The organism is Lysinibacillus sp. A4, from assembly GCF_024919535.1.
Taxonomy (GTDB): Bacteria; Bacillota; Bacilli; order Bacillales_A; family Planococcaceae; genus Lysinibacillus; species Lysinibacillus capsici.
In genome coordinates, this window is record NZ_JANWTB010000016.1 from 1 (window position 1) to 57,671 (window position 57,671).

Below are 57,671 nucleotides of genomic sequence, written 5' to 3' on the forward strand. Positions count from 1 at the left end.
AAGATGAGATTTCCCATTACGCAAGTAAGTAAGATCCCTCAAAGACGATGAGGTAGATAGGTTCGAGGTGGAAGTGTGGTGACACATGGAGCTGACGAATACTAATCGATCGAGGACTTAACCAAAAACGTTTGAAACATTCAATGCACCGTTTATCCAGTTTTGAAAGAACAACTCTTTCAACAAAAAAAGAGAGCTTCAAGACACAAGTAGTACAAGGAAGCAAACGAGTGATTGAAGGAGCGTACTTATGTACGTGACTGATTGAACGAGAGCAGCTGACGCAGTAATACGCCGTGTATTGGAGGTCGAATAAGTCTAGTGATGATGGCAAAGAGGTCACACCCGTTCCCATACCGAACACGGAAGTTAAGCTCTTTAGCGCCGATGGTAGTTGGGGGCTTCCCCCTGTGAGAGTAGGACGTCGCTAGGCAAACAAAACAGTCAGCTGTGTGCTGGCTGTTTTTCCTTTTATAAAAAGAGTAAGTACAATGAAATAATTGTACTTACTCTTTAAAACATTTATTTTATATCAAAGAAAGCAGCGAAACTTCTTTAATGATATCTCCATATTAAAAACATCACTTTAATGGGCTATAAAATAATCAGTTCCTTAGGAGAGTGAGTGATGACTTCCACACCTTCTTTTGTAACGATAACATCATCCTCGATACGAACACCACCTACATTAGGTATATAAATACCCGGTTCGACAGTTAGTACCATATTTTCTTCTAACATGTCTTTACATATGGTAGACATAAATATATTTTCATGGATATCTAAGCCTATGCCATGTCCTGCACCGTGTCCGTAATTTTGTCCATATCCCTTTGCAGTAATGTAGTCTCGTGAATAACGATCTGCCTCTTGTCCAGTAATACCAGCCTTCATATTGGAAAGGGCATGTTGTAAGGCACCATGAACTATATGATATACTTCTTTTAATTGCTCTAATGGTTCTCCAACAGCAATCGTTCTTGTCATATCAGAACGATAACCTCGGTAGTAAGCACCAAAATCCATTGTCAACATGTCACCTTGCTCCACTATTTTAGAGGATGCTACGCCATGTGGGAGTGCTGAACGATGGCCAGAAGCAATAATCATATCGAAGGCTGCACCTGTTGCACCATTTTTTCGCATATGAGACTCTAATTCATAGGCAATATCAAGTTCTGAAATACCTGGTTTGATGAATGTCAGAATATGATTAAACGCCTCATCGGAAATCCATGCTGCTTTCTTAATTATTTCAATTTCTTCTGGTGTTTTAATCATCCGTAAATCTTCTACAATAGTAGGCATTGGTTTTAATATAGCTGTCAATTTGCTCTTCATTAATTGATAGCTAAAATAAGTTACATGATGTTGCTCAAAACCAACAGTTTGAATTAATTCCTGTTCAAGAATTTCCTGAATGGTTTCATATAAATGGTTGCGATCAATCTCTAGTACTTCAAAGGTGTCACACTGATTTGTTGCTTGCTGTGTATAGCGGAAGTCTACTAATAAAAGTGCGCGTGTCTTTGTTACAATGACTGTACCTGCACTACCTGTAAAACCTGTTAGATAGCGACGATTTTGAGCATTTGTAATAATAATTGCATCGGTATCGTGGAGCTGTAAGGCTGCTTGTAATTGTTCTAATTTTGACATGTTTTGTTTCCTCCTTTAAAGTTAAATATACTGCAAAATTTGCATCATGTTTAGAGCTTATATGATTATGTGGAAAATGCATTGCAGGATAAATTCTATCCTAGATTAGAGATTGTTGGAAAATATATTATTAAAATATGAAAAAAGCTATTGTATATCTATATTTTCTATGATATATTTATAAATGTCTTAAAGAGGTCCCGTGGTGTAGCGGTTAACATGCCTGCCTGTCACGCAGGAGATCGCCGGTTCGATCCCGGTCGGGACCGCCATTTAAATTAATATTACAGTCCTTATGATTTTACATCATAGGGACTTTTTTGTATGTGTTTGGAGTATGGATCCAATTCATCTTTCAGGAGCTTATCAGTAAAATTAAGTAGAAATTACATGACCAATGAATAACGTCGAAAGGATTAACACCGCCTTATAGAAACACAGAGGCTAAAAGCATAACATTCTGTGAAGTATTTGAGACCAACTTCCCTTTATTATTTCATAAACAACATCTATTTCCCTAAAACATATCAAGGGTGTCTAAAAAATGGCTTAAATCGCTGTGAAATAATCGAAAATATGCCCATAAACATAGCGAATTTCATATATTTAACATTATCTAAAAATAGTAAAAATTACCGATAAATGATTGCGTTTTTATAAGGTAAAATTAGAGTGTTTCTAATGTAAAGATTAGGGGTAAAAATGTAGAAGTAATCGGATTGGCTACGGAGGTGTTTAGATGAGCAAAGATTATTCTTTTAAAAGTATTTATTTCCCTTTGCTTATTGGTTCCATGATAATGATGGTAGGCTGTGGAGATCCTATTATGGAGATTGAAGAATCAAATGCGTATCACTGGCAAAAAAATATGAATGAAGTAGAATTTGAGAAATTAAAAAATGATATGTCATATATTGAGGTAGTAGAAGCAGCAGGCGGAGCAGGTAAAAAAATTAAAAATAATGAATATCGTTGGAATGATGAAATCTTGATGACACAGGCCTATATAGTGAAATTTAAGGATGATAAACTAATTGGCAAAGAAATCATAGCAGTGAAAGGTCATTCAAACAGATAAATAGTTGTCACGTCTTTGTAAAAGAAGGCGTGTTTTTTTATTTAAATGAGTTACCTATGTCATAAAATTAGGCTTTTTAACGAAGACAATCTAAGTAGGATATAATGATATTGGATGCTTTGAACATTTTCGCTAGTTTAGGTAAACTAGAGGTAATGTAGTGATGAGAGGAAAAATGAGAATGTATGAAATAATCATGAATTCAGTTGATGATACAGAGCGTTTTGCGATGACACTTGCCAATTTACTAGAAGCTCAAGATACGATTACATTAGAAGGAGATTTAGGTGCAGGCAAGACAACGTTTACGAAGGCATTAGCAAAAGGGCTTGGTGTGAAAAGAACGGTCAACAGTCCAACATTTACAATCATTAAACAGTATGAAGGACGTTTACCCTTCAATCATTTAGATGTTTATCGTTTGGCTGAAAGTGACGAGGACCTTGGTTGGGATGAATTATTTTATGGAGATGCAGTATCAGTGGTAGAGTGGGCGCATTTAATTGAACAGGATTTGCCACAGAATCGATTAGCGATAGAGATTTATCGAATCGGAGACAATGAACGACGATTTGTGTTAATACCTAGTGGGGAACGCTATGAGGCACTATGTGAGGAGCTAATGAAATGATTTGGTTAGGAATAGAAACAGCGAATACACCACTTTCCGTTGCTATTGTAAGGGATGGAAAAGTGGTAGCTGAGCTGGTACAAAATATAAAATTAACACATTCAGCAGGCGCAATGCCCGCTATTGAAGAGGTATTAGCAAGAGCAGGTTTGAAGGCAGGCGACTTGGATGTGATTGCAGTGTCTGAAGGGCCTGGTTCGTATACAGGGGTCCGTATAGGTGTAACATTAGCGAAAACCCTAGCATGGACATTACAGATACCTTTAGTTGGTGTCTCTAGCTTAAAAGCATTAGCTGCAAATGCTTCCCTTTATAAGGGGTTAATTTGTCCAATTTTTGATGCAAGAAGAGATAACGTTTATACAGCTGTTTATCAAGGAGAGACACTAGAGGCTCTTGTGGAGGATCATCATGCACATATCGCGGATTTGTTAGAGCGTTTAAGGGCATTAGATGCACCTATTTTATTTGTAGGAACAGATGTGGGCATATTTTGGGATAACATTGTAGAGGAGCTTGGTGATAACGCTTTACGTGCACCTTTTAGTCTTGACTTGCCACGTGCAACGGAAGTTATTCGTGTAGGAACTAAAGTGGAGTTACCGAGTGTTGAAGCTACTCATCACTTTGTCCCACAATATAAACGAATTGCAGAGGCTGAAGCAAATTGGCTGAAAGAACAGAAGGAGAAAGAACATGAGTAGTGATGTAACTTATCGTAAAATGGTTTCTGATGATGTACCAGCAGTTTATGAAATTGAAGTAGCTTCATTTCCTGTACCTTGGACGTTGGATTCCTTTTACTATGAAGTACATGAAAATCAGTATGCCCATTATGTGCTGGCTGTTGATGCAAGTGGAAGTATTATTGGTTTTTGCGGGATGTGGATGGTTATAGATGCAGCCCAAATTACGAATGTAGCTGTTATTGAGGCAGCTCGTGGACGAGGTATAGGCGAGGGATTAATGCGTGAGGCAATGCAAATAGCTCGTTTACATGGAATGGAGGTTATGACATTGGAGGTACGAGTAACGAACACAGTTGCACAAAATCTTTATCGTAAGCTCCAATTCCAAGATGGTGGTATACGGAAAGGCTATTATACGGATAACGGGGAGGATGCCCTTGTCATGTGGGTGAATTTATAATGAATAATGGATTGATATTAGCAATAGAATCAAGCTGTGATGAAACAGCTGCAGCGATTATACGAAATGGTCATGAAATCGTGTCGAATGTTGTTGCTTCTCAAATAGAGAGTCATAAGCGATTTGGTGGCGTTGTTCCTGAAATTGCATCACGCCATCACGTTGAACAAATTACGATGGTAATTGAAGAAGCATTAGCTCAAGCAAATTTAAAGCCGGTAGATTTGGATGCGGTTGCGGTTACTGAGGGTCCAGGTCTCGTAGGTGCATTGTTGATTGGCATTAATGCAGCGAAGGCTTTTGCCTTTGCGAACAACTTACCAATTGTAGGTGTACATCATATTGCAGGGCATATTTATGCCAATGCGCTTGTTCAACCGATGGAGTTCCCTTTATTAGCACTTGTAGTTTCAGGCGGTCATACAGAGCTTGTCTATATGAAGGAACATGGCTCTTTTGAGGTCATTGGTGAAACACGAGATGATGCAGCGGGTGAAGCTTATGATAAAGTGGCGCGTGTTTTAAATTTACCTTATCCTGGTGGGCCACATATTGATCGTCTTGCTCATGAGGAAGGAGAGGCTGTTCCTTTTCCAAGAGTATGGTTGGAAGAGGATTCGTATGATTTTAGCTTTAGCGGTTTAAAATCAGCTGTCATCAATTATAAACATAATATGGATCAACGAGGTGAAGCTATTTCACCAGCAGCTGTTGCCAAGGGCTTTCAGGAAAGTGTTGTTGAAGTACTGACTGCTAAAACATTACGTGCTGCTCGCGAATATCAGGTGAAACAGGTTATTGCAGCTGGAGGTGTAGCAGCAAATAAGGGTTTGCGAATTTCTTTGGAGACTGTTTTTGAAGAAGAAGGCATCCCGTTTTTTGTCCCCCCACTTAAATTGTGTACGGATAATGCGGCAATGATTGGCGCAGCAGCTATGCCGATGTTTGAGGCTGGTATTCGAGGAAACTTAATGATGAATGGACGTCCAGGAATGGAGTTAAAATCCTGGGTATAGTATAGGAAAGAGGTATCTATATTTTTAGATACCTCTTTTATTAATTGTCGAATAATTGTTGATAAAAAAGAACCGTGCGAAGGGAATAGTCAGTAGAAGCATTACAATTGACAAATTTTTCAGAAAATTATCCACAGGTAAAGGAGCGAATTAAATGGCGAACACGCGTACTTATGCACAAATTGTTGATAACTTGTGTATAACTTGTGATTATTCAATATATAGTAGCTGGTTTTATACGATAGAATGTGGATAAAATAAATTTTTGTTGTGGACAATGTGGAAAACTCTGTTGATATGTTGGTATTACTAGATTTATAGTGTGAATAAAACTGTGGGCATTTTTTGTCGAAAAATAGCACTTGACCAATATATATGAAAAATGAAGACAAGTAAAGAAAAAGCCATGTGAAAGGTCACACGGCTTACATCATTTACATGCTAATATTTTCTAGTTCTTCATTTAGCTCAAGCCATTCTAATTCTAATAGCTCATGCTGTTCTTTAGCAGTTGCTAATTCTGCTTGAAGCATTGAAATTTTTTCATGGTCGGTAAAAATGGCAGAGTCACAAAGAGCTTCTTCTAGTCTTGCAACCATAGCAGATGTTTCTTGCATCTTGCTTTCTAAATCTTCAATCGTACGTCTAATTTGACGTTCACGCTTTTTTGCTTCTTTATCAATTTTTGATGTAGACGTTTTATCAGGGAGGTCTTGCTGTACTTGTGGTTGGGAGGCAGCCTTCATTTGTGCTAGCTCTAATAGTTCCTGCTTTTTCTCAACGTAATAATCGTAATCACCTAAATATTCAAATGAACCCGTTCCAGATAACTCCACCACTTTTGTTGCGATACGATTAATGAAGTAGCGGTCGTGTGAGACAAATAGAAGCGTACCTGGATAATCGATCAAGGCATTTTCTAATACCTCTTTGCTATCTAAGTCTAAATGGTTGGTAGGCTCATCTAGAATTAAGAAATTAGCCTTTTGCATCATTAGCTTTGCGAGTGCAAGGCGTGCTTTTTCACCGCCCGATAAAGAGGATACAGCTTTATCCACATCTTCACCACTAAAAAGAAAACGCCCTAATACAGTTCGAATATCTTTTTCGTTCATGAGTGGCCATTCATCCCATAATTCTTTTAGGACACTCTTATTGCTCGATAGCTTTGCTTGCTCTTGATCATAGTAGCCGATTTGTACATTCGTACCATATCGAATACTACCTCCAAGAGGGGATAAATCTTTTACAATTGTTTTTAATAATGTCGATTTACCAACTCCGTTTGGTCCAACAAGGGCAATACGATCCTCACGAAAAGTGCGGAGGTTTATCCCACTAGAAATGGTACGTTCGTTATAACCAATCGTTAATTCATCAACAGATAAAACATCATTTCCACTTTGACGTTCAATCGTGAAACCGAAACTAGCGGATTTCTCATCACCATCCGGCGATTCCATCCACTCGGTACGTTCAAGCATTTTACGTCGACTTTGTGCCATTTTTGTTGTAGAAGCACGTGCAATATTTTTTTGGATAAAATCCTCTAGCTTGGCCTTTTCATCTTGCTGACGTTCAAAGAGTTTGACATCACGCTCATAATTTTTAGCTTTTTCATCTAGATATGCACTATAATTACCCGGATATTTGGTAACGCGATGACGAGATACTTCGTAGACAATAGAAACGACTTGGTCTAAGAAGTAGCGGTCATGGGAAACAATTAAAATAGCGCCTTCATAGCCCTTTAAATAGGATTCCAACCAAGATAGTGTTTCGATATCTAAATGGTTCGTTGGCTCATCGAGAATTAAAAGATCTGGTTTACTAAGTAAGAGCTTAGCAAGTGCTAAACGTGTGCGCTGTCCACCAGATAAGGAACTGATGGGTTTGTCATAGTCTTCGGAATAAAATTGCATACCATGAAGGACTGACCGTATGTCTGATTCATATTGATAGCCACCTGCATCTTTAAACGTATGCTGTAATTGATCGTATTCCGACATAACTTTCGCATACATAGTAGGGTTTTCATAGACAGTAGGATCAGCCATTTGTTGTTCAAGTGAGCGTAGCAGCTGTTCTTGGGCTAAAAGAGATTCAAATATAGTCATCATTTCATTCCAAATTGTTAGCGTAGAGTTTAATCCTGCATGTTGCTCTAAATAGCCTATTTGAATATCCTTTGGGATAATGATATCACCTGAATCATAAGACATTTGACCAGCAATTATTTTTAATAAAGTAGATTTACCTGCACCGTTTCGTCCTACTAAGGCAACACGGTCACGGTGTTGAACTTCTAATTTAACACCACTTAAAATTTCATCTGCAAGAAAGGATTTAGTTAGTTGATTGACCTGTAAAACAATCATTCTTGACACCTCAATTCTACCTTAGTGTAAAGGATGAACGATTTGCATGCAATGTCCGTGCTTTACTTATTCCTAGCAGTCATGTAAGATTGAAACGATTTCTTTTTAGTTAGCTGCGTATAAGGCGCCATTAACTAAAGAGAAATACAGCAGGGGATTGCAAAAATGTTGTATATTGTTAAGGATGAATGTATTAAAATTAGTAGTTAAAGACAGTAAAATTGATGGAGGTACATCATAAGGAGGAAAAAGTTTGAAACAAGAATTAAAAATTCCACAAGCCACTACAAAAAGACTTCCTCTTTACTATCGATTTATTCAAAACTTTGCACAAGAAGGTATGGAACGTATTTCGTCGAAGGAATTGAGTGAAGCGATGAAAATAGATTCTGCAACTATTCGCCGTGATTTTTCTTATTTTGGTGCACTTGGGAAAAAAGGTTATGGCTACGATGTGCAGCATCTATTACAATTTTTTAGCCAGACGCTTGATCAACATGAAACGACAAAAGTAGCGTTAATTGGTGTGGGGAATTTAGGCAGTGCATTATTAAAATATAATTTTCAAAAAAACCATAATACACATATTGTGGTAGCATTCGATTCAAAAGCACCGAAGGATGGCAAAATGATCAGTAACATTCCGGTCTTTCATCCAGATTTATTGGAAGAAAAATATGCAGAATACGGTGCAGAGCTTGCTATTTTAACCGTTTCACCACGCTCCGCTCAAAAAATGGCGGATCGCTTAGCAGCCATGAATGCAAAGGGAATTTTAAACTTTACGCCAGAGCGATTAACAGTACCTGATAGAATGCAGCTTTTAACAATCGATTTATCGGTAGAGTTGCAAGCGCTTATTTATTTAATACGTAATCAGGAAGAGTGAAAACCATACATATTTTTTAGTGTAATTCACCGTTTCTGTCAAATAGATAATTTAAATAAAATGAGGTCAAATCAGTGAGTGTGACGAAAAACTTTCACATATAATTAGTTAGCAAAATGGCGAAATATGCGTTAAAATGATGGATATAAAGAGGAGGTGGCTGTAATGGGTGGTATTGGTCCTATGAGCCTCATTATTATCGGAGTTGTCGCGTTACTAATTTTTGGTCCTAAAAAGTTACCAGAGCTTGGTAAGGCATTTGGTTCAACACTACGTGAATTCAAAAATGCTACTAAAGGTTTAGCCGACGAAGATGATGATGATAAGAAAAAGAAAGAACTAGATAAGTAAGTTAGGATGTTGAGGAATGAATCCAAAAGATCTAACTGTCATTGAGCATATAGAAGAATTAAGAAAACGGCTGTTCATTGTTGCCGTTTTCTTTGTTCTAGCTATGGCCGGCGCCTTTTTTGTCGCAAAGCCAATTATTAAATATCTTCAAATTACTGGAGAATCCTATAATATAGAACTCCATGCGTTTGATGTAGTAACACCGCTTTCAATTTATATTCAAGTTATATTTTTAATCTCTTTTATTGTTTCTTCGCCAATTTTAATGTATCAATTGTGGGCATTTATAAGTCCAGGACTAAGGGACATAGAACGAAAAGCAACCTTAAAGTATATTCCGTATGCGTTTTTATTATTTTTAGCAGGGCTGTCCTTTTCTTTCTTTTACTTATTTCCTTATGTCATAAAATTTATGATGGGTTTATCGAATGAATTAGACATACAACCAACAATTGGCATAAAGGACTATTTTTCATTTTTATTTAGACTTACAATTCCATTTGGTTTCCTTTTCCAATTGCCGATTGTAGTCCTATTCTTTTCACGTATTGGAATGTTAACTCCTGAAATACTAGTGCGTTTTCGAAAGTATTCCTATTTTGGTCTGTTTGTGTGTGCAGCTATAATTGCACCACCGGAGTTGGCTTCGCATTTAATGGTATCAATACCATTGTTTATGCTATATGAAATAAGCATTATGATTTCACGTATTGGCTATAAAAAATACTTGCAATCAGAAGAAATGAGATTAAAAGAAGAGCAGGAAGCTGAACAAAAGCGCCAGATTGAAGAGGCACTTGAGCAGCAACGACGACAAATAGAAGAATTGAATCAACAGTAATAAATAAAGCTCGGTGCCCTAAATGGGACACCGAGCTTTTGTGTTATTTTTGCATCTTACAATCGCTTTACAAAAATTTATTGCATTTTTTCGAGTTCTTGAAGAAACTTTTGCAATGGTTCCGCATAGAATTGTACAAGTGTCACAAATCCATTAAGCATGACGTGTGCAATAATAGACGTCCAAATGCGCTTTGTTTTGTGATATAAAAAGGCGAAAATTAAACCACAAATGGTATAAAGCAAGATATGTGAGAAGTCGAAGTGGATAATCGCAAAGAAAATGGCACTCACAATTGCTGCCACCCAGAAATTTGTTGTTTGGACAAGCGAGCCAAAGATCACTCTACGGAAGACGAATTCTTCTAAGATTGGCCCGAATACAACAATTGCTAATATAGCGATAGGAGCACCTTTAGCTATCGCGACAATATCTGCAGTATTTTGTGAGCCTCCTTCAATACCGAAAACAGCCATCTCAATAGCTGCACCAATCATTTGTCCAAAGAACACTAGGAAGAAGCCGATGATTCCCCACACAATTGTAAGAGGTATCGTTTCTTTTTTTCCTTGGTAAATGTTCCAAAATGCTTTATCTCGAGATGTAAGGATTAAGCTTAAAATGAGCGCTACCGCAAAACTTAGTGCGATATACCAACCTTGAGTAATAGGAGCCGCTTGTTCAGAAGCTAAACCAGTTACCTTCATGATGAGCCTATGGAACGGTAAGAGCAACCATCTGCTAGAGATTTGCATCAAGATATAAATCAGCAAAACATACAGGGCTGTTTTTTTATGTTTCGTTACTTTTTGAGAATTAGTCACAGTCAAAATCCTTTCCATTCATATGCTTCCTTTCTATTGTAGAGGAATATGGAAAGAAAACAAAATTTTTTGAAGTTCTGACTTGCAAAAAAAAGAGTGATTGATTATCATAATAATTGTGTTAGCACTCATTGATATAGAGTGCTAATAAATATCAACAATTATTTAATTATTAGGAGGTTGTTTCACTTGTTAAGACCACTAGGAGATCGTATTGTAATTGAACTAATCGAGGTAGAAGAAAAATCTGCATTCGGTATTGTACTACCTGACTCTGCAAAAGAAAAACCACAAGAAGGTAAAGTAGTAGCAGTTGGGACAGGTCGTGTATTAGAGAACGGGCAACGTGTAGAGCTTGACGTTAAAGTTGACGACCGCATTATTTTCTCTAAATACGCTGGCACAGAAGTTAAATTTGAAGGTAATGAATACCTAATTTTACGCGAAAGCGATATTCTTGCAATTATTGAATAAGAACTTTAAAGGCACCTTACGTAAGGTGAATACTTATTGTTTGCATAACAAATGTGACAATAAGGTGAAATTGATATAAATATATTGAAGAAGCTTAACGAATATTCCATTTCAGGAGGGTAAATTCTCATGGCAAAAGATATTAAATTCTCAGAAGACGCTCGTTCATTAATGTTACAAGGTGTAGATAAATTAGCAAATGCAGTAAAAGTAACATTAGGACCAAAAGGACGTAATGTTGTTTTAGAAAAAAAATTCGGTTCACCACTTATTACAAATGATGGTGTGACAATCGCTAAAGAAATCGAACTAGAAAACCCATACGAAAACATGGGAGCAAAATTAGTAGCAGAAGTTGCTTCTAAGACAAACGAAATCGCTGGTGATGGTACAACTACAGCAACAGTATTAGCTCAAGCAATTATTCGTGAAGGCTTGAAAAACGTTACAGCTGGCGCAAATCCAGTAGGTATCCGTAAAGGTATCGATAAAGCAGTTGCTGCAGCACTTACTGAATTACACGCTATTTCTCGCCCAGTAAGCAATAAGGAAGAAATTGCACAAGTTGCTGCTATTTCTGCTGCAGATGATGAAGTTGGACAACTAATCGCTGAAGCAATGGAACGCGTTGGTAACGATGGAGTTATTACAATTGAAGAATCAAAAGGCTTCACAACAGAGTTAGATGTAGTTGAGGGTATGCAGTTTGATCGTGGTTATGCTTCTCACTACATGGTAACTGACACAGATAAAATGGAAGCGGTTCTTGATAACCCATACATTTTAATTACTGATAAAAAAATTACAAACATTCAAGAAGTATTACCATTATTAGAGCAAGTGGTGCAACAAGGTCGTCCACTTTTAATGATTGCTGAAGATGTAGAAGGTGAAGCTCTTGCAACACTTGTTGTGAACAAACTTCGTGGTACATTTAATGCTGTAGCAGTAAAAGCACCAGGTTTCGGTGATCGACGTAAAGCAATGCTTGAAGATATTGCTATCCTGACAGGTGGACAAGTGATTACAGAAGAATTAGGCTTAGACCTAAAATCAGCTGATATTTCTGCACTTGGTCGTGCAGCAAAAGTTGTTGTAACAAAAGACAACACAACAATCGTTGAAGGTGTAGGCGGAGCAGACGCAATTGAATCACGCATTGGTCAAATTCGTGCACAACTTGCTGAAACTACTTCAGAGTTCGATAAAGAAAAATTACAAGAACGTCTTGCAAAATTAGCAGGCGGTGTAGCAGTTATCAAAGTTGGTGCTGCAACAGAAACAGAGCTGAAAGAGCGTAAACTTCGTATTGAGGATGCTTTAAACTCAACTCGTGCGGCTGTTGAAGAAGGTATCGTATCAGGTGGTGGTACTGCTCTTCTAAACGTCTATGCAGCAGTAGAAAAAGCGGCTGAAGCAGTAGAAGGCGACGTATCTACAGGTGTGAAAATCGTTCTACGTGCTTTAGAAGAACCAGTTCGTCAAATTGCTAATAATGCTGGTCTTGAAGGCTCAATTATCGTAGATCGTCTAAAACGTGAAGAAGTTGGCATTGGTTTCAATGCAGCAACTGGCGAATGGGTAAACATGATGGAAGCAGGCGTAGTAGACCCAGCAAAAGTAACTCGCTCAGCTTTACAAAACGCAGCATCAGTTGCAGCCCTATTCTTAACAACAGAAGCGGTTGTAGCAGATATCCCTGAAGCAGCACCAGTAATGCCAGATATGAGCGGCATGGGCGGTATGCCAGGAATGATGTAAGATTTAGTTAGCCTATAAGCACAATCTTTTAAGTAATATGACCACTTTCCATAGTTTTATGGAAAGTGGTTTTTTATTTTGATTTTTTATTAGAACTGAGTTTAAATAAAAATCCCTAAATTTTCTTCGCTATATAATATCCGGAATTTACAATGAGCTGTTTTAATTTCTATCGGAACAATAATTTTAGCGAATTAAAACCCGCCAGTAGTGGAATATTTATCTACTGAATGTATGCATAATTTATAATTAAAAATTTTCCTGTTGTTTTTCAATGGATTATCACTTACAATACAAAATGAAAATGATAATCGTTATCATTAACTAAAAGTTTAATAGATAGAGGTGAAATTTTGGATAGACAGGAAGCTAACAGAATAGGAATGGGCAATATTTATTATGTTATTATCTTGCTTTTAATAGTCTCTATTTTAATATCTGCCATTTTTTCTGTATCAATAGGACAAGTCAGCATTCCTTTCAAGCAATCGATGGATATTTTGCTACATACTATATCCAATGGAAAACTTGGAACACTTGATAGTGTGGAAAGTGAATCCTATTTGAATATTATTCTACAGGTCAGAATGCCGCGTGTGGTTTTTGCCTTATTGATTGGTGTCGGTCTTGCATTGTGTGGGGCTGTCATGCAGGCAGTTGTCCAAAACCCGCTTGCTGATCCATACATACTTGGTATTTCTTCAGGAGCGTCATTAGGTGCAACCTTTGCTATTCTAGTTGGTTTTGGGAGTAGTGCATTGTTAGCACAATTTGGAGTAGCCTTTGGTGCATTTGCAGGGGCGATGATTACCTCTATGGCAGTGCTTATCTTATCCAGCATTGGAGGTAAAGCAACCTCAGTAAAATTGGTTTTATCAGGGGTTGTTATCGGTGCATTATGTAGTTCGTTTTCAAGCCTTATCATCTTTTTTGCCAATAATGCAGAGGGCATTAAAACTGTTACGTTCTGGTCTATGGGGAGTTTATCATCTGCCAGCTGGGACAAAACACCAATTTTAACAATCGTGATTGTACTAGGAGCTGCATTATTCCTTTTCCAACATCGTGTGCTAAACACAATGCTACTTGGAGATGAATCAGCTATCACCTTAGGGATCAATTTAAGTGCTTATCGTAAATTATATATGATTCTTACCTCGCTTATTACAGGAACGATGGTCGCTTATGCAGGTATGATCGGTTTTGTTGGTTTAATTATTCCTCATATCACAAGAGGTATTTTCGGTGCAGATCACAAACGATTAATGTTAGGAACATTGCTCTTAGGAGGCCTTTTCATGATTTGGGCTGATATTCTGTCTAGAACATTAATCCAAAATGTGGAATTACCGATTGGTATTATTACTTCTGTCATTGGGTCACCATTATTTATCTATATGATTGTAAAAAAAGGTTACAACTTCGGAGGGTAGAACAATGGAATTAGTAGCAAAGGAAATAGAAGTAAAAATCGGCAAAAAGGAAATCGTAAAAAACGTATCCATTCATGTGAATAAGCAACAATTTGTGGGCTTAATCGGACCAAACGGATGCGGAAAATCAACTTTACTGAAAAGCATTTATAAAAGCCTAGTACCTCAAAAAGGGATGGTCTTCTTAGATGATTTAGATGTTTTAAAAAGCGCCGAAAAAAAGATTTCTCAACACTTAGGTGTAGTTGGACAATTCAATGAAATGCACTTTGATTTAACGGTACAACAAATGGTGATGTTAGGTAGAACACCTCATAAAAAAATGCTAGAGTCAGATAACCAAAAGGATTTTGACATCGTAGAAGAGGCATTGACAAGAACGAACTTACAATCTTATAGAGAGCGCAGTTTTCTTTCACTATCTGGTGGTGAAAAGCAAAGGGTTATTTTAGCTAGAACGATTGCCCAGCAGCCTAAATTTATGATTTTGGATGAACCAACAAATCATTTAGATATTCGTTATCAAATTGAAATACTATCCTGTGTAAAAAGTTTAAACATCGGTGTTTTAGCAGCTCTTCATGATCTAGAAATGGCAGCACATTACTGTGATTATCTTTATGCAGTAAAAGATGGTGAAATCTATGCACATGGTACACCCCAAGAAGTTTTAACACCAGAAACAATAGAAGCTTTATATCATATCAAATGTCAAACGTTTACTAATCCAGTGACGAATGGATTAGGCTTTGCATATGGACTGTAGGAGGAAAAACATGAAGAAAAAATTATTATTAGGAATTGGTTTAGCAGCTTTATTAACATTAACAGCCTGCGGTAACACATCAAAAGATACATCTAAGGAAACACAAACAAAAGAGCATTATCCACTGACAATTGAGAACTTTTCAAAGGCTGAAGGTGGATCAACATGGGAAAAGAAAGATCAAGTATTTGATAAAGCACCAGAAAGAATTATGGCAAATACACGCCCAGCTGCAGAATTATTATTACATTTAGGATTAAGCGATAAAATCGTTGGTGTTGGTGCAAACTTTGGTGCAGTTGATAAAGCTGTTGAAGAAGAGTATGCAAAGCTAAATATTTTAAGTGATGAATATGTTGGGAAAGAGGTTACATTAGGTACTGATCCTGATTTAGTATTTGGTCGTGGTGGCTTATTTGATAATGCTGAATGGGGAGTAGGGACAGTAGATTCGCTTAATGAAATGGGTGTAAAAACATATGTTTTAGAGTCATCCGTAACAGGCGGCACGTATGATTCTATTTATAAAGATATAAAGAATATTGGTGAAATTTTTAATGTTCAAGACAAAGCAGATAGCTTTATTAAAGAATTAAAAGGTCGACAACAAGATATTTCCTCAAAATTAGAAAGTATAAAAGAAGAAAAAACATTTGCCTATTTGCATACAAATGATCCAAAAGAGCTTTTTGTTTATCCAGCACACGATGAAACATTCTTTAATGATGCATTCAAAATGGTTAAATTAGATAATATTTTTAAAGATGAAACAGGCGATGTAAGTGTTGAAACATTAATTGCAGCAGATCCAGATGTATTAATTCTTCCTAACTGGGACGGTTCTGATTTGACAAAAGTACGTGAAGAAATTTATGCGAATCCTAAACTATCAAGCATGAAGGCTATTAAAAATAAACAAATGTATATTGTAGATTACAATTACATGTTTGGCTATGGCTATAACACAATTGATGGAATGGAAGCATTAGCAAAAGAAATGTACCCAGACTTATTTAAATAAAACAAAAAGTGCTGTCCTAGCGGGTCGAATAAATGACACGTTAGGGCAGCGTTTTCTTAATACGGAGGAATAATTATTGTTATGGCTGTAGAAGCTGCTCTTTATTTAATATTGTGGTTATTAACTTAGAATTTTCATTGTTCCCGCAGACGGATACAGGATGCTGCGGATCGAGATAGAGTAATTGGGTAAAAAGGTCTTTCCTTGTTTTTTTTATGTTGGTGGTATCAAGCAAATATGGCGATAGGATTGGCAATAAGCCTGTTTTAAAAAGAGCCTCTTTTAAAGTCCAAAACTCATAAAAAACATGTAAAGGCTGATGAGAGACCAATTGACGCTCTGTCTCAGAAAGCGCATATATCATCATATCTTCACTCACTGGCTTTATTTCTTCAACATCAATGCCGACTCGTCCGATAGTGGTGACTGCTAACACTATCCAATCCCCAGAATGAGAGAGATTAAAATCTCCCTGCCAATGAGGGTGTCCTGCAATATAAGGGCGCCCAAATTCATTATGAGCTAGTTGTAACAGAACGTCATCTATATAGGGAAGGAGTGCCCATCTAATAAGAGTGCTACCTAGCAACGCTCTTTGCTGATCTTGCCAGCGCTTGTATTGCTGAACTTTTCTTTGCACCTCAAAAGGGAGTACTTTAAGGAAAGCATCCCGTTCTGGTGGTGCTAACTGTACTCCTAGAGGAAGTGCAAATAACTGTATAGTTTGTTTTATCATCTTATATTGACTTGTTTTGGCTCAGGAAAGTAGCCTGTATCAATGCCATATTGAATCATTCTGTAAATAAAGGCTTTATTTGGTGCCGCACATTCAATCTTGGTATGAGCTAAAAATTCTATCGTTTTTTTGCAATTGAAGATAAATGGGGAGTCACTTGCTCCATCACCTTCAAGCTGCGCAATGGCTAACGATAAATATTCCTGTACATCTTTTGAATGATCACCATTTAATAGCCAATCTGTATACTCTTGTGTTGACACAATTGTTAGGTCATAACCAATTTCCTTAAGCATATCGATTAATTCTAAATAAGTAAGCGATACAGGGTTACATAAATGGAAGACATGGCCGTTGGTTGCTGGCTGGCTTGCCAAAGAAACAAGTGCCTGACTAGCATAATTGATTGGTGTGAAGTCAACATGCCATTGTGCGGTAGGTGTTTTACCTAAATAAAGCATTGATTTAATCATACGGTAAAAGGCATTGTCATCGATATTACGTTGGAATTTACCTGTTTCAGAATGACAGCTTAAATTTCCTACACGATAAATGGAGACAGGGATTGCATCCTGTACAGCGTTTCGAACAAGGTTTTCTGCTTCTAGCTTACTTTGAGTATAAACATTATCAAGCTTAACATTGTAATTGAAGTTACCTTTTGCTTCATTTGGTCCCCATTGTATGGCGGCTAGCTCCTCTGGAATGCCAATTGTCGATACATAATGGAAATGCACACCTGGTTTCTGTTTGGCTATTTCAAGCAAGTAGCGAGTTCCATTCACATTGACATTATTAAAATGATCAGCTGCACCAAAATGACGTACATCTGCACCACAATGAATGATAGCATTAATTTCTTTCATAATGATTTTTTCATCTTTATCAGATAAGTGTAGTCGTTGCTTCCCTAAGTCACCTTGGATAACAGTAATACGATCTTTCATCTGCTGAGCAATAGTATTGCCAAAATAAAATTGCATACTCTCTCTTAGTTTATCTTCAATCGTAGTTTGGGTGCTTGGTCGAATAAGGCAATATATGTGCGCAGTTGTTGTAGCTAATAGCTCATATAATACATGACTACCTAAATAACCTGTAGCACCTGTTAGTAATACCGATGTCATTGGCAAGGGCTTCACATTTTGGGAGACTTTTAGAGGACTAGGCTCCATTAAGTCCTTGAATACAATGCTTTTAGCTGGCTCGTCTTGATCTTCAATGGCTTCTGGTTGATAATGACGAATATAATGATCCAGTTCAGCAATTGTTTGATATTGGAAGAAATCCTGAATCTTTAAGAATGGTATATGTTTTTTCACTTGTACAAGAATCTCGAGCACTTTTAGCGAATGCCCTCCGATATGAAAGAAGTTATCGTGAATGCCAATTGGCTCAATACCGAGTACAAATTCCCATGCAGCAGCAAGCATACGCTGTGTATCATTTTCTGGGGCAATATATGTAATACTGCGTGATAAAGTTAATTCCAATGAAGCTAAGTGTTTTCGGTCAATTTTTCCTGTAGGGGATAATGGCATTTCTTGCAATTCAATAAATTGCTCTGGCACCATATAATCTGGTAAAAGATTTGCTAAGTAGTCCCTTAAAAGATTCTCCTCAAGCTGCATCCCACTTGCCACCGTATAGTAGGCAAATAAATGATTATTCCCATCAGCCATTTTTTTTGCAATGATCACAGCTTCCTGAATGCTCGTATGATTGCTCAATACGGTTTCGATTTCTCCAAGTTCAATACGGAAGCCTCTTACTTTAATTTGAGAGTCTTTACGTCCAACAAATTCAATGACACCAGTTGGCAATAGTCGAACTAAATCACCTGTTCGATACATTTTTTGATCTGGCTTTAATAGATGAGGTACAAATACTTCAGCTGTTTTTTCAGGCTGATATAAATAACCTGCTGCTAAACCAGCACCAGCAATACATAATTCTCCGATTACATTAACGGGACATAGCTGATCGTCCGTATTAATAACGTACATTTCATAATTGGCGATTGGTCTACCAATAGGGATACTAGATTGCATGTCTGTTATCTGACTTTTCACCTTAAAATAGGAGGACAATACTGTACATTCAGTTGGTCCATACACATTAATAATTTCTGTAGAGAGTCCAAATTTGTCTTGCCATTTTTGAACAATGGCAGGCAATAGGGCTTCACCACCTACAGATAAATAATTTAATGTCGAAAGCTTTTTTCTATAGCTTACTGGTAAATGTGTAGCTAGCTGTGTAAAGAAAGCATTTGGAACAGTAGCGGTCGTTACTTGCTCACGGTCGATCATATCAGCAAATGCCTCAATGGACAAACGCTCTATACTTGTAAGCATATGAAGTCTTGCACCTGAAAATAAAGCAGTAAAGGTTTCTGTTATAGAAGGGTCAAAACTAAAAGAAATAAACTGGGAATAAACATCTTCTTTAGTTGAATGGTAGATTCGTTGATTATCTGTTATTAAATTAATGACAGCCTCATGCTTAAGCATGACGCCTTTTGGCTTACCTGTTGAACCAGATGTATAAATAATATAGGCTAAATCGGATGGAAGAAGTTCACATTGGATATTTTCCTGTGAATATCCTTGCTCCATTTGGTTGATTGTGAACACTGTGCGTGTTTGGGAATCATTATGTATAAAATCATTCAGTAGAGCTGTATGTTCGTTTTTCGTTATGATAAATGGAGCACCTGTATCGTTTAATAGGTACTGACAACGTTCTTTTGGATAGCTCGGATCAATGGGAACATAAACTCCACCAGCTTTCAGGATACCTAACAAACTAATGACGGTTTCTTTACTGCGTTCCATAACTATCGCTACATAGTTTCCTTTTTGTAGACCGTTGGCAACTAACATATGAGCAACTTGGTTGGATTGTTCATTTAGCTGACGGTAGGTAAGTTTTCCACCTCCATAGGATAATGCGATTCGTTCCGCAAATTTTTGTGCTGCCTGATAAAATACGTCAGGTATTGTGGTGTTTTGATCGTAGTCAGCTATTGTACGGTTTAACGTTTGATATGCGAGTAAGTCTTCTCTGTTTAATAATTGTGTACTATTGGATTGAAGTGTTTGTTGGTCAAAAGAAAGCGTATTATTCTGTGATGGGTGTACATCAAATTCTTTTTTATGATTCAATTATGACAACTCCTATTTTAGAAAAGGGCCGACACCTATGAAGGAGCGATTATCGTCATTAGGTCCACAGTAATGAATCGATCTGTGAGAAACTAACGGACATAACTCTCCTTAATAAGGGCAGCCCTTTCATTTTTTATTTCACTACAAAGGTATTAACAACATTCATTAATTCATCAGATAGCTCGGATAATACTTGAGCTTCTTCAGAAACTCGTTGTACTGTATTCAATTGAGAGGCAGAAGTTGCTGCTACTGCTCTTGTATTGTCCTTTGAATTGACTGAAAAGTCTTCCATATCTTTTACGGCAGATGTTACTTCTTCCATACCAGCTGCCATTTCTTCAATTGTTGCAGAAAGCTCTTGAATTTGCCCTGTCACATGGTGAATGGAAGTTAAAATCTGGCTAAATGATTTTTCTGAATCATTGATCATGACAATACCATGATCTACTTCTTCTACAGCGTGAACCATGATATTTACAGATTCGTTTGTATCGTGCTGGATATGCGAAATAAGTGTAGAAATTTCTCTTGCAGATGCCTCAGATTGCTCTGCAAGTTTACGTACCTCATCAGCAACCACTGCAAAGCCACTACCAGCCTCCCCAGCACGTGCAGCTTCGATAGCTGCATTTAATGCAAGTAAATTGGTTTGTGAAGCAATCCCTGTGATGATTCCTACGATTTCTTCTATTTTATTGGAATGATCGCCAAGTAATTTAACAGAAGCTGCAGATTGATTAACAGCTTTGCTAATAGCATTCATTTGTGCAACAGATTTATTTGTCGATTCATTCCCTCTTTCAGCTTCCTCTGATGCTAAAATCGAGGATTCTGAAATTTGATTGGACGTCATAGCAATACGTTGAATACCAATATTCATTTCTTCAATGGTAATTGTACTTTCTTTTGCCTTTTGTACTTGAAGATCAGCGCCACTTGCAATCTCCTGCATAGAAGATGCTACATTATTATATGAATCGGAAGCTTCTTGCATATTTACAGATAAAACATTGGCTGTGTTTGAAACACGCTCAGAAACATTCGTTGTACTCTTAATAACATTTTTTAAGTTATCAATCATAGAATTAAAATTTTGTGTGAGCGTTCCTACTTCGTCTGTTGAAGTAACTGGTAATGGTTCAAGCTCTAAATTACCTTCTGCGACTTTTTTAGATTGTAAAGAAAGTTGTTGAATCGGTGTTAATTTTTTTCTTAAAAGAGTGTAAACAGCAATGGATGAACCAATTAAGAATATAACCGTTACTAATAACGTCCATAGGGCTTCAGACATCGCTTTTCCTGTTACCATTGATACGTCATAGTCAATGGCATAAGCAGCCAGCATGTCCCCATTCTCATCCAAGATTGGTGTAAGGCCTGTTTTATAGCTACCATATTCATCGCTATAAATATCTGTTGCTGTTGCTTTTTTTGTATCAAAAACTTCTTTAATTCTTGCTAGGAAATCTGGAGATAAACCCATTGCAATCATATCTTGGTTATACTCTGCCCCTAGTTCAAGTATACTAGATGATAGAACAGGTGCATTAATATTTTCACCGTTAACTGTAATTAAAAATAGATTGGTAATGCTATCTGAATTATCATTGATTGCATCCATTTCACTAGTTAATCGTAGAGCATCGGGATTACTATTTGTAGGATTCTCTAATATCGATTTTAGTGTAGTAATATCAATGGTTTTGGCTAGGATCATGCCTTTGTCAGAAAGAGATTGATTCATGTCTGTTAAATTACTATTTCTTACTATATAATAAGAAAGACCTAAAGTAACTAATCCAAATAATAATAAAATACTCACTACTATTGCAGTTAATTTCTTACTAATAGACATTTGCTGCTTCTTGCGTGTTTTCATGCTTTTCCTCCTAATATGATATAGCGAATATTTCAAGCTAAGGACTATAAATGGATAATTCAGTCAATGTACTACACATTGAAGATGTTGATGTTATTCGTAGAAGTCCAGATGCGTGTAAACTATTTATAAATGCAAAATAATCTATTTATCCCCTATCATTTAACTACTATACTGCCAAAAAAATTGATTCACAACCCAGAAAACTTACTATTTCAAGTCATGATCTCTATGAATAATAGTTAATATATAGTTTTTTAGTCTATGTATTTTTATTGTTAGGTTAAATTTTTACAAAAAGCTATACATTTCCTAGTATAAAAAAGAAGTATGCTCATATCTAACTTATTTTCAGTTGATTAAAAATTTGGCTGAAATACCAATTTTCAATTCCTTGTTAGGGCTTTTTACTTATTTTGTCATGTCTTATGTGTAAAGAAATTTGGTTATTTTTGTTATGGGAATAAAATGAAAAGAGGTTATTTCTTTATTCTTAAATAAAGAAATAACCTTTTCTAGTTGTTGCTATGGCCGTGGATTACCAAATATACCCGGTAAAATATTAGGGAGTCCTGGTATTAATGGTGGTGGGAAACCAGGATATTGCCCCCCTGGACGTGGCGGATAAGGTTGGGGCGGATAGGGCTGTGGTGGGTATGGACGTGGCGGATAAGGTTGCGGTGGATAAGGCTGTGGTGGGTATGGACGCGGTGGATAAGGTTGAGGCGGATATGGTGGATATGGTGGTGGGTATGGCGGCGGATAGGAACTACCAGGAGGTGTTCCTGTACCTGCAGCAGTGATTTGACTAACATCCACAGTCACAATTTGACCATTATCTAACTGAATTTCAGCAGTTCTTCCTCCAGTTCCAAATGTCCGAATTAATGTACCTGAATAAGTACCAGTAGGGAGTGTTACCCATATTTTCATACCTGGGCGAAATTGACTGTTAAAATCTTCAGGGGCTAATCTAGGATAAACCAATGAAACACACCTTTCTTCATTTTTTCTAACATATGCCTATTGCGATTTTTGTCATAGGCTATAGGCTATGGATGCTTAAGTTCTAATTTGTTATAAAATAAAACAAATTTCATTATAATAAGGGAAAAAGCTAAAAGGATGTTTAGCACATGGCAATTATTAAGATAAAAAAAATAAACATACAAAATTTACGAAATGTACGACAGGGTGAAATTGTACTCGCAGTAAATTTTGAGACATTTCTACAAGCGAATGTTGTTGGCCTATATGGACAAAATGGCTCTGGAAAGACAACCATTGTAGATGCATTTAGTTTATTGAAGACACTTCTATCAGGATGGCTTGCTGAAGTGAAGTTGCCCTCTCAAAAGAAGCGACTTATATTAGCAGGCGAGCAAACAGCTAGCATGGATGTAGAATTTCTAGTTCAGAATCAATTCGGTACATTTTTTGTGAATTACTATGTGGAACTACAGGAGGATCAGTATCGACTATATACTACGTTGGAGCGCCTTACCTATCGAGAAAACACGAAAGGGAAGCGATCAAAGGTTTTAGTGGCTGTGACGGAGAGGGATGTACAAATCCGTCAATCGAAACTGGATGATTTGAGTGAACAAGCGCGAATTCAATTACTGGTTATTCAACAGCTAGCAAGAAAACAAAATATGTCATTTCTATTCCATAAAGATATAAAGCCATTATTAAAGGAACGACTTTCTGAGTTAGAAATGCAGTTGCTACAAAATATTGCCGTCGATTTTAGTCGGGACTTACATGTTGTTAATAATCAAAATATTGCCCCACTATTTGAAGAACGAATGATGCCATTCAGTATTCATTTAGAGAAAACAAGAGGCCTTATTCCCTATGATTTAAATGGACCAGCTTTATTACCAGAGGATGCATTCTATGCTCTATGTGAAGTTATTGAACAAAGTAATCAAGTGCTCTCAGCAATTATTCCTGGTTTGACGATTAAAATTAATATCATTACAAAGCAAATGATGGACAATGGTGAGCAGGGAATTCGTTTTGAATTTTTGTCTCAGCGTGGGGAGCGGGAATTACCGCTACGAACAGAGTCAGAGGGAATTTTAAAGATCATTTCGATTCTTAGTGTATTAATTGCTGTATACAATAATCCGAATGCATGTGTAGTGATTGATGAATTAGACTCAGGTGTATTTGAATATTTGTTGGGCGAGTTGTTAACAGTGATAGATGAGGATGGAAAAGGGCAACTTATTTTTACATCCCATAATCTACGTGTGTTAGAGGTGCTAGCTATTAAAAATTTATGGTTTACGACAACAAATGAACATCACCGTTATATGCAGCTAAAAGGTATTAAAGAAGTGAATAACGCTAGAGATGTCTATTTACGTGCTATCCAACTTGGTGGACAGGACGAAGAGATATATAAGGAAACCAAAACATTTAAAATAAAGCGTGCTTTTCGTAAAGCGGGTGTTCAACATGACTAAAAAAGTACTTTTAATTATTGTGGAAGGGCAGACAGAGCAAATTATTTTAGAGGATTATTTAGATACTCATTTTGCGAATTCGACGATACGCTTTGATGTGCAACGTGAAGATATTTTAACAAAGTGGGATGCACACAAACGGATCCCCAATATTAAAAACAGTGTTGTACGAGTGATTCAAAGCTATCTTCAAAAATATAAATTTTTAGCCAATGATTTAACTGCTGTTGTTCACATTACAGATGCAGATGGATGCTTTATCGCACCAGAATGCGTCAAGATAGATGAGACTATCGAGCAAAACTTATTTTATACAGAGGATGCTATTTTAGTGAAGTCAGATAAACGTAAACAACAAATAGAACAACGTAATGATATGAAGGCTAAGAATGCTAGAATTTTGATTGCCAACGACCACTTTAGCATTAACCGTATGAAAGTACCTTATCAATTATTTTATTTTTCTACGAATTTAGAGCATGTCTTATGGAATGAGCGCAATGAAATCCCTACAGAAAAAATGCAAAAAGCAGATGAATTTATGGACAATCTGTCAGGCACGATTGAGGAATACCTAAGCGCATACCTACCGGTCAGTTCAGAGTTGCCTTATAGGGAAAAGATAAAGAAAAGTTGGTCATTTTTAATGGAGGATTGTCATTCATTGCAACGAGGCACGAATGTACCGCTATTATTTGAAATGATTAAAACAGATGTACAGTAAAAAACAGGCGACGAAATACGTCACCTGTTTTTATCTAGTGTTAAATTAGCGCATTTGCTCATAGCTTCGAATATGAGTTAATATGGCAGGGTCTTTAATTTTTGTATCTTCACTTAATAATAAAAGCTTGGACATGATCTCAGCAGTACGCGGATCATCATCCACCATCGGCAAGAAAATTCGTCCACGATGCTGAGAAGGTACAGCAAGAATCGGGATCATGGAACCGCCTATTTGATGCACCACACCACTTCCTAAATGTAAGGAGTAACTTGCTAGCTTACCTTCTATGAGAGCATGGTGCTTTTTCACTTCCACATTGTTTAGCTTCAATAATTTAGCCAATTCTTCTACGATAATACTGCGCATTTCAACAGTAGAATGACTTGCCTCAGGGTCTACACCACCAACATGAGCTACACTGACAACAAGATCAATATCTCGCATAACCTCAGAGAATATCGCAGCTGGAATATTATCTAAAACGATATTTTTGCCTGTGAGTCGATCATAGAAGTAAACACCTTCGATTGCAGGTGCTTCAATTTCTGCTGGCGTAAACCAATCTGCCTGTGCATACAAGGATGCCACAATATTTTGCTTATAATATACTTTACGTGGTCCTGTTTCATAGCTGATTTGCCAGCCACGTGTTTTCAACAAGGCTACTGTTTGTGAAGGATTTACTTGATGTCCTGCATAGCGCAATGATTGTTTCTGTGCTTTTTCATCAGCATTGATGAGATATAACTCACGGAACACTTGCTTAAATGGCTGTTGTATTTTGTGCTCGAACATATAGGATTGCCACTGTCTCCATTGACCACTTTCTAGAAGATGGTAAGGATGAGCAATCTTTATAGAGGACGAAGGAGCAAGGTCCACAATGTCAGCCGATAGAAGCTGTAAGCCTTGTGGTGTAAGCATTCCAACGTAATCATCGCTGATAAATATTAGTTTTTGTAAAAGTGGAGCTAGGATCGGATGGGCCAATAAATGAATGAGCTCCTCGATCGAAAATACAGTTTCTAATTCCATTGCTTGCTCAAGAGCTGGGCGTGCTCGTTTATATTGTTCTTGTAAGTCTTTTCGGGCTTCCTGCAAGATTACAATATCAGCATGCTTTTTTAATGCAGCAGGAACGTTCTTTAGGCGTTTACCATCTTTTTCAACAATAATAGCTACAGAGGCATCATCCTCTATTTGTAGATGGGCTGTAATTTGTTCGATTTGTTGTGCTTTAAATAAATGCTTCATATCGTTAAAGGCAGATAACTCCATACGCCATGTGAAGCGAGTGGCTTCTCCATCCCCTGCATTGCGCGCTAAATTTTCTAGAGCGATACTTGCTGCTCGAGCCTCACTTGCGCGGCGTTGAGCACCAAATTGCTTACTTTCCTTCAAAAACTGTTGAATAAATTGATAGCGTGTCAGGGCGTCTTTGTCATCTGATTTTATTAAAGGGATAAGACCAAGTGCGCGCAGTTTATCTTTATTGCGTTTATCTTTAATTTCTTGCATTAACGGTTTTGGACTGAGCTTACCGATAGCTGTATCGGCATAAAGCTGTGCCCGACGATGGTTCGCTCCTTCTGAGGCATACTTTGCAGCATCATAGACAATTTTGAAATTTTTAGCCCCAAGTGTTTGATAGGCGCTTTGGAACCAAGCTAAATCGAATGCACCATCACGGAAATCCTCAGCAGTGATGCTAGAGAAAAGGGCAATTTGATCTTTGGCATAGTCGGACAATGAATCTGTTGTGTGAGCAATAAAATACCAGGCTGATTCTTTTAATCCATTCCAGCCAATTACTTCACTGACAAGGTCTATCCAATGCTGGTTATACATCATAGCTTCAATTAAACGTTCTTTAGAAATGTCTGTTTTCTGCCATGCTTCTTTTAATTGCTGCGCTGTTTCTTCTTTTTTGGGGTAACAGTTAGTTAGCAATCGGGAGAATACATCCTTTTTCGTTTCTGCCTGCCAAATATATCCTCGCGCAAGCTTTTCTCCGTCAAGTGCCTGTAGAATCTGTAAGAAATAATCAATACCCTCAAAATAAGAAATGCTACTAGCAAGCTTTGTAACAGCAGTAGGCGTATCACCACGTTTTAGCTCTATGGCTAAAATTCGTTCAATTGCTTGTTCACGAATAGTAAAGAAATCGGTTAAATCTTCAAATGACTGTTGATAGCGTTCTTGTAATTTAGTTGGCTCGTTAAATATTTCTGAAGCGAGCGTATTGGTAAAGATGGCCTCAAATAAGTGATCTTGCGTAAATAAACCAACCTTCATTGCGTCTAAATATTGGAATAAAGATAAATTGTAGACGTTTGGCTTATAGCTTTCATTTTTCATACGCTTTGTTAGCTCTTCATTGATAGCTAGCATTTTTACATATTCACCATAGGTTGCGTAATCAGACCAGCATCGATCAACAAATGTCTCAATGACATCTAAATCGATAATGGTAGAAGTGGAACGATAGTAATAATAACCCTTCTCTCGAACATCAAGTTGCCACTGATCAGCAGGGATTTGTTTGAATAGCTGTAATATTATGCCCACTGCCTGTTCGAAGCGATTAAATTCGGGTGCATGCTTTTGTAGTAATGAAAGTGCTTCCTGATGTAGCACTGTATCACCTGAGATTTTGTCGATGTCTTGGGATAGCACTGAGAAAATCTGTTGAATTGTATCGTCATATTTCAAGGAATTAAATTGCGCAACACGTACCTTTAAATCTTTGTATTGGAAGAACGGTTTAATTAGTGTATGAGCTGCTTCGGAAAGATCATGAGCAGAGGGGTATTCTGATAGACTATGATAAAAATTAAAATAGGCTAAGTCCTCATTACTAAATAATGCTGTCTTCATCCATTGAATAATTTCTTCGGGGATAGGATAAGCATCAAGACTAGCATGTCGTTGATTATCCGATTTAGTTGCCATTACACTATATCTTTGTCCTAATGTAGTGCTAATGGGTGTGTCATTCCATTGGTATGTTTCATATTCTAGTTCAGCATGTTTATCTAAAAGTTGAATAAGCTGCTCTAGCTTAGATAATAACTTATCAACATCATATTGAAAGAATTTTTCAAAAGGTGTAGGTGCCTGTACATAAAGTGGAGCAAGCTGTTGCCAAGGCTCTACATCATTCATTTGAATGGCTCCATCCGAAATACAGCCGTATTGAATAGGGGGATGTGGCGTATACAAGCCAAAGCCATTACTCTCGTTATACTCAGGGACATCCCTTGTAATTAATTGCTCTAACAACACTTGCTCGTTTTTAGTTACTTTTGGTAATAAGGAGCATAAAGCTGTAATTTGCTCGCTTGCTAAGCTGTATTCCTTAGAGGCTTCTAATAGTAACTCAAGCCCTCCAAGTCTCTTTAACTGCTTACTATCTTTTATCAGCCTTTCAGCACTTTGTAATAGATGGTTCTGTGGTTGAACTTTTAAGAGTGAAATAGCCTCTTTACGAAGTGCACCTGATTTATTAGCTAAAAGATCTTCAATTTTTGCTATTTCTTCTTCTGTTGGTGTTAGAGCATGTATTTTCTTTAACGCAAGAGAACGATTGATGGAACTGCGATCCCGTAAAGAATTAAATAAAAATTCACGTTGACCTTCTGTGACAGGGTCAAGACAATAAATATTCAGTAGTCCGATTCTACTTGATGGTGAGTAAGAATCAGCATGCTCAATAATCCGTTGGAATAATGCCTCGTCTTGTATATGGTGCGCTAAAATAATTTGTGTTGAAATTAAATCTTCTAATGACAAATGGACATGGACAAAGGATAGAGGTTTGCCTGTAATGATAAGTCCATCTTTCGTAATTTCATTCTTTGCCCACTCAAGCTGTTCAAATAAGAGGTATTCAATCCCTTGTAGCTGTGTGTTTTCTTGCATGAAGGTTTGAAGGATTTGCGCCCATTCATTGTCTCTTGCATACTCACTATTAATATGGTGATTAGCATAAAGAAAATTGCCCCATGCAAAGGCAAACAGCTCAATATCTTTTGTTGATAAGATTAAATCCTTCACAAATGGCGCTGTAAAGGAGATTTTCGATAAGTTTTTCAAAAAGGCAAGCGTTGTAAGTTGGATATGCTTGTCACGCTTTAAGAGTTTTGTTACAAGGTCATTTAACTTCGTATAGTCCTTTGTAGCAGTAGCCCATAATGCAACATAAATATCAATTGTACGTTCACTTTTTAACAATTGCTCAACAAAGCTGTCCTCTTCAATTGCGTGGATGGCTAATGTAAGAACTTCCTCTGTTATTTTTTGATTTTCGAAGCTATTATAGCCAAGTCCCATCCAAGTATCGACTGCTCGAATTACAGAGGAGAAGCGTGTTAGGCGATGTTCCTGAATAAGCTTCATCATGTTGAGCTGTGCATCTAGATTGCCATGGTCAATATTTTCTACTATTGCCTGTCGTAAACCTTCTTGTCGTGCAGCTGCTATTAAGAGTTTACCAAGTGCATCATGCATACGACGATTACTTGACTTGAAAATACCTCGAATGAATGGATGACCGAAAAAGCTACTTTGATGCTCATCAAATAAAATACTCTCTACTGCTTCTTCGATGGAAGAGTTTTCTAATGATAGTTCTTCAGCGAGCAACTGTTCAAAAACATTAAAACCCATGACTTTCACATTTTCATTCTTCAAGACATAGGAGCTATAGTTTGGATAAGTGCCATGCTCATATTGGCGATGATTCGTTAATAACTCCTGCAAAGTAATTTCCTCAAATGTCAGCATCTCTTCTATTAACTGTAAACATTGAAAAAGATGGTCTTGTACTGGTTGAGATGAACGAAAGGATCGACGTAAAGCATCTGTTTGAAACATTGTAGCATCAAAATGTAATGCTAGTTTCTTGATCTTGAGTGCACGTTCTTGTGAAGAAAACAAGGTAAGCACTTCAAATAGTGGTCCACTAAATAGCTCTCCAAGTGAGGAATATTGCTGAGCAGCTATAAGTGGTTCAATGTCATAATCTCTATTGTCCATGTATTTTAACAGTGCGGCTGCTAAAGGCTGTATCGCTATAGGTGCAGAATCAGCTAAAGTTTGAAAATGTGTCTTTTGTTCATGTGAAAGTGTCATCAAAAATCCCTCCTACCAAATTCGTCCTGCAAGCATAGTAAGTTTAATAAATGTAAAAACATCATCTTCCTGTATGTTTAATGGTGTAGAAAGAGAATCTAAAGGCTCTTCATTATGAAGGACTAAGAACAGTTCGTCCTGAAAGGCTTGAAGCATTGTGGAAATAGCATGATCCACTGACTGTACAGTATCCCTTTTCTTTTCTCCAAACTGTACTTTGCCATATTGGGCCGCGTCTACTAATTGCTGATCCGTTAAATATAGATGAAGTGGTGTATCTACCATTTTTTCATTAAATTGTTGTACCTGCTGTGTAACAAGCTGAACAAGTAAATCTTGTAACGTGATGACAGGCTCTTCAATTGAAAATGGAAATTTTTCAAGTTTACGAGACTTCTTACCGATTACTTTTTGCTGGTAAAATAAACGCAATCTAACACCTCCTTACAATAATTTCATTATACAAGAGTGAGAACAGTGAAAAGAATAAGGCATATGACGCTAGTTGTGTAAAAAAGTTTGGGAAAAGTGTAACAAAAAGTAGCCTGCTACACTTGATTGGTAGGGTAGAAAGTGGGTGAAAATTTACTGAAGATTATGCGGAAAATAGAACATTTGTACGATTATTGTTGTCAAGATAAGTATCATTTTGCGTTTTTTTATTCTAATAACGGTGAAGAAGCAGAATATATTACTCAGGTAACTTTTTAGACATACGTATTTAAAAGAAAATTCTTTCATGAAATCTCGTAAACGAAGATTATTCTCATTAGTATTAAATAGGTGACATAATACAGCATACTATTCATCCGCTATATATAGTGGTCTACTTTTGTGTAGTTGTTGAAAGACATCTTTTTATCTCTGATTTCATAAGCTTTATAGGTATGATTTTATCAAGCTAGAAGGAGGCAAAATCATTCAAATACACGTTGTACGGGCTGGCGAGTCTTTATGGGGAATTGCACAGGCGTATGGGGCTACGGTTCAGAGCATTATAGATGCCAATCAAATTCCAGAGCCAAATCGTTTAGTTGTGGGGCAAGCTCTTGTAATCCCGATTGTCGGAAGTTTTTATTATGTACAGCCAGGTGATAGCTTATGGTCAATTGGCCAACGTTTCGGTATTAATTATGTAACACTTGCACAAGTAAATGGTATTAATCCCAATCAACCATTAGCAGTTGGAACGAGATTATACATCCCACAGCCACCAAGAACAAGGGCAGAAACATTAGCCTATTTAGAGCCGAGAGGAACATCAGTTAGTGAGGCACTCTTGAATCAAGCGAGGGAAGCGGGTCCTAATTTAACATATTTAGCTTTATTTAGCTATGAGGCTAGGCGTGATGGTACTTTACAGAGGCCACCAAGCCAAGGTGTGACACAAATTGCAAATGATACGGGAGCATCAATGGCAATGGTTATTTCTAATTTGGAGAATTTTAGTTTTAGTGGTGAATTAGCGAGAGATATTTTTCAAAGTACAGCTGTTCAAGATTTACTATTTGATAATATTCTTGCAGAAGCAAAGCGACTTGGGGATGTTAAAGATATCCACTTTGACTTCGAAAATTTGCCAGCAGATCAACGACAAGCCTATAACAATTTTTTAAGAAGAGCTGTTGAAAAATTCCATGCTCAAGGATACACAGTGTCTACGGCATTAGCGCCAAAAACCAGTGATAGTGAGCGAGGGCCATGGACAGCGGCACATGATTATAAGGCACATGGAGAAATCGTGGACTTTGTTTTACTCATGACCTATGAATGGGGATATTCAGCAGGCCCACCAATGGCTGTTTCACCTCTCCCAGAGGTAGAGGCTGTTGTAAAATATGCGATTAGTGAAATACCGGCAAGCAAAATTCTGTTGGGGCAAAATTTATATGGATATGATTGGACGTTACCTTTTGTCCAGGGGGGACCTTTTGCAGAAGCACTTAGTCCTCAGCGAGCCATTGAGATTGCTAAACGTTATAATGCAGCGATTCAGTATGATTGGAGAGCCCAAGCGCCATTTTTTGAATACTATGATGAGCAAGGTAGGGCACATATGGTGTGGTTTGAAGATGCTAGATCTATTCAAGCTAAATTCAATCTTATAAAACAATATAATCTTCGTGGTATTGGGTATTGGAAATTAGGACTACCATTCCCTCAGAATTGGGTGTTAATTGGTGCGAATTTTGATGTGGTAAAGAAATAAGATAATGAAGTATAAGGGACAGATTACCCAATGTATTTTCTTCAAAGAGGAAATAATCTGTAAATTTCATTTCTAATTATGGATAAATATACTATAATTATATTAAATAGTATTTTAGGAGGGATATTTTGGGTAAATTAAAAAAGTTAGGTATTATTTTAACAACTACCGCATTTTCTGTTGGAGTGCTAGCACCCGTTTCACAAGCTTCTGCAAATGTGAAAGAACCTTCGGAGCGTATTGCAATACAGTTAGCTGCTACAGAGACAAAAGTGACAAAAGGTATGCTAATTAACAAGTTACGGGCACTATTCCCTGAAGAGTTCAAATTTGTAGCTGATAATGAATTTAGTTCTGGTGGCGGTCATTTCTTTAGAGAAGATACAACGGTCCGTTATGATTTAAACTTCCATAAAACTGTAAATGGTAAAGATGTCTATGGTGGTTTTACATTTAAAGGTGAAGATTTAGAGTTAGAACATTTCTATTATCAGCCAGCTAATATCGCTGAAGCAGTATATCCTGCAAAATATTCAGAGAATGAAGCCAAAAAAATTGCAGAAGACTTCCTGGGAAAATTTGCGAAAATAGAAAACTATAAACTCCGTGAAGATGGCTTCGGTTATTACAATGACATCAATCGTCCATTATCACAACCAATTACTTACTCATTTGTTTATTCACCAACCTATAATGGAGTGCTTATTGGCGATCAAAGTATCACTATAGATGTTCTTGCTAATGGTCAAATAACAGGAATGTATCGAAATACAGAATCAATTGGTAAAGCAACATTTGATAACTCAAGCCAGAAAAAAAATGAGGAAGAAATTGTTGCACAAGTAAGTGATAACTTAGCGGTTGAACTTCGTTATTACGTTGACTATTTTAGCGATCAACGTAATGTGAAGCTTGTCTATATGCCAGCAACAGGATTTAATGGTGTACATGCTTTAACGGGCCAATGGCAAACAACGAATGGCTTCTCTTCCCAAGTTCCAAAGACGAAAAGCGCTGAGAAAATATCCTCACAGCAATTACCACCAAGAAAAAGTGGTATGACAGTAGCAGAAGTGGAGGAATTTGCTAAAAACTTCTTAAAGGTTGATGAAGATAAGGCGAAGCTCACGATTGATATGGTTGATGAAAGAGAAAATGACAATGGTGAAACAGTTTATACAGTAAATTATACGTATATGTACAATAATGGTGGTTCTGGTACCTCTTTCGAAATGAATAAGGCAACAGGCGAAATCGTGCAGTACCACGATTTAAAGAGAGATTTTACAAACACTGACAAAACAAATACTATTTCTAAGGATGCTGCATTGGCAAAGGCTGTTGAATACTTAAAGCAATGGGCTCCATCCTATTTACATGAGTATTCGATGCCAATTGATGATCCTGTCCATGATGATTATAGTAAAGATTATTACTTCTCCTTCCCACGCATCGTAAACGGGATTGCGGTTGTTGGAGATGAAATAAACGTAGGTATTGGCTCTGATGGGTCATTACGTTCACTGAATGTTAATAAACAAAAGATTAATAATTGGCCTTCTCTTAATCAGGTAATCTCTGCTGATAAAGCAAAAGAAGCATATAGTAAGGCCCTTACATTACAACTACAATATATAAAACAAGCTACTGAAGGTAAACAACATTATGATCTAGTCTATGCTCCAACTTACAACGGTAGCTTAGTTAATCAGATTGATGCAATTACTGGTGAATGGTTGTATGAGGTAGATGACTCAAAAGAAAAACCATCTATTTCACACCCAACAGCAGCCAATGAATTAAATTATCTTTTACATCAAAATGTATTAGAGGTAAAAGATATAGCAAACTTTAATGCTGATGCTGCTGTGACAAAGGGAGAAGCATTAAAGATTCTACTAAAATCTCTAACATATGGCTATTTTGGTAGTGGCGATGGTGAAAAGCAAACCTTCAGCAATATCGATAAAAATCATCCATTATATGGAGTGGTTGAACAAGCTGTAAGAATGGGAATTTTACAGCCAGCAAACCAATTCGCTTTAGATGAATCATTGACTCGTCAAGAGCTAGCGGTATGGGCTGTTAAAGCAATGCAATTGGAGAATGTTGCAAAGTATAAGGATATTTACAAATTAAACTTTGCGGATGCAGCGTCCATTGATCCAGCATATACAGGCTATATAGCAATAGCAAATGGGATGGGTCTGATAGATACACAGCAAAATAACTTTAATGCTACCAAGAGTGTGTCATATGCCGATTTGGCTGTTTCAACAGTTCGTTTAGCCAAAGCTATTCAAGAAAATAAAGTGGATCGTAACTTCTATTATTAAGTCGCATTCCATGAAGAGGGTATCTCCTTAATTGTAGGAGATGCCCTTTTTAGGTTAGTTTGTAGAAGAATGGGGAAATAATAAGTAAAGAAAGGAGTGAATAAATTGAAATTGAAATTTATTTTAGTGATTTCTTTAATGACTGTTATTCTTTACGGCTGTAATAAGGATGAGGTAAAAGATGTGCCTGCAAACGCTCCAGCAGATCAGAATGCTACTCAACAGACTGGTGAGACGCCAACTGACCAAGTGACATTTAATTTTTTAGAGTTTTCTTTAGATGTTGATTACTCTGCAACGGAGTCTTATGAGGTAGAATATGAGGATAAAAAAACAGGAATAGAAGCAAAATTAGAAGATGATCGAAAACAAGAAAAACTGCAGGGCGATGAAGCTTATACTAAATTAGAGCCGTTATTTAAGCAGTTGAATTTTGATTCTACAACATCTAATGATGAAGTGATTGATCAAGTAATCAAAGTATTCAATATTGAAGATAACTATCAATCCATTGAAGTAGATGTCGAATTTGTAGACGGCAATGAAAAGGAATTTAAACGAATTAAATAATAAAAATAAGCCAGCTAGCTGATTTAATCAGTTAGCTGGCTTTTCTTTCATTTACATTCTCGAACCCAATGTCGATGTTTAGCAAGGGCATGAACAAAAGATTTTGGATCGGTTGCAACCCCATGTTTATTGGCTATATGCTGTAAAAATAAAACATTTTCCGTATAACCTATTGTTTTACAGTGCTGATAGGCTTGTTCAATAAACTGTTCTGCTTTTGCTTGTTCGTAGGAATTCTGAAAGGCTCCTGTAACATAAACCCCATCATAAAGAACTGAGGAGGTAGTAGCAAATGTTTCGTGAATTTCATAGCCGCTTACTATGCCTTGTTTATTACTTACTAGTTCAACTACAATATCTTCACTTAAAAATGTAGCAATAAGTTCATTTAATTTTTCACCACTATTTTCTGTAACAATTACAGCTACTTTATTAGATTTGACACTTTCCTTTGCATTGATTACTTGGCTAACAGCAGGAGAAGTTTGTTGAATATGTGGTACTTCCACTTCTACAGGTGGAACTATACCAATTCGTTCAGCGATAGCTGAAGCAAGTGAGTAACTGACATGAGCATACATGTCTACAACTTGTTTTCGAATCGCTTTATTTTTTACTTTGCCAAGTTCAAAGCTAAAGGCATCGATAATATGCTTTTTCTCAATATCTGTCATACTAAGCCAGAATAATCTTGCTTGAGAAAAATGGTCTTTAAAGCTCTCACTACGTGCACGTACTTTATGCCCTTCAACTTTTTCTTCATAATGCTTATATCCACCATCTTCTTCAGAAACAGGATGTGGTGTATTATTGGCTAAGGAATTTTTATGGTAGCTAACTTGTCCCACATTAATGGTTTGTCGGCCATAGCCATCTCGTTGGTTATTATGAAATGGACAAATTGGTTTATTAATAGGAAGCTCATGGAAATTAGGTCCTCCCAGTCGTATTAACTGTGTATCGGTGTAGGAGAATAAACGACCTTGTAATAAAGGATCATTTGAAAAATCAATGCCTGGCACAACATGCCCGACATGGAATGCGGCTTGTTCCGTTTCTGCAAAAAAATTATCCACATTTTTATTCAAGGTCATTTTCCCAAGAATGCGTACTGGAATTTCTTCTTCAGGCCATATTTTCGTGGCATCAAGAATATCGAAGCTAAATTTGAATTCATCTTCAACGGGAATAAGTTGCACACCAAGCTCCCACTCTGGGAAATACCCACGTTCAATCGATTCCCATAAATCTCTGCGGTGAAAATCGGGATCTTTCCCAGCAATGATTTGTGCTTCATCCCATACTAATGATTTTACCCCAAGTACAGGTTTCCAATGAAATTTAACAAAATGGGCTTTTCCTTCGGCATTGATAAAGCGATAAGTATTAACACCAAAGCCCTCCATCATTCGATAGCTTCGTGGAATCGATCTATCTGACATATGCCACATAACCATATGAGCAGACTCCTGATTATTTGCAATGAAATCCCAAAATGTATCATGGGCACTTTGTGCTTGTGGAATTTCGTTATTTGGTTCGGGCTTTACAGCGTGTACAAAATCGGGGAATTTAATAGCATCTTGAATAAAAAACACTGGAATGTTATTTCCAACTAAATCATAATTGCCCTCTTGCGTATAAAACTTAGTAGCAAAGCCGCGTGCATCACGAACAGTATCTGCAGAGCCTTTAGATCCAGCAACGGTAGAGAAGCGGACAAAAACAGGGGTTTTAGTTCCTTTTCCATTTAAAAATTGTGCCTTTGTAATATCACTTGCGCATTCATATGTTTCAAAAATTCCATGAGCGGCTGAGCCACGTGCGTGTACTACTCGTTCAGGAATTCGTTCATGGTCAAAGTGAGTCATTTTTTCACGGAAATGAAAATCCTCTAGTAAAGTGGGTCCTCGCTCACCTGCTTTTAGTGAATGCTCATCTTCCGATATTTTTAATCCTTGATTGGTTGTGAGAGGTTGATCTTTATCACTTACTCGGAATGCTTCTAGCTGTTGTTGTTTTTGATTGACATCTTTTTTCATTTAGAATCCTCCTTTATAAGTTACAACTACCTTCTACCCGAACGAAAAGATGGCAAACATGAAGAAACAAATTGTTTGCTGTTTAAAAATGTATATGTTATTATTATCTCGAATTAAAGATAATTAAATTCGAAGTAAAAAGAGGGAGTCGTATGAAGCAAAACAATCGTAACTTAAAAGCATTTACGGTCTTGTTCCGAGCATATCAAACGATTCAAGATGCAACTAAAAGAGATTTACTTCAATTCGATTTAAATCCAACTGAATTTTCGGTTCTTGAATTTTTGTATCATCATGGAGAACAACCAGTTCAAATGATTGGTAAAAAAATATTAATTGCAAGCAGTAGTATTACCTATGTGATTGATAAGCTCGAGCAAAAGGGCTATGTGTACCGTAAGGCATGTCCAAAAGATCGTCGTGTTACGTATGTATTACTAACGCTTGAGGGACAGGTTTTGATGGAGGAAATATTCCCTAAGCATGAACAGAAAATAAATGAGATATTTGAAGTATTGGAAGCTCAGGAGCTGGACAACATGATTTTATCACTTAAAAAAGTTGGCAAGAACGCCACTAACCAATAAAAAATTTTAAATATATATCTCGATATCGAGATATATAGGAGGAGCATATTATGAATCATTTAAAAGGTGTACACCATGTAACGGCTATCACAAGTAGTGCTGAAGAAAATTATAAATTCTTTACCTATGTTTTAGGAATGCGCTTAATAAAGAAAACAGTGAACCAGGATGATATTCAAACATACCATTTATTCTTTGCAGATGATAAGGGTAGTGCGGGTACAGATATGACGTTCTTTGATTTCCCTAATATCCCAAAGGGTGTACATGGTACTAATGAAATTTCAAAGACCTCTTTCCGTGTACCAACGGATGCTGCTTTAGATTATTGGATAAAGCGCTTTGATCGTTTAAATGTGAAGCATACAGGTATGAAAGAACAATTTGGTAAGAAAACACTATCTTTCGTAGATTTTGATGAGCAGCACTATCAGTTAATTTCTGATGAGTACAATACTGGTGTGGCAGCAGGTACACCTTGGCAGGATGGCCCCATCCCACTTGAGTATGCCATTACAGGTTTAGGGCCAGTTTTTGTACGTGTCGCTAATTTTAAATACTTTAAAGATGTATTAGAAAAGGTAATGCTCTTTAGAGAGATTGCAGAAGAAGGAGACTTCCATTTATTTGAAGTAGGTGATGGAGGAAATGGCGCCCAGATTATTGTCGAGCACAATACAGTCTTACCCGTTGCTCGTCAAGGTTTTGGTACTGTACACCATGCTGCCTTTCGTGTAGAGGATCGTGCGGTATTAGATGAATGGACTGCACGCTTTGAAAGTTTTGGTTTCCACACTTCTGGCTATGTAAATCGTCATTTCTTTGAATCATTGTATGCACGAGTAGCTCCGCAGATTTTATTTGAATTGGCTACAGATGGTCCAGGATTTATGGGCGATGAGCCATATGAAACATTAGGAGAAAAACTGTCATTACCACCGTTTTTAGAACCAAAACGTGAACAGATTGAAAGTCTTGTTCGTCCGATTGACACTGTAAGAAGTTCCATTATGTTCGATAAAGAATATGAGTAATACCATTTCATCCAGTTGGGAAAGAAAAGCCCTACTGGATGTATACATAACTGTATTGGGGGATAAAAAATGGAATTTTCCAAGCTGATTGATAAGCGTCGCTCTGCTAATAATTTTATCAAGGACGTTAAGATGACTGAAGAAGATATACGCTCTATTTTGGAGGATGTTAAGCTTGCCCCTTCAGCATTTAACCTACAGCATGCTAATTATATTGTTGTGCTGGATGAGGATATGAAAGAAAAGGTGAGAGAGGCAGCATATGGTCAATATAAAGTACATTCAGCTTCAGGTGTAATTCTTGTACTAGGTGACAAGGAAGCATATAAAAATACTGCTGAGCTAAGCCAGGGCATGGTGGATTTAGGCATAATTACAGCGGGCGAACTAGAGGATATTGTAGCAGAGAATACAAGATTTTATGAGGATCGCGGTGAAGGATTCATGAAAGATGAAGCCATTCGTAATGCTTCTCTGTCTGCAATGTTATTCATGCTAGCTGCGAAAAATCGTGGTTGGGACACTTGCCCAATGATTGGCTTTGATAATCAGAAAATGCGTGAGCTTTTCAATGTGCCAGAAACACATGAAATAGCCTTAATGATTACTATTGGGAAAGAAAAAGAAAGCAGTCGTCGATTACGTGGGTATCGCAAGCCAGTTGAAGAATTTGCCATTTATTATTGAAATGGTATAAAATACAATAGCTATACAAATACTATGAATAATGTACATTTAGGAGGAAACATCATGAAGGTAGTAGCAATCGTAGGTAGTATCCGTAAAGAATCTTATAATATGCAATTAGCTCAATTTATTCAAAAACGTTATACAGAAAAGTTAGATCTTGAAGTATTAAGCCTAAAGGACCTACCAATGTATAATCAAGATATTGAAAATGAGGCTCCACAAGCAGTTCTTGATTTTAAAGCAAAAGTAAAAGCTGCAGATGCTGTGCTTTGGGTTACACCAGAATATAATGGTACAGTGCCTGGGGTTATGGTAAATGCTATTGATTGGCTATCTCGTGTAGATAAAGTAATGATTGGCAAACCATCCATCATTATGGGTGCATCAATGGGGAACTTAGGTACTGTAAAAGCACAATTACATTTACGTGATATCTTATTCTCTCCAGGCATTAACTCACCATTACTTAGCGGCAATGACGTTTATATTGGTGCTGTTCACACTAAATTTGATGAAGAAGGCAATTTAACTGATGAAGGAACAGTGAAATTCCTTGACGTAGTCATTGATAATTTCTTAAGTTGGGCAAAAAAATACGTTTAATTAAATTCTAACCCATAAGTATACAATATACTTATGGGCATTTTTTGTTTAGAAAGATGCTACTTCTGCATGAAATCTTCACACTTTCACGATATACTTTTAAGAAATTCTAAAATGGTGGTTACGGATGAGAAAATTATCATTAAAGCTTGGTATTATCTTTTTCATTACATTGTTTTGTATTGAGACCTTTATGATGTTTTTTTTGCATGTTTCCCTGACGAATTCTAGAGTGGAAGAGGAACTAGAGCGTTTACAAGCGAGAGGAAATTCACATCGTACGATATTAGAACAGAACTTCAATAATGAAACATTAGCACATGTCGTTCTTATGGAATCAGAAGCAAGTACAGATGTCGTGGTGACTGACTTTTTCGGGACAATCCTTGCATCCTCACAACCACATCAAGAAATCAGTGATCTGATTCGTGAGATTGAGGGGGAGGGGGAAATACCTTATGAAGGAAGGGTTTTACAAGACAATTGGCAAGAAGTTAAAGCTATTGCGACTATAAGCCCTATTCAAAACCAGCAAGGAACGATTGGCTATGTATTTATGTTTCAAAATACCGATTCCATCCATGCATTAATGAAACGGCTCAATAAGCATTTTCTCATCGTAGGTATTGTATCTGGTCTTGTCAGTATTGCAGTCATTGTTGTTCTATCTCGCAAGCTGGCTAAACCACTTATTCAAATGAAAGAGGCTACATTGAAAATGAGTAAGGGTGATTTTACAGTCGCTCTTTCTACGAATGGAAAAGATGAGCTTGGGGATTTATCAAATGCTATCCAGCTTTTATCCAATGATTTAAATCATCTAAGGCAAGAGCGTAAGGAGTTTTTATCGAGTATTGCACATGAGCTTCGTACACCACTAACTTTTATTAAAGGCTATACAGACATTCTTGCTAAACGGGATTTAACAGGGCAAGATCGTCAAAAGTATTTAGCTATTATAATAGAAGAAACAAATAGACTTTCAAGATTAATTAAAGATTTATTTGATTTAGCGAAAATGGATGAAAATTCATTTGTAATTGAAAAACATTGCTTATATTTAGAGCCGTTTTTTACAAACATTGAAGAAAAATTAAGTCCCGCGTTTCAAGATAAAGGTATCTATTTGGTTGTACGTTGTGATAATGGCTTAACACTATGTGCAGATGAAGCAAGACTTGAGCAAATCGTGATTAATCTATTAAATAATGCATTCATCTATTGTGCGTCAGGAGATATGACTACAGTTACTGTAAAACAAGACAGTGGAATTTTAAGCATCGTCGTTGAAGACACAGGGAAAGGAATTCCAAAGAAGGATTTACCGTATATTTTTGATCGGTTTTATCGAGTGGAAAAATCACGTAGTCGTGCATTAGGTGGATCTGGACTTGGGCTTGCTATTGTCAAGGAGCTTGTACAAGCACATGGGGGAGAAATAAAGGTTAGAAGTGAAATAAATAAAGGGACTACTTTTGAATTGTCATTTAAAGGAGTAGAAACGAATGAAAACGATTTTATGCATTGATGATGAACCAAGAATGTTAGATTTATTAACCCTTTATTTGGAACCACTATTTATTTGTAAAGCAATGTCTTCTATACAAGAGGCATTGGATTTTTTAGAAGAAGAGCATGTGGATTTAGTTCTTTTGGATATTATGATGCCAGAGATGGATGGGTGGCAGGTTTGCCAGGAAATTAGGAAGTTTTGGGATGTTCCTATCATTATGCTTACTGCAAAAGGAGAACACGCTGATATTGTAAAAGGTTTAAACCTTGGTGCAGATGACTACATTTTAAAGCCTTTTGATGAGGAAGAGTTGTTAGCACGCATACATGCTGTATTAAGAAGAACGATATCTGAAGACAAAGTGATTAACTTTGAAGGGCTTTGTTTAGATAGAGAGTCCTTTGAAGTATATTTTCAACATAAGGCAATTCCATTAACACCAAAGGAATTTGCCATGCTCGCCCTATTTTTAGATTATCAAAATAGAGCATTTTCTAGAGAACACCTTATCCATGCCGTTTGGGGATTTGATGTAACGATTGAAGATCGTACCATCGATTCACATGTACGTAATTTACGAGAAAAATTAAGAAAAAGTGGTTTTCCGGCGGATGATTACTTGCAAACCGTTTGGGGCATCGGCTATAAATGGCATAAGTCTGCAAAGAGAAAGCAAATGGAACATAAAAGCTAGAAATTAACCTCTACCAGAATTGAAGGTAGAGGTTATTTCTATTATTTTGAACTAAGCTCTTCTTCTGTTACCCATTTATGATTTGTTACAGCTTCACCACTTGTAGTGGAAGTATAATCAACCATATATACAGTTGTTTGCACAGCCTCGTCAATAAGGACAGTCGCATTTTCCATACCTTCCATATGTGTTGCGTCCGTTTTTACTTCTGTTCCAGGTGCCAGTGGTGCTTCTTGTGGGTCAATTAATTCTTCATGAATTATCCACTTATGCTTTTCTATTCGCTTTCCACCAGATGTAGGCTCATAGGAAATAACATAGGCAGTTGTACGATAGGCTCCTACTATTGTTGCTTCGGCTCCTTTCATACCTTCCATATGTCCATCTGTAATAATGGCTGTGCCCCCTACAGGAAATTTCGGGTTTTCAGCATTTTTTAACGTTACTGGTACATGGCCAGAACTTGAATGGTTCATTGTAGAATGATCCATTTTTTCAGCAGTTTCATTAGAAGTGGACGCAGGTTTTGTTTGCTCCTCTGTACAAGCCGTTAAACTAATTAGAGTGACCACTGATAATAGTCCGACTGACCATCTTTTATTGAATTTCATATGATATCCTCCTCATTATTTGCTCTTAAGGTAGCAAATAAATGTGCAGAAACGATGGATATGACCTATGAAAAATATCTAGCACAAGTAGGGGGAGATATACTATTGAATGGGCATAATCTTCAATGTTTTTTGTAATCTATAGGCGAAGATACCAGCAAAAATAGCTAAAATAATATCTTTTGGTAGTGGAGGAATCATCCAAAGCCAAGCGAGCTTATATGAAAAATTCTCTGGCGCACTTGCCCAAAGCTTATAGGCAAAAAACATCCAATTTGTTCCTATCAAATAATTTATAGCCGTTGCTACCAAAGCAGCTACGATAAAACTTTTCTTTGTCCCGCTTCGTTCTACGATCAATCCTGCAACAAATGCAGCTAATATAAATGTAATAATAAACCCAAAGGTAGGGCTTAAAATTTGGCCAATTCCACCACCGAAACGAGCAAAGACAGGGGCTCCTGCCAATCCTACGCACATATAAATTGTGCAGGCGAGCGCACCTTTTCTACTACCAAGAATAAGCCCTGCTAAAATTGCAAAGAAGGTTTGAAGCGTAATGGGTACACCACCAACTACCATAAAAGGTGCAAAGGAAGTGATATTAGCACCCACCATCATTAGCGTTGAAAATAACCCAATGTAGGTAATGTCAACAGTTCTTAACTTATGGTGACTATGTTGTGTAACAGTTGCCATGAATTTCACCTCGCTTTATAAGTTATTACTGCTAGTGTAAAAAACGAATGTATTTGTGTCAACTTTATTGTTTATTTAAGTTAACTCAATTGCTGAATTAAATTGAAGTAGACTATCTATCTATAAAAATGTATGATAGAACCGTCACCATTTTATAACTTCAAATACTATTGGTGTGACATTTTTAAATGTCACTTAAAAGGGAAGTCGGTGGAAGTCCGACGCTGTCCCGCAACTGTAACGAGGAATCCTATAATATGATTTGCCACTGTTTAAGAATGGGAAGGCAATTATAGGATAGTGAATCGAAGCCAGGAGACCTGCCATTTAGTAATACCTGTAATGCCCACGAGGATGCAAGCAATACGGACAATAGCTGGATATTTTTCTGACTTTGTTTAATCTAGGGTATTTCTATGCGCATTTTCGCATGGGATACCTTTTTTTATTGCTTCATTCATCAATATATTCAGTAGGAGTTTAAAACAGATGAATAAAAAATTTATGTTATTTTCCTTCGTACTTTTCATGGTATTAATTGTTTCAATGACCTTTGCTGTAATGGTTGGCTCAGTTTCAGTTACACCGCTATATGTATGGAAAGTTATTCTTTCTAAAATTCCTTTTATACAAAATTCGATCGAGCAAGATTGGAGTCGCTCTCAGGAAATCATCATCTGGCAAATAAGAGCACCTCGTGTTTTGCTAGCAGCGATAGTAGGAGCGGGGTTAGCTATTGCAGGGGCAGCCATTCAGGCACTAGTACGTAATTCTATTGCAGACCCGTATATTCTAGGGATTTCTTCAGGGGCAGCTGTCGGCGCTACTTCTGTGATTATTTTAGGAGCCTTTTCATTTTTAGGTATTTACGCTCTTTCAGTATCCGCATTCCTTGGTTCATTACTTGCCATTGCACTTGTCTTTTTCTTATCACGTGTTGGGGGACGTGTCTCTATTTTCCGCTTGCTATTGGCAGGCATGGCTGTGTCCTTTATCTTAACGGCTATCTCTAACTTTATTTTAATGATGTCAAAGCAAGAAGGGGCCTTAAAGGCTGTTATGTTTTGGATGCTAGGTAGTTTAGCTGGAGCCAAATGGAATAATATTGTGATTCCAGCTTTCGTATTCTTTATTGTATTTGGGCTACTGTGGCTACACTATCGCAATTTAAATTTATTATTACTAGGAGAAGAGGCGGCAGTGACATTAGGCGTTAATCTTCAGCAATTCCGTATTCAGTTAATACTACTAGTATCTCTATTAACAGGTGTGCTTGTCGCAGTTAGTGGTTCTATAGGATTTGTGGGATTAATTATTCCCCATATTGTGCGTTTAATTGTGGGCTCAAACTATAAATACGTAATACCTATCAGTGCTTTAATAGGTGGAATATTCTTAGTGTGGGCAGATGCCTTTGCTCGAATTATTATTGCTCCTCAGGAAATGCCAATTGGTATTATTACAGCTTTTTGTGGAGGACCATTTTTCATTTGGCTTCTCCGTCGTAACAACTATTCTTTCGGTGAAGGAGATTAACTTCCATGACATTAGAAGCGAAACAAGTATCATTCTCCATTTACGATCAGCGTATACTGCATGATGTAAGCATTCAAATAAAAGAAAAGCAATTTGTTGGATTAATTGGTCCTAATGGGAGCGGAAAATCAACATTGTTAAAAAATATGTATCGTCTCCTAAAACCTGAAAGTGGATCGGTAGTATTAAATGAGCAAGATATATTAAAGCAATCAAGTAAAGCAATTGCGAAAAATTTGGCTGTTGTAAGCCAAGAGACACCCGTATTATTTGATTTCACTGTGCATGATTTAGTCAGTATGGGAAGAACCCCACATAAAAAGCTGTTAGAGCTTGATCAAGAGAAAGATTTTCAAATTGTTAAAGAGGCTCTTAAGCAAACGGGCATATCGCATTTAGAGAAACGAAGCTTTAGTTCGCTTTCTGGTGGCGAGAAAAAGCGTGTCATGGTTGCAAGGGCACTCGCTCAACAAGCACAGATATTAATATTAGATGAGCCGACGAATCATTTAGATATTCAACATCAACTTCAACTTATGGATTTAATTCAGACTTTGCATTTAACCGTAGTAGCAGCTTTACATGATTTGAATATTGCTGCTATGTATTGCGATCAAATTTACGTTTTACAGCAAGGGCGAATAGTTTGTCATGGTACACCAGAGGAAGTACTTACGCCAACAGTGCTGCAAGATGTATTTGGTGTTTTTGCGGATATTCAAATCCATCCAATGACAGGGAAGCCGTATCTTACATATGTTCCTGAACAGTTCACGAAGGGGGTTAGCCAAATATAGAAAAGTGTCATCTTCTATTAGATACATAAAACATCCTTTAAGGAGTGACTGTATGCAAATAGCCTTTACGAAAATGCATGGTATTGGCAACAGCTATATCTATCTTGATCTTTTCCAACATGATTACAAGGAAGATATCTTTTGTGTATTGGCTCAAAAAATGGCCAATGTCCATACTGGTATTGGCTCAGATGGATTGATTATTATCCAACCCTCTAAAATTGCTGACTGTGGTATGCGTGTATTTAATAAAGATGGATCTGAGGGGACAAATTGTGGTAACGGTCTTCGCTGTGTTGCTAAGTATATTTTTGAACGTCATATTGTACGACAAGAGCTAATTACGATTGAAACGAAATCCAGGATTATGCTGGCACAGGTAGTGGTGCAAGACAATCGTGTAATAGAAGTGATTGTCGATATGGGCAAACCTCTCTTATTGCGCAAAGACATTCCGATGTTAGGAAACCCAAATGAGCTTGTCATCAATGAGATATTTCCTTTACCCCAACAGTCTCTTATGGTAACTGCTTTGTTTTTGGGCAATCCGAATACTGTAGTTTTTGTGAATGCGATCGAGCAAGCACCATTAAGAACATTAGGCGGTATTATAGCAAACGATATGAGATTTCCTTATCGCTGCAATGTTGAGTTTGTAGAGGTTGTTCATGAGAAGGCATTAAAATGCTGCGTTTGGGAACGAGGTTCGGGTATAACAGAGGCATGTGGGACAGGTGCTTGTGCAGCGGTAGTGGCTGCTATATTAAATGGTTTTTGTCAGAAGGGGGAAGAAATAGTAGTCCAACTTAGTGGCGGTGACTTAGCCATACGATGGGCTGACAATGACCATATCTGGATGCGTGGTCCTGCAGCATTTATTGCAGATGGTATTTATGAATTTTTATCTTAATTACTCCCATCCTTCTTCGTCATGCCATTTTAAATAAATGAATACAGGACGCCTCCGATTTAAGGGTGGCGTCCTATATTGTAAAGCCATTAAGATACTGCTTTTAAGCCTGCTACACCTATGATAATTGCTATGATACTGATAATACGTGATAGATTTTTGGATTCGCCAAAGAAAATGATATTTACGAGTACAGCTCCAACAGTACCAATTCCTACCCAAACAACATAGGCAATACTTAACTGCAAATAGTTGAAGGATGTATATAAAAGGGCAAAGGACACACCAAAACCACCAATATATAACATTAAGTTTCGTAATGTTTTATACTGACTATAGAAGCGTAAGCCAACCACACCTATAATTTCAGACAATGCAGCTAAGATAATAAGTACCCAACCCATTATACATTCTCTCCTTTCGTTTGCACCTGCTCTTTAGAGGAATTATCCGCTAATTTTAGACCAATCACACCTAATAATAAAATAATCATGAACAGTCCTTTAACGGCATTAAATTCTCCTTCGAAAATGAAAATATCCATTAATGTGGTACCGATTGCACCTGCTCCGGCGAAAATAGCGTAGACTGTACCAGTAGGTAAGCTCTCACAAGCCTTCGATAAGAAATGAAAATCTATAGCAATGATTGTCACAATAATTATCCAATGCCACCATGAGCTTGCTACGTTAAAGCCAAATACCCAAAGCAATTCAAATAAACTTGTTAAAACGACGTACATCCATTCTTTTTTCATCAATAAAATCCTTTCTATTAGGCAATGTAATGACTGACATTCAGTCATTTTTGAGGTAAAAGAGAACGTCACTTTTATGGGTGACGTAGGCCAAGTGCGTGAGATAGGAAGTCTATAAGCTCAAGCTTGAGCAATTTCATTGTTTCGTCCTTGCTATCATCAAATAAATAAATTTGTTCAGCAGCAGATTCAATTAGACCAATCATCAGTTTAGCAGAACGTGTTGGGTCAATTGAATCACGTATCATTCCCTGTTGCTGGCCAGATAGTAAGAAATGACTCATCCAGTCATAATAGGGTGCATATATATTTTCCCATTCTTTTAAATGCTCAGTTTGCGCAATACCTGCATAAATAAGTGCAACGATGTCTCCATAATCTTTCGTGATTAAGAAAACCATTTCCACAACCTCTTCAAGTTGCTGTTCAAAGGGCTTATGACTTGAAATACCTTCATCTAAGGTAGCAATAATTCTTTCTACCATATTTTTTGCAATAGCAGGCATAACAGAAAGGCGTGATGGGAAATAAAGATAAAATGTTCCTTGAGCGATCCCAGCAGCTTTAACGATATCTGAAACCTTTGTTTTTTCTATACCTTTTTCTCGAAAAACCTCAATGGCAGCTTGAATAATTTTTTCTTCTTTTGACATGCAATCCCTCACTTTTGCCTTACTTAATTATTATGTTATAGAATAAGAAAAATAATGTCAATAAAAATGACTGATTATCAGTCATTTTTATTATCCAATGTTCGTTTGTCATTCCACAATTATGCGTAAGAGTATATTTTCTATATTTCGGGGAATTGTATAATTGAAAGGATTGATAACCATGAAAGAAATTAAGTTTGCACAATTAGACCCGCAGCAACTAGAAAAAATTAATGAGCTTGAAGAAAAGATTGGTGTAACATTAGTTGCCTATGATGCTTCCTCCACACCATCACACGGTTCTGGCGCTTTTGAGTCAAATAATAGCACTACTACAAATCATCCATCATAATGAAGTGAGAAATGCCTTGCAGTAATGTAAGGTATTTTCGTTTTATAGAATGTATTTAAAGGAGTGTTTGAATTGAATGAATTCTATGCTGATTTACATATTCATATTGGACGTACTTCTAGTGGAAGGGCAGTGAAAATTACTGGCAGTAAAACGTTAACATTAGCACGAATTTTAGAGACGGCTAGTGCAAGAAAGGGATTAGACATCATTGGGATCATTGACTGTCACTCACCTGAAGTAATCGAAGAAATGGTGAGGATGATTGAACAAGGAGAACTGCAAGAACTTAAAGAAGGTGGTCTGCGATTTCAGGAAACGACTTTAATTCCCGGATCAGAGATCGAAATTTATGATCAACATTGTCAGGGTCCTATTCATGTGCTTGCTTACTTTCCTACACTAGAGCTCATGAAGCTGTTCTCAGAATGGATGTCACAACATATGAAGAATATCCATTTAAGTTCACAGCGTATTTATTGTGATGGCAAGACCTTGCAGCAAAAGGTGCATGAATTAGGAGGTATTTTTATTCCTGCACATGTATTTACACCATTTAAAAGCTTGTTTGGCAAAGGGGTTCGTCGAAGTTTAACTGAAGTCTTTGATCCGGAGCTTATTGATGGCATTGAATTAGGTTTAAGCTCTGATACAAATATGGTAAGTCATATTAAAGAATTACAAGCATATACATTCGTTAGCAATTCTGATGCACATTCGCTTGGAAAATTGGCACGAGAATATCAAAAGTTACGATTAGCAGAAGCAAATTTTACAGAATTAAAAATGGCCCTGCATGAGCAAGAGGGACGAGCAGTAATAGCCAATTATGGCCTAAATCCTTTGCTTGGTAAATATCATCAAACAGTTTGTGCAAAATGTAGTCAACAGCTAAGTAAAGAAGCTACCATTTGTACAGAATGTGGGAGTAATCAAATTATAAAGGGAGTAGCTACCCGTATACAGGAGCTATCTGAAGACTTTCCCAATAAACGAAATAGACCACCTTACATTCATCAGATACCACTTGATTTTATTCCAGGTATTGGTCCTAAAATGATGGAACGTTTAATCGAAGCATTTGGTACAGAAATGAATATTTTGCATCGAGTAACAATCGACCAGCTTGAACAAACTGTACCACATAAACTAGCCCAATTAATCGATTTAGCGAGAACGGGTCAATTAGCCATTGAAGTTGGTGGAGGTGGGATTTATGGAAAGATACAGGTTGATTAGATAAAAAATGAAATATTTCAAAAAGATTGTTGTAATTTAACCTATTTTTATCATTCCTCTAGTAAAATAGTGAAAACAACGACTATTTTATAAGTAGAGGAGAGAGTAAATGCGATTATCAAAGAAATTTCGTTTTTTAGCTTCAAGTGTATTGGCTTTGCAATTAGCTATACCTGTAGCAGCTAGTGCAGAGGAAGGGCAGGGTGACCATATAGCACCAAGTTGGGTTGTACAAACTGATTATGTGGCACTTGGTGATTCATTAGCACATGGGATGAATGAAGTTGGTGGAATTGGATTAGGCTATACCGATTTTATTGCACAGGCATTACAGCAAGACGGCTTCCTTACTTCCTTTAATAAGGGCTTTGCTATGTCAGGCTACACAACTAAAAATATTTTAGCTGATCTACAAAATGATGTGGCAAAAACAGTGACTGGTTTTGGCTATACAGAGGAACAGGCAAAGTTACGAGCTTCTATTAAAGAAGCTGAAATCATCACATTAACAGCTGGGGCAAATGATCTATTGCCAATATTAAAAGAATCCCAAGCAACGGGAATTGACACGGTGGCTATCATAAAAGCTACTAAAGAAGCTGTATCGAACATTGCTACTATTCTATCTGAAATCAAAAAGATTAATCCACAAGCTGAAGTATATGTAATGGGCTATTATAATTCCTTCCCATACTATAGTGAGAACTTACAAAAACAATTTAATCTGTTATTAGCTACATTGAATTCAACAATCAAAACAACTACTGAAAAAGCGGGCGCTATTTTTGTTCCTACATATGATGTTGTTGCAAAAGATGTTGCCAACTATCTACCAAACCCTGAAAATATTCATTTAAGTGAAGCTGGTTATTTAGCGGTAGCAAATGAAGCATTTTTACCAATCATTAAAACAAGCTCTTTATGGGATGTCACGCAGGCTATTGGAGTAGATGTAAAAGATCGTACAACTGTTAAGGTTAGCTGGCAAGAAGCGACAGATAATGTAGGCATAGCAAATTACCTTGTCTATGTGAATGGAAAATTAACTTCAACATTAAATGCTGACACTACTACGATTACGCTCACAGATTTAATAGAAAATACTAGCTACAATGTATCTATCAAAGCAATTGATGCTGCTGGTAATGAAAGTGTTCAAAATCCTACAGTAACGTTCACTACGAAAGGAACAGTTAGCTTTACAGATACACAGAATCATTGGGCAAAAGATTATATTCAAAAAGCCGCAAATACAGGTTTAATGAATGGCTATACAGATGGAACATTTAGGCCTGAGAGTAGTGTAACACGTGCCCAAGCTGCAGCAATTCTTGTAAGAAGTCTTGGCTTAACTACAGAAGAAAAAGCACCATTTACTGATATCACAAATTATGATGCAGCAACCCAATCAGAAATTGCGGCAGCATATGTACATGGTCTTATTAAAGGAACAGATGGGAAATTTAAGCCCGGACACCCTGTGACACGGGCTCAATTAGCTTTAATGATTCATCGCGCCTATGAACAGCAATCTAATCAGCCGTATATTGCAAAAGGCAATGTGCCATTTGTAGATGTTGCTTCATATAATGCAGAAACCAAACGAGCCATCACAATGCTGTATGAATTAGGAATCGTGACAGGGGATGGAGGCAAATTTTCACCTGAGGCTGTCACAACAAGAGGTCAAGCAGCTAAAATATTTACCAATCTTAGTCAGCTACTCATTCAATAATCATTAAAAGGTAGGGGGATTGTCTCCTCTACCTTTTGACGTTTTCGTAAAAAACGAAGTTAAAGTCTAACTAGATAAAAGGAGAATGGGATGTTGTCATTTATATTATCTGCTAAAAGATTAGGAAAAGGTTTGTGGAGGTCCTTTAAACGTCCACAGTTCCTTTCATTATTTACTACACTATTTTTAATCATTCTATCAGGAACTCTATTCTATAAGGGGACAGAAGGATGGTATTGGTTGGATGCCATGTATTTTGCTGTAGTGAGCTTAATTCCAACTGGAGTCGAAACAGGACTATATCCAACAACGGCTTATTCTAAAGTATTTACAATGATTTATTTAATTGTTGGTACAGGAGTAATGTTTATCATGTTATTAATGCTGGGACGCTCTATCGTAGATTTTTCTCTTAATGAAGAAGAAAAAGAAGAGGTTAAAAAACGTTTGAAAAAGTAAAATAGCAGTACAATGAATTCTTTTGGACGATTCATTGTACTGCTATTTTTTATGATAGTTTGGCAATAATGCCTTCTTCGTCATCTAAAACAAGTTCAATCCCTGTCGAGAATGGATCACCATGTAGAACATCCTTGATCCAAACACGTAAGGCACCAATCATGGCTGCTGTATTAAGCACCTCGATTTGACCGTTGACTTCGACCTCTGCACCAAAACCTGCATCATCCTCGTAAGTCAATTCAACAAGAACATCCTCAGGGCGAATGCTTTGATAGTAGGCTTGAGATAAACAAATAGCATTAATAATATCTTGTTCACTGATTATTTGTGCCATTGTGCTTCCTCTTTGCGCTTTTTATCTTTAAATATATTCATTATCTTCACAACAAGCATCACAATAACAACAATTGCTGCCACATTAATGAGTAAACCTAAAATATTCCCCAGTATACCCATACCACTAAATAGACTACCGAATAATAATCCAGCAAGTCCGCCAAGCATTAATCCTTTCATCAGACCACCTGAGAAAAAGCCACCTTTTTTAGTAGTATCTGCTTTATTAGTAGATGTTGAGTTGTTTTTATTTGTTGTTGCATTGTTTTGATCTTTAGTAGTATCCGATTTTTGGATATTCGAGCTATTATTATTGTTAGAGAAGCCCTTTTTACCCGATTTATAGGATTTAGCTTCTGCCGTTGGTGTATCAGAAATAAATAATGTTGCACCAACAGTCGAAAATATCAGTGTCGCTGCAAAAAGAGCGGCAAGAATTTTTTTCATTACATACATTCCTCCAATATAATTTTTAATCTAATCATAAACTAGTTCTTATATAGTAATATTACATGAACTATATTAAAAAATAAAACAAACGCTTTCAAAAATTAAGCTATATCAAAAAATATGGACAAATAGTGGCAGATGTAATGATTGTAGAAATTATGCAATAGGAAGGAGTGAAAAAATGCTACTAACTTTATCAATCTTCCTTACCATTTTTATCATTTTGTACCTAACAGAAAAAAGGCGCTTTCTCAACGTTGTAGCCCTTGGCCTGATAGGGATATATATTGTCAGAGCGTTTATTATTCATTATCCTTTATTGCTGCCAAATGATCAGGGGATTATTTCTGAAATGGGGATATTCATTATATTAGGAAGCTTTCCAAGTATTATGTTTATTTTATCAATAGCCATGTTTTTTAATAGTAAAGTATTATTGGAAAAGGAAGGACGCAAATTCCGTAACTTAATGTTAGCCATATTAGGGCTAAGTTTTGTTATTATGATGTTATGGTATGTATTCGTCATTTTTATTGAAATTGAAAATGTATTTTGGCATATTCTTTTCTTCTATGCGTTTTTGATTTTTGGTTATACAATGTTCTTATACACTAGTGTCCTTGCTTATTCAATATTGTATCTTCTTACACCAATACGTTATAAACCAAATTACATTATTGCATTAGGTTCAGGATTAATTGGCGATAGAGTACCTCCACTTTTAGCAAGCCGATTAGATGAAGCAGTAAAGCAATATATAAAGTATGAGATGAAGCCTTATATCATTGTCTCTGGTGGTCAAGGAAATGATGAAAAGGTATCAGAAGCATATGCAATGAAACAATACCTAATAGAAGTACATCATATTCCGACTGACAAGATAATAATGGAGGATTGTTCAGCCAATACAGAACAAAATATGATCTTTTCAAAGCAAATAATGGACCACCATTCTCATGGAGTTAACTATCGTTCCATTTTTGTTACGAATAATTTCCATGTGTTTCGCGCAAGTATTTATGCTCGAAAAGCAGCATTAGATGCCGAGGGAATTGGCTCAAAAACTGCTTTTTACTATGTTCCGAATGCATTCACACGAGAATTTATAGGTTTATTAGCCATGTATAAATGGACCCATGTCACAGTATTTTTAATTATTACGCTATTCGTAGGCTTACTATTAAGAGCATATGTGTAACCAAACTTCAACTGTCTTCCATATAATAGTGGTAAGGCAGTTTTTTACATAGTGTGCAAGGGAGGAAAATAATGTACGAGCAAATTTTAGCCAAGCGAAATAAAGAACGAATAATTTCCCTACAAAATCTTACACAAACTCAAGATCAGTGGTTTGCTCAAAATATAAAATTACTTACATTCGCTGAAGTTAACCTAACAGCCTTGCAGAAAATACTGTATCAAGTAGTACGAGGGTTATTAAAAGAACAGCAACAACGTCATTTGCAGATTGTCCATACAGTGCAATCTCAATCGATACAGGAGAATGTATTAACGCTGTTGGCAGAATATGATGATGTCTTGCGCGATGCCATTCCACAGCCTATCTATATACTCATTTGGCAAATTTCTTCGCTAGAAAAGTTAAAAAACAGTATAGAAGTAGTAGATGATGTGCTTGATATTGTAGAGTGGTTTTTTTGCCATCAAGATGAACAAGTTGCTGCTCTAGATGAAGAGGACTTAGATCATGAGCTGATTATTGATTTGTATAAAGAAGCGGTTGAAGAGCAGGATGGAGATGCCCAATATCAACTGGGCGAATACTATAATTCTAGAGAGGGTAAACATTTTCAACCTGAAAAATCATTGAAATGGTTTGAGCTAGCTGCTGTCCAGGGAAATGCTGATGCTCAATATATGCTTGGGAATTTTTGCTTTGGGGGCATAGGTATGGAGGAGAATTATTCCCTTGCCTTTTCATACTATGAAAAGGCAGCTTTGCAGGGACATGCGGATGCTGCCAATAATTTAGCAGATATGTACTTTAATGGCGAGGGCGTATCAACGAATTATACATTGGCAAAAAAATGGTTTAATTATGCTGCACAAAAGAATGTGGCAGAGGCAATGTTTACGTTAGGAATAATTTATGAGCAGGGGTTAGGCGTTGAGGTAGATGAGAAAGAAGCTTTTAACGCCTATAAAAAATCAGCTGAGGCAGGGTATGTGGAAGCACAATATCGACTTGGTGGAATTTATTTAGAGGGGCGCTTAGGCCAAGCGAAAGATGTCAATCGTGGTCTGTTTTGGTATGAAAGAGCTGCGGAACAATATCATGTAGATGCCTTTTATGATTTAGGTTATATATGGAGTAATGGTCTGGCTGGAATACGCAATCTTGAAAAAGGTATTCATTGGTTTAAGCAGGCTGCACTTCAAGGAGATGTAGAAGCCAAGCTACAATTAGGGCATATTTTTAATAAAGATACAGGGTTAGATAGAAATCTAAAAGAAGCTATTAAATGGTATGGACTCGCGGCAGATGCAGGATCCGAAGAAGCGGCTAAAATATTACAGGAACTTAAAGGATTGTAAATTTAGTGTTAAAAAAACATAGGCTTTTAGAATGATTTATAAAGCTATGGAGTATGGGTATTTTAGTCTGAAATAAACTACTGTATATGGGTATGTAGATAGATGGTAATTCAGGGTAAAAAATATTAATATAGTGAAATTTGAAGATGTTCGATAAAAAAGTAGAATAAATATAAAGCAAGTAAGCATAATAAACAAAAAAATGGTTAAAAAAGCTACCCAATAATATTGTGGTAGCTTTTTTATAGTTTATTACGCTTTATTTAACAACAAGGACTTTTTATACATTTTGTGTAAAATAATGGTATTAATAAGATTGACAGTCATTTATAAAATGATTAATGTAAATGAGTGATTTTGAAAAGAAGCATACGTAAATAATTTACTGTTAGTCATGTAGGACTATATCTGTTTGCTGAGAGCATATGACCTTAGGCTAAATTAGCAAAGGGGTACCCGACATACTTTTGGAGGAAGTCTGTCATACGGAATTGCGCTATCGAATGTAACCATTAAATCTGACTAATCTGATTTTACCGGTATTTTTTCGTGTATCCATCAATATGTTAAAAGGATTTGATGTTTCTCAGCCTGATGAAAGTAAACGGAATGAAAGAGGGAAGATGTGTGATTTTTCAAAGACAGAGAAAGACGAAGGTATTGGATTTACAGCAATACACAGTGAAAATGGATTTGTCCTCTCGTCAATCGATGGCGAAGCAAATTGAAATGCTGAACTTAACGAAGAACGATTTACAATATTTAAAAGCTTTCCAGCCAATAGTTATGGATAATGTAGATCACATCGTAAACCGTTTTTACAACATGATTGGAACAGAGCATCATTTGGTAGATATCATCAGCCATCATAGTTCTGTAGAAAAGCTTAAAGTAACATTACGGCAGCATATTATTGAAATGTTTAACGGAACCATTGATGAGATGTATTACCAAAGGCGTGTAAAGATTGCAAAGGTGCATGTCCACATTGGGCTTAGAACACAGTGGTATATCTGTGCATTCCAAGATTTATCGATATCATTTATAGATTTAGTCGAAAAAAATATAGAATTTCCACAAGATCAATTTAATACGATCAGAGCTATATCGAAAATTTGTAATTTTGAGCAACAACTCGTTTTAGAAGCTTTTGAAAACACTGTAGAACAACTGAAAGAAAAAATGGTTCATGAAAAAGAAGCGATTGAGCGACAGATTGTAGATTCTTCGGAAGCACTTGCAGCTATCTCGCAGGAAACCAATAATTCTTTTTGCTGCTTAAGTAAGCAATCTGACGAAATTAAACATTTGGCAAAAAAATCACTCGATGTGTCTACACTGGCTGAAAACCAAGCACTTGAGGGTCGCGAGCGTTTAAAAAATCAATCACAAAATATGCTCAATATTAGTCATTCTCTTCATGATATAGAAGAAAATATTGAACAATTATCAGGTATGTCTAAGGAAATGGAAACAATTATGAGTGTTGTGACCAATATTGCGAATCAAACGAATCTATTGGCTTTAAATGCTGCAATTGAAGCAGCACGTGCTGGGGAAGCGGGAAAGGGCTTTAGCGTAGTGGCCGATGAAGTACGTAAATTATCAATTCAGACAAAAGAATCTGTTACAGCGGTGGCTTTGTTATTGAAAAAGACAGGTGAACGAACAGAGAAATTAGAGTATTCTTTGACCAACATTCAAGATGAAGTTGCAGCAGGTGAAGAAAATATGTTACAAACTGAAGGCCAATTTACGAGTATATTGGGAGCCATGACAGAAGCAAAAGATCAAAATGAGTGTATGGCAACAAAAATACAAGCAATTGTAGGCATATTAAGTGAATTAGGCACTTCATTTACTGAGGTAACAAATTCAGCTGAAAAATTAGCGAGCTTTGCGCAAAA

General features: G+C 36.8%; 51 protein-coding genes, 1 tRNA gene, 2 rRNA genes and 1 riboswitch (1 of these 55 running past the window's edge). Of the genes, 37 read left to right on the plus strand and 17 right to left on the minus strand.

Features of this window, described 5'->3' with window-relative positions; translation table 11 throughout:
- Together NY607_RS22330 and rrf are read left to right on the plus strand one after the other, a co-directional pair.
- Positions 1 to 125: ribosomal RNA gene (locus tag NY607_RS22330) — 23S ribosomal RNA — on the plus strand; the annotation flags it as partial.
- 192 nt (positions 126 to 317) lie between these two features.
- Positions 318 to 433, plus strand: a 5S ribosomal RNA gene (gene rrf, locus NY607_RS22335).
- Positions 434 to 594: 161 nt separating this feature from the next.
- Here rrf and NY607_RS22340 read toward each other — a convergent pair.
- Complete coding sequence (locus NY607_RS22340; RefSeq protein ID WP_259420391.1) at positions 595 to 1,659, minus strand: M24 family metallopeptidase; 1,065 nt, start codon at positions 1,657 to 1,659, stop codon at positions 595 to 597.
- Positions 1,660 to 1,855: 196 nt separating this feature from the next.
- Between NY607_RS22340 and NY607_RS22345 the strand changes: the two genes are divergently transcribed.
- From NY607_RS22345 to tsaD, 6 genes are all read left to right on the plus strand, one after another.
- Positions 1,856 to 1,931 (plus strand) — tRNA-Asp (locus NY607_RS22345).
- A 467-nt stretch (positions 1,932 to 2,398) separates the two neighbouring features.
- Positions 2,399 to 2,737: a hypothetical protein gene (locus tag NY607_RS22350; RefSeq protein ID WP_048394912.1), complete on the plus strand. Its 339-nt coding sequence runs from the start codon at positions 2,399 to 2,401 to the stop codon at positions 2,735 to 2,737.
- Positions 2,738 to 2,918: 181 nt separating this feature from the next.
- Positions 2,919 to 3,368, plus strand: coding sequence for a tRNA (adenosine(37)-N6)-threonylcarbamoyltransferase complex ATPase subunit type 1 TsaE (gene tsaE / locus NY607_RS22355; RefSeq protein WP_131522369.1), 450 nt, complete (start codon positions 2,919 to 2,921; stop codon positions 3,366 to 3,368).
- Positions 3,365 to 4,072: a tRNA (adenosine(37)-N6)-threonylcarbamoyltransferase complex dimerization subunit type 1 TsaB gene (gene tsaB, locus NY607_RS22360; RefSeq protein WP_131522368.1), complete on the plus strand. Its 708-nt coding sequence runs from the start codon at positions 3,365 to 3,367 to the stop codon at positions 4,070 to 4,072. Before tsaE ends, tsaB begins: the two co-directional genes overlap by 4 nt.
- Positions 4,065 to 4,517 carry a ribosomal protein S18-alanine N-acetyltransferase gene (gene rimI / locus NY607_RS22365; RefSeq protein ID WP_054548892.1) on the plus strand — a complete coding sequence of 151 codons (453 nt, stop codon included), beginning with the start codon at positions 4,065 to 4,067 and terminating at the stop codon, positions 4,515 to 4,517. Before tsaB ends, rimI begins: the two co-directional genes overlap by 8 nt.
- Positions 4,517 to 5,533 carry a tRNA (adenosine(37)-N6)-threonylcarbamoyltransferase complex transferase subunit TsaD gene (gene tsaD / locus NY607_RS22370; protein WP_048394920.1) on the plus strand — a complete coding sequence of 339 codons (1,017 nt, stop codon included), beginning with the start codon at positions 4,517 to 4,519 and terminating at the stop codon, positions 5,531 to 5,533. Before rimI ends, tsaD begins: the two co-directional genes overlap by 1 nt.
- A gap of 434 nt (positions 5,534 to 5,967) precedes the next feature.
- Here tsaD and NY607_RS22375 read toward each other — a convergent pair whose 3' ends face one another.
- Positions 5,968 to 7,911, minus strand: coding sequence for an ABC transporter ATP-binding protein (locus NY607_RS22375; RefSeq protein WP_237898784.1), 1,944 nt, complete (start codon positions 7,909 to 7,911; stop codon positions 5,968 to 5,970).
- 253 nt (positions 7,912 to 8,164) lie between these two features.
- On the opposite strand from NY607_RS22375, the gene NY607_RS22380 reads away from it, so the two are divergent.
- The 3 genes from NY607_RS22380 to tatC all read left to right on the plus strand — a co-directional run bounded on the left by NY607_RS22380 (position 8,165) and on the right by tatC (position 9,992).
- Entirely contained in the window at positions 8,165 to 8,800 is a 636-nt protein-coding gene (locus NY607_RS22380) for a redox-sensing transcriptional repressor Rex (protein WP_004224350.1), read from the plus strand.
- Positions 8,801 to 8,965: 165 nt separating this feature from the next.
- On the plus strand, positions 8,966 to 9,151 hold the full coding sequence (locus NY607_RS22385; protein WP_008176991.1) for a twin-arginine translocase TatA/TatE family subunit: 186 nt from the start codon (positions 8,966 to 8,968) through the stop codon (positions 9,149 to 9,151).
- Positions 9,152 to 9,167: 16 nt separating this feature from the next.
- Positions 9,168 to 9,992, plus strand: a complete 825-nt coding sequence (gene tatC / locus NY607_RS22390; RefSeq protein WP_258859710.1) for a twin-arginine translocase subunit TatC — start codon at positions 9,168 to 9,170, stop codon at positions 9,990 to 9,992.
- A gap of 77 nt (positions 9,993 to 10,069) precedes the next feature.
- On the opposite strand, the gene NY607_RS22395 is transcribed toward tatC, so the two are convergent.
- Positions 10,070 to 10,834, minus strand: a complete 765-nt coding sequence (locus NY607_RS22395; RefSeq protein ID WP_115672985.1) for a CPBP family intramembrane glutamic endopeptidase — start codon at positions 10,832 to 10,834, stop codon at positions 10,070 to 10,072.
- Between the two features lie 171 nt (positions 10,835 to 11,005).
- Here NY607_RS22395 and groES point away from each other — a divergent pair, with 171 nt between their 5' ends.
- From groES to NY607_RS22420, 5 genes are all read left to right on the plus strand, one after another.
- Positions 11,006 to 11,290 (plus strand): co-chaperone GroES, encoded by a 285-nt coding sequence (groES, locus tag NY607_RS22400; protein ID WP_004224358.1) that lies wholly within the window; start codon positions 11,006 to 11,008, stop codon positions 11,288 to 11,290.
- A gap of 129 nt (positions 11,291 to 11,419) precedes the next feature.
- On the plus strand, positions 11,420 to 13,051 hold the full coding sequence (gene groL / locus NY607_RS22405) for a chaperonin GroEL (RefSeq protein WP_259420392.1): 1,632 nt from the start codon (positions 11,420 to 11,422) through the stop codon (positions 13,049 to 13,051).
- A 353-nt stretch (positions 13,052 to 13,404) separates the two neighbouring features.
- Positions 13,405 to 14,484 (plus strand): FecCD family ABC transporter permease, encoded by a 1,080-nt coding sequence (locus NY607_RS22410; RefSeq protein ID WP_259420393.1) that lies wholly within the window; start codon positions 13,405 to 13,407, stop codon positions 14,482 to 14,484.
- A gap of 4 nt (positions 14,485 to 14,488) precedes the next feature.
- Positions 14,489 to 15,250, plus strand: a complete 762-nt coding sequence (locus NY607_RS22415; RefSeq protein ID WP_054548890.1) for an ABC transporter ATP-binding protein — start codon at positions 14,489 to 14,491, stop codon at positions 15,248 to 15,250.
- Positions 15,251 to 15,260: 10 nt separating this feature from the next.
- Positions 15,261 to 16,271 carry an ABC transporter substrate-binding protein gene (locus tag NY607_RS22420; protein ID WP_259420394.1) on the plus strand — a complete coding sequence of 337 codons (1,011 nt, stop codon included), beginning with the start codon at positions 15,261 to 15,263 and terminating at the stop codon, positions 16,269 to 16,271.
- A 79-nt stretch (positions 16,272 to 16,350) separates the two neighbouring features.
- On the opposite strand, the gene NY607_RS22425 is transcribed toward NY607_RS22420, so the two are convergent.
- From NY607_RS22425 to NY607_RS22440, 4 genes are all read right to left on the minus strand, one after another.
- Entirely contained in the window at positions 16,351 to 17,007 is a 657-nt protein-coding gene (locus NY607_RS22425) for a 4'-phosphopantetheinyl transferase family protein (RefSeq protein WP_259420395.1), read from the minus strand.
- Positions 17,004 to 20,174 carry a non-ribosomal peptide synthetase family protein gene (locus NY607_RS22430; protein WP_259420396.1) on the minus strand — a complete coding sequence of 1,057 codons (3,171 nt, stop codon included), beginning with the start codon at positions 20,172 to 20,174 and terminating at the stop codon, positions 17,004 to 17,006. Before NY607_RS22430 ends, NY607_RS22425 begins: the two co-directional genes overlap by 4 nt.
- A 136-nt stretch (positions 20,175 to 20,310) precedes the next feature.
- Complete coding sequence (locus tag NY607_RS22435; protein ID WP_131522360.1) at positions 20,311 to 22,059, minus strand: methyl-accepting chemotaxis protein; 1,749 nt, start codon at positions 22,057 to 22,059, stop codon at positions 20,311 to 20,313.
- A 525-nt stretch (positions 22,060 to 22,584) separates the two neighbouring features.
- A complete protein-coding gene (locus tag NY607_RS22440) occupies positions 22,585 to 23,046 on the minus strand; it encodes a hypothetical protein (protein WP_131522359.1) in 462 nt (153 codons plus the stop codon).
- A gap of 149 nt (positions 23,047 to 23,195) precedes the next feature.
- Between NY607_RS22440 and NY607_RS22445 the strand changes: the two genes are divergently transcribed.
- The gene (locus NY607_RS22445) at positions 23,196 to 24,533 is read left to right on the plus strand and encodes an AAA family ATPase (RefSeq protein ID WP_131522358.1); all 1,338 of its coding nucleotides are present in this window, start codon (positions 23,196 to 23,198) and stop codon (positions 24,531 to 24,533) included.
- The gene (locus NY607_RS22450; protein ID WP_237898776.1) at positions 24,526 to 25,257 is read left to right on the plus strand and encodes a hypothetical protein; all 732 of its coding nucleotides are present in this window, start codon (positions 24,526 to 24,528) and stop codon (positions 25,255 to 25,257) included. The genes NY607_RS22445 and NY607_RS22450 overlap by 8 nt, the downstream gene beginning before the upstream one ends.
- 45 nt (positions 25,258 to 25,302) lie before the next feature.
- On the opposite strand, the gene NY607_RS22455 is transcribed toward NY607_RS22450, so the two are convergent.
- Both NY607_RS22455 and NY607_RS22460 read right to left on the minus strand, forming a co-directional pair.
- Positions 25,303 to 30,393, minus strand: coding sequence for a DUF4132 domain-containing protein (locus NY607_RS22455; protein ID WP_259420397.1), 5,091 nt, complete (start codon positions 30,391 to 30,393; stop codon positions 25,303 to 25,305).
- A gap of 12 nt (positions 30,394 to 30,405) precedes the next feature.
- Positions 30,406 to 30,825 (minus strand): hypothetical protein, encoded by a 420-nt coding sequence (locus NY607_RS22460; protein WP_237898774.1) that lies wholly within the window; start codon positions 30,823 to 30,825, stop codon positions 30,406 to 30,408.
- A 604-nt stretch (positions 30,826 to 31,429) separates the two neighbouring features.
- On the opposite strand from NY607_RS22460, the gene NY607_RS22465 reads away from it, so the two are divergent.
- The 3 genes from NY607_RS22465 to NY607_RS22475 all read left to right on the plus strand — a co-directional run bounded on the left by NY607_RS22465 (position 31,430) and on the right by NY607_RS22475 (position 35,508).
- Positions 31,430 to 32,602 carry a glycosyl hydrolase family 18 protein gene (locus NY607_RS22465; RefSeq protein WP_481817318.1) on the plus strand — a complete coding sequence of 391 codons (1,173 nt, stop codon included), beginning with the start codon at positions 31,430 to 31,432 and terminating at the stop codon, positions 32,600 to 32,602.
- A 128-nt stretch (positions 32,603 to 32,730) separates the two neighbouring features.
- Entirely contained in the window at positions 32,731 to 34,938 is a 2,208-nt protein-coding gene (locus NY607_RS22470; RefSeq protein WP_131522353.1) for a YcdB/YcdC domain-containing protein, read from the plus strand.
- Positions 34,939 to 35,034: 96 nt separating this feature from the next.
- Positions 35,035 to 35,508, plus strand: coding sequence for a YusW family protein (locus NY607_RS22475; RefSeq protein ID WP_259420398.1), 474 nt, complete (start codon positions 35,035 to 35,037; stop codon positions 35,506 to 35,508).
- 47 nt (positions 35,509 to 35,555) lie between these two features.
- On the opposite strand, the gene NY607_RS22480 is transcribed toward NY607_RS22475, so the two are convergent.
- Entirely contained in the window at positions 35,556 to 37,550 is a 1,995-nt protein-coding gene (locus tag NY607_RS22480) for a catalase (protein ID WP_259420399.1), read from the minus strand.
- A gap of 152 nt (positions 37,551 to 37,702) precedes the next feature.
- Between NY607_RS22480 and NY607_RS22485 the strand changes: the two genes are divergently transcribed.
- The 6 genes from NY607_RS22485 (at position 37,703) to NY607_RS22510 (ending at position 42,671) form a co-directional block, all read left to right on the plus strand.
- Positions 37,703 to 38,137 carry a MarR family winged helix-turn-helix transcriptional regulator gene (locus NY607_RS22485; protein ID WP_131522350.1) on the plus strand — a complete coding sequence of 145 codons (435 nt, stop codon included), beginning with the start codon at positions 37,703 to 37,705 and terminating at the stop codon, positions 38,135 to 38,137.
- Between the two features lie 50 nt (positions 38,138 to 38,187).
- The gene (locus NY607_RS22490; protein WP_131522349.1) at positions 38,188 to 39,171 is read left to right on the plus strand and encodes a ring-cleaving dioxygenase; all 984 of its coding nucleotides are present in this window, start codon (positions 38,188 to 38,190) and stop codon (positions 39,169 to 39,171) included.
- Between the two features lie 69 nt (positions 39,172 to 39,240).
- Entirely contained in the window at positions 39,241 to 39,858 is a 618-nt protein-coding gene (locus tag NY607_RS22495; protein ID WP_131522348.1) for a nitroreductase family protein, read from the plus strand.
- A gap of 63 nt (positions 39,859 to 39,921) precedes the next feature.
- A complete protein-coding gene (locus NY607_RS22500; RefSeq protein WP_048394950.1) occupies positions 39,922 to 40,464 on the plus strand; it encodes an NADPH-dependent FMN reductase in 543 nt (180 codons plus the stop codon).
- 127 nt (positions 40,465 to 40,591) lie between these two features.
- Positions 40,592 to 41,992, plus strand: coding sequence for a sensor histidine kinase (locus tag NY607_RS22505; protein ID WP_259420400.1), 1,401 nt, complete (start codon positions 40,592 to 40,594; stop codon positions 41,990 to 41,992).
- Positions 41,970 to 42,671, plus strand: coding sequence for a response regulator transcription factor (locus NY607_RS22510; RefSeq protein WP_131522347.1), 702 nt, complete (start codon positions 41,970 to 41,972; stop codon positions 42,669 to 42,671). The genes NY607_RS22505 and NY607_RS22510 overlap by 23 nt, the downstream gene beginning before the upstream one ends.
- A 41-nt stretch (positions 42,672 to 42,712) precedes the next feature.
- Here NY607_RS22510 and NY607_RS22515 read toward each other — a convergent pair whose 3' ends face one another.
- Together NY607_RS22515 and NY607_RS22520 are read right to left on the minus strand one after the other, a co-directional pair.
- Positions 42,713 to 43,282 carry a YdhK family protein gene (locus tag NY607_RS22515; RefSeq protein ID WP_237898770.1) on the minus strand — a complete coding sequence of 190 codons (570 nt, stop codon included), beginning with the start codon at positions 43,280 to 43,282 and terminating at the stop codon, positions 42,713 to 42,715.
- Between the two features lie 102 nt (positions 43,283 to 43,384).
- Positions 43,385 to 43,981: a biotin transporter BioY gene (locus NY607_RS22520; RefSeq protein WP_131522346.1), complete on the minus strand. Its 597-nt coding sequence runs from the start codon at positions 43,979 to 43,981 to the stop codon at positions 43,385 to 43,387.
- A gap of 154 nt (positions 43,982 to 44,135) precedes the next feature.
- Positions 44,136 to 44,323, plus strand: a riboswitch (cobalamin riboswitch).
- A gap of 147 nt (positions 44,324 to 44,470) precedes the next feature.
- Here NY607_RS22520 and NY607_RS22525 point away from each other — a divergent pair.
- Genes NY607_RS22525 through dapF form a run of 3 tightly spaced genes read left to right on the plus strand, consistent with a single transcriptional unit; the run spans position 44,471 to position 47,224 of the window.
- Positions 44,471 to 45,517 (plus strand): FecCD family ABC transporter permease, encoded by a 1,047-nt coding sequence (locus tag NY607_RS22525; protein ID WP_048394957.1) that lies wholly within the window; start codon positions 44,471 to 44,473, stop codon positions 45,515 to 45,517.
- A gap of 5 nt (positions 45,518 to 45,522) precedes the next feature.
- Complete coding sequence (locus NY607_RS22530; RefSeq protein ID WP_259420401.1) at positions 45,523 to 46,314, plus strand: heme ABC transporter ATP-binding protein; 792 nt, start codon at positions 45,523 to 45,525, stop codon at positions 46,312 to 46,314.
- A gap of 52 nt (positions 46,315 to 46,366) precedes the next feature.
- On the plus strand, positions 46,367 to 47,224 hold the full coding sequence (gene dapF / locus NY607_RS22535) for a diaminopimelate epimerase (RefSeq protein ID WP_259420402.1): 858 nt from the start codon (positions 46,367 to 46,369) through the stop codon (positions 47,222 to 47,224).
- Positions 47,225 to 47,313: 89 nt separating this feature from the next.
- Here the strand turns inward: dapF and NY607_RS22540 are convergent, their stop codons facing one another.
- From NY607_RS22540 to NY607_RS22550, 3 genes are all read right to left on the minus strand, one after another.
- Positions 47,314 to 47,628, minus strand: coding sequence for a DMT family transporter (locus NY607_RS22540; RefSeq protein ID WP_131522343.1), 315 nt, complete (start codon positions 47,626 to 47,628; stop codon positions 47,314 to 47,316).
- Positions 47,628 to 47,981 (minus strand): DMT family transporter, encoded by a 354-nt coding sequence (locus NY607_RS22545; RefSeq protein WP_131522342.1) that lies wholly within the window; start codon positions 47,979 to 47,981, stop codon positions 47,628 to 47,630. The genes NY607_RS22540 and NY607_RS22545 overlap by 1 nt, the downstream gene beginning before the upstream one ends.
- A 74-nt stretch (positions 47,982 to 48,055) precedes the next feature.
- Entirely contained in the window at positions 48,056 to 48,634 is a 579-nt protein-coding gene (locus NY607_RS22550; RefSeq protein ID WP_048394966.1) for a TetR/AcrR family transcriptional regulator, read from the minus strand.
- Between the two features lie 181 nt (positions 48,635 to 48,815).
- Between NY607_RS22550 and NY607_RS22555 the strand changes: the two genes are divergently transcribed.
- From NY607_RS22555 to NY607_RS22570, 4 genes are all read left to right on the plus strand, one after another.
- Positions 48,816 to 48,986, plus strand: coding sequence for a hypothetical protein (locus NY607_RS22555; protein WP_175400775.1), 171 nt, complete (start codon positions 48,816 to 48,818; stop codon positions 48,984 to 48,986).
- A gap of 72 nt (positions 48,987 to 49,058) precedes the next feature.
- Entirely contained in the window at positions 49,059 to 50,225 is a 1,167-nt protein-coding gene (locus NY607_RS22560) for an endonuclease Q family protein (protein ID WP_131522339.1), read from the plus strand.
- Between the two features lie 109 nt (positions 50,226 to 50,334).
- Positions 50,335 to 51,960, plus strand: a complete 1,626-nt coding sequence (locus NY607_RS22565) for an S-layer homology domain-containing protein (RefSeq protein ID WP_259420403.1) — start codon at positions 50,335 to 50,337, stop codon at positions 51,958 to 51,960.
- A gap of 90 nt (positions 51,961 to 52,050) precedes the next feature.
- On the plus strand, positions 52,051 to 52,419 hold the full coding sequence (locus NY607_RS22570) for an ion channel (RefSeq protein WP_048394973.1): 369 nt from the start codon (positions 52,051 to 52,053) through the stop codon (positions 52,417 to 52,419).
- Between the two features lie 49 nt (positions 52,420 to 52,468).
- Here NY607_RS22570 and NY607_RS22575 read toward each other — a convergent pair whose 3' ends face one another.
- Together NY607_RS22575 and NY607_RS22580 are read right to left on the minus strand one after the other, a co-directional pair.
- Positions 52,469 to 52,756 (minus strand): DUF2653 family protein, encoded by a 288-nt coding sequence (locus tag NY607_RS22575; protein ID WP_131522337.1) that lies wholly within the window; start codon positions 52,754 to 52,756, stop codon positions 52,469 to 52,471.
- Positions 52,744 to 53,205: a hypothetical protein gene (locus NY607_RS22580; protein WP_131522336.1), complete on the minus strand. Its 462-nt coding sequence runs from the start codon at positions 53,203 to 53,205 to the stop codon at positions 52,744 to 52,746. The genes NY607_RS22575 and NY607_RS22580 overlap by 13 nt, the downstream gene beginning before the upstream one ends.
- Before the next feature lie 184 nt (positions 53,206 to 53,389).
- Between NY607_RS22580 and NY607_RS22585 the strand changes: the two genes are divergently transcribed.
- The 3 genes from NY607_RS22585 to NY607_RS22595 all read left to right on the plus strand — a co-directional run.
- Positions 53,390 to 54,406 (plus strand): YdcF family protein, encoded by a 1,017-nt coding sequence (locus tag NY607_RS22585; RefSeq protein ID WP_237898761.1) that lies wholly within the window; start codon positions 53,390 to 53,392, stop codon positions 54,404 to 54,406.
- 71 nt (positions 54,407 to 54,477) lie between these two features.
- On the plus strand, positions 54,478 to 55,764 hold the full coding sequence (locus NY607_RS22590) for a tetratricopeptide repeat protein (RefSeq protein WP_259420404.1): 1,287 nt from the start codon (positions 54,478 to 54,480) through the stop codon (positions 55,762 to 55,764).
- A 627-nt stretch (positions 55,765 to 56,391) separates the two neighbouring features.
- Positions 56,392 to 57,671: the 5' portion of a globin-coupled sensor protein gene (locus NY607_RS22595; protein ID WP_131522333.1), read on the plus strand. It continues 13 nt past the right edge of the window; 1,280 of the gene's 1,293 nt are visible here — the first part of the coding sequence; it begins with the start codon at positions 56,392 to 56,394; its stop codon lies beyond the right edge, outside the window.

Coding starts and splice junctions, on each gene's coding strand:
- NY607_RS22375 (WP_237898784.1), bottom strand. CDS start 7,911: ATGATTGTTTTACAGGTCAATCAACTAACTAAATCCTTTCTTGCAGAT.
- NY607_RS22590 (WP_259420404.1), top strand. CDS start 54,478: ATGTACGAGCAAATTTTAGCCAAGCGAAATAAAGAACGAATAATTTCC.
- NY607_RS22415 (WP_054548890.1), top strand. CDS start 14,489: ATGGAATTAGTAGCAAAGGAAATAGAAGTAAAAATCGGCAAAAAGGAA.
- NY607_RS22420 (WP_259420394.1), top strand. CDS start 15,261: ATGAAGAAAAAATTATTATTAGGAATTGGTTTAGCAGCTTTATTAACA.
- NY607_RS22555 (WP_175400775.1), top strand. CDS start 48,816: ATGAAAGAAATTAAGTTTGCACAATTAGACCCGCAGCAACTAGAAAAA.
- NY607_RS22585 (WP_237898761.1), top strand. CDS start 53,390: ATGCTACTAACTTTATCAATCTTCCTTACCATTTTTATCATTTTGTAC.
- NY607_RS22490 (WP_131522349.1), top strand. CDS start 38,188: ATGAATCATTTAAAAGGTGTACACCATGTAACGGCTATCACAAGTAGT.
- dapF (WP_259420402.1), top strand. CDS start 46,367: ATGCAAATAGCCTTTACGAAAATGCATGGTATTGGCAACAGCTATATC.
- NY607_RS22510 (WP_131522347.1), top strand. CDS start 41,970: ATGAAAACGATTTTATGCATTGATGATGAACCAAGAATGTTAGATTTA.
- rimI (WP_054548892.1), top strand. CDS start 4,065: ATGAGTAGTGATGTAACTTATCGTAAAATGGTTTCTGATGATGTACCA.
- tsaB (WP_131522368.1), top strand. CDS start 3,365: ATGATTTGGTTAGGAATAGAAACAGCGAATACACCACTTTCCGTTGCT.
- tsaE (WP_131522369.1), top strand. CDS start 2,919: ATGTATGAAATAATCATGAATTCAGTTGATGATACAGAGCGTTTTGCG.
- NY607_RS22395 (WP_115672985.1), bottom strand. CDS start 10,834: ATGGAAAGGATTTTGACTGTGACTAATTCTCAAAAAGTAACGAAACAT.
- NY607_RS22450 (WP_237898776.1), top strand. CDS start 24,526: ATGACTAAAAAAGTACTTTTAATTATTGTGGAAGGGCAGACAGAGCAA.
- NY607_RS22550 (WP_048394966.1), bottom strand. CDS start 48,634: ATGTCAAAAGAAGAAAAAATTATTCAAGCTGCCATTGAGGTTTTTCGA.
- groL (WP_259420392.1), top strand. CDS start 11,420: ATGGCAAAAGATATTAAATTCTCAGAAGACGCTCGTTCATTAATGTTA.
- NY607_RS22570 (WP_048394973.1), top strand. CDS start 52,051: ATGTTGTCATTTATATTATCTGCTAAAAGATTAGGAAAAGGTTTGTGG.
- NY607_RS22495 (WP_131522348.1), top strand. CDS start 39,241: ATGGAATTTTCCAAGCTGATTGATAAGCGTCGCTCTGCTAATAATTTT.
- NY607_RS22525 (WP_048394957.1), top strand. CDS start 44,471: ATGAATAAAAAATTTATGTTATTTTCCTTCGTACTTTTCATGGTATTA.
- NY607_RS22520 (WP_131522346.1), bottom strand. CDS start 43,981: ATGGCAACTGTTACACAACATAGTCACCATAAGTTAAGAACTGTTGAC.
- NY607_RS22545 (WP_131522342.1), bottom strand. CDS start 47,981: ATGAAAAAAGAATGGATGTACGTCGTTTTAACAAGTTTATTTGAATTG.
- NY607_RS22445 (WP_131522358.1), top strand. CDS start 23,196: ATGGCAATTATTAAGATAAAAAAAATAAACATACAAAATTTACGAAAT.
- NY607_RS22485 (WP_131522350.1), top strand. CDS start 37,703: ATGAAGCAAAACAATCGTAACTTAAAAGCATTTACGGTCTTGTTCCGA.
- NY607_RS22435 (WP_131522360.1), bottom strand. CDS start 22,059: ATGAAAACACGCAAGAAGCAGCAAATGTCTATTAGTAAGAAATTAACT.
- NY607_RS22565 (WP_259420403.1), top strand. CDS start 50,335: ATGCGATTATCAAAGAAATTTCGTTTTTTAGCTTCAAGTGTATTGGCT.
- NY607_RS22425 (WP_259420395.1), bottom strand. CDS start 17,007: ATGATAAAACAAACTATACAGTTATTTGCACTTCCTCTAGGAGTACAG.
- NY607_RS22505 (WP_259420400.1), top strand. CDS start 40,592: ATGAGAAAATTATCATTAAAGCTTGGTATTATCTTTTTCATTACATTG.
- NY607_RS22385 (WP_008176991.1), top strand. CDS start 8,966: ATGGGTGGTATTGGTCCTATGAGCCTCATTATTATCGGAGTTGTCGCG.
- NY607_RS22500 (WP_048394950.1), top strand. CDS start 39,922: ATGAAGGTAGTAGCAATCGTAGGTAGTATCCGTAAAGAATCTTATAAT.
- NY607_RS22580 (WP_131522336.1), bottom strand. CDS start 53,205: ATGAAAAAAATTCTTGCCGCTCTTTTTGCAGCGACACTGATATTTTCG.
- NY607_RS22540 (WP_131522343.1), bottom strand. CDS start 47,628: ATGGGTTGGGTACTTATTATCTTAGCTGCATTGTCTGAAATTATAGGT.
- tsaD (WP_048394920.1), top strand. CDS start 4,517: ATGAATAATGGATTGATATTAGCAATAGAATCAAGCTGTGATGAAACA.
- NY607_RS22530 (WP_259420401.1), top strand. CDS start 45,523: ATGACATTAGAAGCGAAACAAGTATCATTCTCCATTTACGATCAGCGT.
- NY607_RS22340 (WP_259420391.1), bottom strand. CDS start 1,659: ATGTCAAAATTAGAACAATTACAAGCAGCCTTACAGCTCCACGATACC.
- NY607_RS22480 (WP_259420399.1), bottom strand. CDS start 37,550: ATGAAAAAAGATGTCAATCAAAAACAACAACAGCTAGAAGCATTCCGA.
- NY607_RS22515 (WP_237898770.1), bottom strand. CDS start 43,282: ATGAAATTCAATAAAAGATGGTCAGTCGGACTATTATCAGTGGTCACT.
- NY607_RS22455 (WP_259420397.1), bottom strand. CDS start 30,393: ATGACACTTTCACATGAACAAAAGACACATTTTCAAACTTTAGCTGAT.
- NY607_RS22575 (WP_131522337.1), bottom strand. CDS start 52,756: ATGGCACAAATAATCAGTGAACAAGATATTATTAATGCTATTTGTTTA.
- NY607_RS22350 (WP_048394912.1), top strand. CDS start 2,399: ATGAGCAAAGATTATTCTTTTAAAAGTATTTATTTCCCTTTGCTTATT.
- tatC (WP_258859710.1), top strand. CDS start 9,168: ATGAATCCAAAAGATCTAACTGTCATTGAGCATATAGAAGAATTAAGA.